The sequence below is a fragment of the Streptomyces sp. NPDC057616 genome (assembly GCF_042800575.1).
Taxonomy (GTDB): Bacteria; Actinomycetota; Actinomycetes; order Streptomycetales; family Streptomycetaceae; genus Streptomyces.
In genome coordinates, this window is the sequence record NZ_JBHVGU010000006.1 from 168,551 (window position 1) to 226,221 (window position 57,671).

The following is a 57,671-nucleotide window of genomic DNA, read 5'->3' on the forward strand; positions in this document are numbered from 1 at the left end:
TTGGCGCGGCCCCCGTGCCCCGCCCCGTCTTCCCCAGACCGCCGAGAACCTTGGTCGAGACCCGTGCCCCCTCCCCCTCCATGCTCTGTGGCGCCGAGCCGCCCCGTTCCGAGCGCGAGGCGCCGCAGGCCAAGAGCCAGGTGCCCAAGGAGAGCGGGCCCGGCGCCGCACCCCGCGGACCGGTGGGCGCCTCCGAGAAGACGGGGCCCGCGGTCGCCGCGGGCCCGGGCGCGGCGCCGTCGGTCGCCCAGGCGGCGGTCAGCCCGGCCGCCGAGCAGAGCGACGGGCCCGGCCAGACGGCGGCGACGGACGCGCCCCGGCCCGAGGCGTCCCTGGAGAAGGACGGCGGCGGCTGCGCGCCGCCCGCGCCCGCACCCGAGAAGGACGAGGGACAGCAGGGCGGTTGCGGGGGCGGCGGCGGAGCCGCGCCCGAGGAGAAGCAGCAGGAGCCGCCGGACGTCTCGGGGCAGGACCCCAAGGCCGCAGTGCAGACCGTCAGCAAACTGGCGCCCGACCAGGCGGCCGCCGCCATGCCCGGGGTCGACAAGGCCGCGGACAAGAAGATCGCCGACGAGCAGAAGCGCCTCGACGCGGCGCCGCCGACGCGTGAACGTCCCTCCGGGGCGCCGCAGACGCGGTCCGCGCCGCCCCAGGCCGCCCCCGCGGCCGCCCAGGTCACCGGCAAGGTGGAGCGGATCGGCCCCGAGGACCAGGCCGACAAGCAGAAGGCCAAGGGCGGCGACAAGGCCGAGGGCAGGCAGCCCGCCTCCGACGTGCCTCCGCCGCCGCCTCCCGCCGTACCCGACAAGGGACTGAGCGAGTCCGAGGCGAAGAACGTCGAGGCGGCTGCCGACGCCATCCCGACCACCGACCCCGCGCTCGAGAACAAGACCGTCGGCCCGGCGCCCAAGATCCGGCTGGAGGGTCCCAGCGACCCGACCCGCACCGACGACCAGGCCAAGGCGCTCAAGGACAAGCAGTCCGACCTGCAGACCACCGGCCGCCAGGACGCGGCCAAGCCCATGGGCGAGGACCAGGTCTACCCCGACGCGCCCCCGGAGCGGCTGACCGGCAAGGCCGCCGGCGGCTCCGGAGGCGGCAAGGGCGGCGCGCTCGCGGCCACGCCCGCGCCGAAGGCCGGGGTCGGCGCGGTCGCCAAGCAGGAGAAGGGCACCGAGATCACCGGTGCCGGGGGCAAGGCGCAGGGCGACCTGGCCGCCAAGGACAAGGAGCACCAGCAGGGCGAGCAGCGGGCCAAGCAGGACAAGCAGAACGAGATCGACCGCGAGGTCGAGCGCAACACCGCGCAGCAGACCGCCGAACGCGGGCGGGTCGCCCAGGAGACGCAGAAGCAGCGCGAGGACTGGCGGTCCGAGCAGGACCAGAAGATCGAGGACGCGGACAAGCAGTCCGGCGACGAGCACGACAAGAAGAACAAGGAGATCGTCAAGGCGCGCGACGACAAGGACAAGGAGATCGGCGCGCGCAAGGACAAGGACAACGGCCAGATCGACACCGAGCGGGAGAACGCCGAGAAGGAGGCCAGGAAGAAGAAGGAGGAGAAGAAGCCCTCCGGGGGCCTGCTCGGCTGGATCGCCGACAAGGTCGCCGACTTCTTCAAGGGCCTGCTCGCGGCGGTCACCGCGGTGTTCGACGCCGCCCGCAAGGCGGTCAACGGCATCATCGACAAGTTCAAGGAGTGGGCCAACCAGGCCATCGACTTCGTACGGGACCTGGCGGTCAAGGCGATCAATGCGCTGGCCGACGTCCTGATCGCGATCGGCGACACGCTCCTGGCGGCCTTCCCCGAACTCCGGGACCGCTTCCGCAAGGCGATCGAGGGCCTGCGGGACGCGGCGATCGCGACGGTCAACCGGCTTGCGGACGGCCTGAAGAAGGCCGTGAACACACTGCTGGACGCCCTGGCGGCGGGCCTGAACAAGCTCCTCGACGTCCTCGAAGCCGGCGTCAAGGCGGTGATCAAGGCCTACCAGGCGATCATCGTCGGCGCGATCAAGTTCGCGCAGGCGGCGATCGAGGCGCTGGGGAAGTTCGCGGCGCTGGTGGCGGACATCGCGCCGGACCCGGGCGGCTGGATCTCGAAGGCCGGCAGCGCGGCCAAGACCGGCATCACCGACCACCTCTGGGGCGCCATCAAGGTGGCGGTCAAGGGATGGTTCGACACGAAGGTCGAGGGCATCCTCGGCCTCGGCAAGGCCGTGATCGACGTCCTGGTCAAGGGCTGCGTCTCGCTCAAGCAGATCGGCAAGATGGCCTGGGACGCGATCATCGCGTCGCTGCCGATGATGATCGCGACGCTGGTCATCGAGAAGGTCGTCTCGATGATCGTGCCGGCGGCCGGGGCGATCCTGACGATCATTCAGGGCCTGATGGCGGCCTGGTCGACGGTCAGCTCGATCCTCTCGGCGTTCTCGAAGTTCTGGGCGTACCTGACGGCGGTGAAGGCGGGCCCGGCGGCGTGTCTGTTCGCGGAGGCGGTGGCGGCGGGCGTGGTCGCCCTCCTGGACTTCATCACCAACTTCCTCCTGCAGAAGCTGTCTTCGGCGACGAAGGGCGTCGGCAAGCGCCTCAAGGGCATGGCCCAGAAGATCATGGACGGCCTGAAGAAGGTGGGCGGCGGAGCGAAGAAGGCGGCGGGCGCGGCGGTCAACTCGGCCCGCGGCGCCCTGCGCAAGGCCAGGCAGGCCCTGGGCCGCCCGGGCACGGAACGACGCCCGAAGGGCGAGCCGTCCCCCGACCTCAAGTCCCCGCCGAAGCCTAAGGACCACGCGACACCTAAGGGCCCGGAGAAGAAGCCGGACGTGGCCGAGACGAAGCCGCAGGACGGGGAGACGGGGTCTGCGAAGGACAGGACGCCGGACCAGGAGCCGTCGAAGGACAGGACGCCCCAGAAGGAGAAGGCTCCCGGCGGGGACAAGACCCCCGAGTCCGCCCCGAAGAAGAAGCAGAAGGAGATCGAGGGCCCGAAGCCGACCAAGCCCAAGAAGCCCAAGTCCCCGGTGGGCAAGGCTCTTTCGAGGGCCAAGGGCGCGGTCAAGTCCGCCCTGAAGAAGGTCGGCAACGCCGCGAGGACGCTGGGCCGGAAGCTGAAGAAGTCCAAGGTCGGCAAGGCGCTCAAGAACGGTGCGTCGAAGCTGCGCGACGCCTTCAAGAAGAAGCGCGACCAGCTACGTGATCGTCACAAGCGGCGTACGGACGAGAGGAAGCAGCGCCGCCACGACCGGCGCAGGCAGGAGCACTCTCGCGAGTCGAAGCAGCAGCGCCTCTCGCTGATCATCGAGCGGCTTCGGCGCACCATCGTCCCGCTCCTCAAACGAGGAATGCGTGGGCCGATCTATTACGGAGTCCTCCAGGCGTTGCGCGTCTGGCATCGGCTGACGCGCCTGACGTCGTCCGGCCAGCCGGACTTCCGTATCACCGCCACCCTCAACCCGAGTGGTCCTGTCACACCGGGAACATGGGATGAGGACGAGGACGGGTTCAAGGTAGCTCGCTTCGAGCCCTTCGAAACCGATCCCCAGGGCAAGAAGGACAAGGATCTCAAAGAGGATCACCCGAACGTTGCGGCATTCCGGCGGGCCATCGCGGAGGAGTTGGGAGGACTCAAGAGCGACGCCTCCCTGAGGGAGGTCAAGGGCCTGTGCGCGCGCCTTGCGAACAAATCGCGTGGAATCAAGGCTCAGCAGCTGAGGTGGCTCGACGAATCACCTGACGCGTCGACTCTGCTGCTGGACCACCCCGGTGCCGCCATTTCGGCGGTGGGGCGTTTCCAGAAGGAGAGCGTGTACGAACCCACCGGCGTAGTGATGGCCCAGAGCGTTTTCAGGGACAGCAACGGTGGCGAGTACGTTCGCGATCAGAAGGGCCAGTACGTCCCTCGCAAGGTGACCCGGAACATGTCGGCGGACGATCTCAAGAACTACAAGGGCAACGGCATCTCCGCACGGAAGAAGGGTGCGAACATCGCTCCCTGGCAGCATGTGACGGGTGCGAAGAACTCCCCCTTCATATCCACGACGAAGATGAGAAACGGAGACATCACCGACCCCAATGGGCTGAAGTGGTCCACGGCGCGGGGCTTCCAGTTCTACGGGACCATCGAAATCGACCTTGCGCACATCAACCCCGACTATATTCTCGACCTCACGACGAGGGCGGGGCAGCAGGAGTGGAATCTCAAAGCGCCCGGAAAGACAATCATGCAACAGGCGCTGCGAGACGTCGTGCGGACCCAGGAGGTCCTTGTCCGCGGAGGTATTCCGAAGGAAGCCATCACGCTCATCATCGACAAAAACGGGAACCGCGTCACCAAGTAGGGCTCCCAGGCCGCGAAGCAGGAAAGAGCATGGAGAAATTCGACACATATCACTGGCAGGGTAGGCGCCTTGAGGATCCGGAACTCGAGGAGGCGCGGATCGAGCTTGTGTCTCCACGGAGCGGTGATGCCGCGCGGCATGCGTTCGCCCGGCTCCTGGGCAGCGACAGCGTTCCGGCCACGGGGATCGCCCTGGATCATTACCACTACGCGCTCTCGGGTGAGCGGCACGGAACGGCAAGCCTCTTCGCTTCCTACGCCGGTGATGTCCTGGAACGCGCCCGCACGATTCTGCGGCGTCCTCCCGTGCCCGCGGTCGACGAAGCCTCCGCTGTCGACCGATCTGCTCGTGCCAGCGCGCTTCTCGTCCTGCTGAACGAGGCGGCGCCCGAGGACTCCGCCCTCATCGCGCGAAGCATCGAGGAGGCCCCCGGCCCCGACGCGCTCTCCGCGGCTCTCGGCGCGGCCGGCACCATTCTGGATTCCGTCCGTGAGCCCAGCCCGCGTCTGGTCGCCGCCGTGGAGCGCCTCGTCTTCGACGAGTCCGTGGACTTCGACGAACGACTGGAGGCGCTGCAGGCACTCGCCCAGGGGAGTTCTCCCGAGGTGATGGCGGTGCTCGTGCGTGCCTCGGCTCTGGACGAGCTGGAGTTGCAGGTGACGGCCGTCCAGGCGCTCGGATTTCACGACATGGCCACCTACCGAGGCCTCGTCGAGGAGCGTTCGGCCTCCTGGCCCGAAGGGGCTCCTTATCCGGCCGCGGATGTTCGGCGGCTTCTGCGAGAAGACGACAGGGGGAGCAAGTGACCCGCTACGCAGACATCCCCAAACCCATCCGCTCCGGAATGGTCGTCGTCGACCCCGACCGCGGCACCCCCCAACGCGTCATCGTCCTGCAGTTCAACCCCGACACCCTCGAGCGCAGCATCGCGCCGCAGTCGGCCGGGGACAGCGGCGACGGGGGGAGTGGTGGTACCGGGAGCGGGGATCGGAACGAGGCGTTGCGGTTGAAGGGGCCCGCCGAGGAGACCTGGAAGTTCACCGCCGAGATCGACGCCACCGACCAGCTGGAGATCGCGGCGCCCGACGGCATCCACCCCCAACTGGCCACGCTCGAGATGCTCGTGCAGCCGACCACCGCGCAGCTGCGCGCCGCCAGCCGGCTGTCGCAGAAGGGCACCATCGAGATCAGCCCGATCGAGATGCCGCTGACGCTGTTCACGTGGGGGAGCAAGCGGGTCATGCCCGTGCGGCTGACCGAGCTGTCCGTCAACGAGTCCGCCTTCGACGTCAATCTCAATCCGATACGGGCCTCGCTGAGCATCGGCATGAAGATCCTCACCGTCAGCGACCTGCCGGCCGGCCACCGCGGAGCCGACCTCTACATGGCGCACCTCGCGCAGAAGGAACGGCTCGCGGCCACCGCCCGCGGCGGCAGCCTCGGGGCCCTCGGACTGCCGGGTGCCGACGTACTCAGTGGAAGGGGCTGACGCAGCCATGGCCGACATCGAGTCCTACGACAGCGCCCTCGGCGCGATACCCGGCGCGCACCCGTACCCCCGCACCAGCCGCTACCACGACGCCGAGATCGGCGTCCACCGGCTCCCCGACGGCACCGAAGTCCGCTACGCCAAGCGCCGGTTGCTGCCCCCGCTCGACGCACAGGAGACGCAAGGGCACGTCGTCGGCGCGGGCGAGCGGCCCGACCTTCTCGCCCAGCGGTGCTACGGCGACCCCGGCCAGTGGTGGCGCATCGCCGACGCCAACCCCGTACTCGATCCGCGGGAGTTGACCGACGAGGCGGGGCGGATCGTGGAGATCCCCGAGCCCGGAGGGCACCGGCGTGTCTGAACAGCCCGTCGGGCAGGGCCCCGTCCACATCACGCTGCTCATGGGGCCCAAGCTCGTCCGCCCCGTCCCGGCCGAGGTGACCGAGGCCCTGCTGTCCGCCCAGATCACCGCCACCGCGGGCGAACGCAGCGGATTCCAGCTGGCCTTCGACCTGACCAAGAACGGGATCATCAACAGGCTGCTGCTGCCCGAGGGGTTCTTCGACCCCAAGACGCGGCTCGTCGTCACCGTCAGCGTCCGGGGCACCCCAGACGTGCTGTTCGACGGGCTCGTCGTCCGGCAGGAGGTCGGCGCCAGCAATCAGCCAGGCCACTCCACCCTCACCGTCACCGGCGAGGACCTGACCCTGCTGATGGACCTGGAGGAGCGGACCGCCCGCTATCCCAACCTGCCGCCCTCCGAGCGGGTGCTGAGCATCCTGCGGCGCTACTCCGACTACGGCATCCGGCCCGACGTCTACGCCGAGAAGATCGCCCAGCCCCCGCACCAGGACCTGCGCGTCCACTACCAGACCGGCACCGACCTGCAGTACGTCACCGACCTCGCCCGTGCCAACGGCTACACGTTCTACCTCGAACCCGGCCCCAACCCCGGTCAGTCGTCCGCCCGTTGGGGTCCCGAGGTCCGCCTCGGCATCCGCCAGCACGCCCTCAACGTCAACATGGACGCCAACACGACCGTGGACCAGCTGACGTTCTCGTACGACGGGACGGCGCGGGAGGAGCCGCAGGCCCGCTGGCAGGACCCCGGCACCAGGCAGTCGACGCTCCTGCCCCAGCCGCCGATCAGCCCGCTGCGCCCGCCCCTCGGGCGGCGGCCGACCCCGGCCCTCAGGCGCAGGACGCTCTCCGGCACCGCCAAGCAGCAGCGCGAGCAGGCCGAGGCCGAACTCCTCGCCCGCGCCGCGGTCTCCGCCGACGTGGTCTCCGGCTCCGGATCGCTCGACGTCAACCGGCACGGCTACATCCTGCAGCCCCGCCAGCTCGTCGGCGTGCGCGGCTCCGGGCGGGCGTACGACGGCGACTACTACGTCAAGTCCGTCACCCACAACCTGCGTCCGGGCTCCTTCCAGCAGAACTTCACCCTCTCCCGGGAGGGGCTGGAGGCCCGCAGCGACCACGTCCGGCCGTAGAGACCGAAGACCACTCAACGACCCACCCATCAGGAGCAGTTCAGCATGGCGGCAAACGGCAATCGCTACCTCGGCAAGTTCCGCGGGCGGGTCGTCGACAACAACGACCCGCTGCGGATCGGCCGGATCACCGTCGAGGTGCCCGACGTCCTCGGCGACGAGGCGTCCACCTGGGCGCTGCCCTGCCTGCCGTTCACCGGGCCCGAGTCGGGCCAGTTCGTGGTGCCGCCACCCGGCGCCGGCGTGTGGGTGGAGTTCGAGCAGGGGGACCCCAGCTTCCCGGTGTGGACCGGGTGCTGGTACGGGGCCGCCGAGGAACTGCCGCCCGACGCGCGCCGCGCGCTGCAGGCGAGCGCGCCGGACAAGCCCGTCGTCGTGCAGACGCCGGGCGCGCACAAGATCGTGATGAACGACACCGCCGGCGCCGAGCAGGGAATCCTGCTCCAGGCCCAGGGCGGCGCCTACATCCGCATCACCAAGGAGGCCGTGGTCGTCGCGACCGGCGCAGGCGCCGAGATCGTCCTCCGCGGCAAGGAAGTAACCATCAACGAGGGCCAGTTGACCGTGCTCTCGAAGCGATAGAAGACGGGGGGACGCACCAAGTTGTCCGGGAGTCTGCTCGACGCCGGCGCCGTGATCGGCTGCCCGCACGGCGGCCGGGTCACCGCCGCCACCACACCCTCCGGCGGCGTACGCATCGGGGGTGCCGCCGTCGCCACGGCCAGGCACGCGTACGTCGTCACCGGCTGCCCGCACACCGTCGACGGTGTGCCCACGCCCTGCGTCACGGTCCGCTGGACCGCCGACAGCAGCGGCATCACGGTCGACGGCGCCCCCGTGCTGCTCGACACCTCCGCGGCCCTGTGCTTCAGCGCGGCCCTCGTGCCGCAGGGACCGCCCGTCGTCCTGGCCGCACCGCGAAAGGTGACCGCCCGATGAGCCAGCCGAGCCGGGCGGCCCGCCCGCGCACCGACATCGCGTTCCCCTTCCGCGCCGACCGCCGGGGGCGCACCGCGCTCCCCCACTCTCGACTTCGCTCGAGCGGGGGGACCCCCGTCGGCCACGCCGAGCACGTCCACGACCTGATCGAGCAACTCCTGTTCACCAGCCCGGGGGAGCGCGTGATGCGCCCCGACTTCGGCTGCGGGCTGCTCGACCTCGTCTTCGCCCCCAACAGCCCGGAACTCGTGAGCACCCTCGAACTCTCCGTGCAGGCCTCGTTGCAGCGCTGGCTCGGCGACCTCATCGACGTCGTCGCGCTCGACGTGATCAGCGACGACAGCGCCGTACGCGTCCACCTGTCCTACGTCCTGCGCGCCACCGGTGCCCGCACCGACGACGTGTTCGAGGGGAGGGCCGCATGACCACCGCCACGTCCCGCCGCGCCAAGGTGCGCGCCGCCCAGCTCAACGGGGTCGACGCCGTGGAGGTGGGCGACGACGGGCTCCTGCTCACCGTCACCTTCCTCGGCAAGGCCCCGCACGGCCTTGGCCCGCAGAACGTCCGGATCGACGGCGGCCGCCGGATCACCGGCATCACGGCCGTCGACGTCAGCATCGAACGCGAGGAGGACCCGGAACTCGACGACCGGCTCCACGTCACCCTCGACCGGACCGGCGACACCTCGCGGTACACGTTGGCGCTCGTCGAGACCGATCCGTACGGCCGACCGGGCACGGAGCCCTTCCGCGGCTTCGACCAGCGCTACCACCGCGCCTCCTTCTCCTTCCGGCCGGACTGCCCGACGCCGTTCGACTGCACGGACGAAGACGAGGGCCGGCCGGACCTTCCCGCCGCCCCCGTCGTCGACTACACCGCGCGCGACTACGACACCATCCGCAAGCTGCTCCTGGACCGGCTCGCGCTCACCACGCCCGACTGGATCGAGCGCAACCCCGCCGACCTCGGCGTCACCCTGGTCGAGCTGCTCGCGTACACCGGCGACCAGATCAGCTACCAGCAGGACGCGGTGGCCACCGAGGCCTATCTGGACACCGCGCGCCGCCGGGTCTCCGTACGGCGGCACGTCCGGCTCATCGACTACGCGATGCACGACGGCTGCACGGCACGCGCCTACGTCACCGTCCGGACCGGCGGCGACACCACGCTCGCCGCGGGCACCTTCCGCTTCGCCTCCGTCGACGTCCGCGCACTCGACCCGCACGACCGGCCCGAACCCGGCCCGGTGATCGACGAGACCGACCTCGGCGACCTGGACGAACGGGGCTCGGTGCAGGTCTTCGAGCCGGTCGTCGCCGAGGACCCGCTGGAGCTGAGGGTCGCGCACAACACGATCCGCCTGTGGACCTGGGGCGGCGAGGTGTGCGCCCTGCCCAAGGGCGCGACCGCCGCCACCCTGCGTGACGAGTGGCAGGACCCGGAGACCTGCCGGGACCGCCGACTGGCCCTGAAACCGGGTGACTTGCTGATCCTGGAGGAGGTCAAGGGCCCGCGCACCGGCACCCCCGGCGACGCCGACCCTGCGCACCGCCAGGCCGTCCGCCTCACCTCCGTCACCCCCGGCGTCGACCGCATCGAGGACCAGCCGGTGCTGGAGGTCACCTGGGCCGCCGAGGACGCGCTGCGCTTCCCGCTCTGCCTGACCACCCGCGGCGGCCGCGACTGCCTGCCCGTCGAGGACGTGACCCTGGCCCGCGGCAACGTCGTCCTCGTCGACCACGGCCGCACGCTCACCGGGCTCCCGGAGACGGCGATCGTGCCGCCCGAGCCGGCCGTCGTCGCACCTTGCGGCCCGCCCGCCTTCGGCTGCGCCGACCGCGAGGAGGGCAACGCGCCCGCCCGGCTCATCAACTCCCTCACCGACCGGGCGGAGAGCGGCGAGGCACTCGTCGCAGGCGACGTCCGCGAGCTGTTCCAGGTGGTGGGCGAGGCCGCGACGGTACGCGCCGGAATCGGCCTGGAGCGCGCCGGGCAGCGGCACGAGCGCGTGGTGCCCAGTACGGCGTACGCGCAGGCCGCCGCGCTGCGCACCCTCCTCGCGCAGTCCGTCCACCCGGGCATCCGGCCCCGCTTCCGCCCGGTCCTCGGCCGCTCCCCGGTCGTCCAGGCGGTGCCCTTCCCGGACCCGGCGGCCGTGGCCGCGGGTCAGGCCGAGCGCATCGCCGCGATCCCGGGGCGGGTGCGGCAGCGGCTCGTCGAGCTGTGGCGCAGCGCCCGCGACCGCGACGGCCTCGGGGACGAGGAGATCGCCGAACTCACCGTCGTCTACGGCCTGAAGACCGTCGAGCGGTACGAGCTGCGCGAGCACCCCGTCCGGGCACTGCGCGAACTCCTGCACCGCAACGACGAGTTGCTCGACACCAAGCTGCGCCGGGTGGCGGTCCTCGCCGCCCGGGCCCGGGCGGGCACGGTCCTGGACGGCCACATCGCCTGGGAGATCGCGCACAGCTGGGGCCCGGCGTACGCGGCCGGACTGCACCCCGACGAGCCGGTGCTGCGCGGCTCCGCGGCCGCCGCCCTCGCCCAGGACCCGCGCGCCGCGCTGCCCGCCGTACGCGTCGAGGACGGCGACCTGACCTGGCTGCCGCGCCGCGACCTGCTGCACAGCGGGCCCCGCGACCGGCACTTCGTCGGCGAGCTGGAGGACGACGGCCGGCTCGCGCTGCGCTTCGGCGACGGCCGGCACGGCGCCAGGCCCGCGCCCGGCCACCGCCTCGCCCTGCACCACCGCCTCGGCGGCGGTACCGCCGGCAACGTGGGTGCGGAGGCCATCAACCACCTGGTGGTCCGCGGCGACTGCGCGCAGCGGCCGACGGCGGCCGTGCGCAACCCGCTGCCCGCCGTGGGCGGCACCGAACCCGAACCCGTCGAGCAGGTACGCCAGTTGGCCCCGCTCGACCTGCGCCGCACCCGGCTGCGTGCGGTCACCGCCGAGGACTACGCGGCCCTCGCCGGCGCGCTGCCCGGCGTGCAGCGTGCCGCCGCCGAGATCCGCTGGACCGGCAGCACCCAGGAGGCGCACGTCGCGATCGACGCGTACGGCAGCGCCGAGCCGTCGGCCGAACTGCTCGCACAGGTCGGGCAGTCCCTGGAGGCGTACCGGCGCATCGGCCACGACCTCGTGGTCGGCCCGGCCCGCCCGGTGCCGCTCGACCTCGCGCTGCGCGTGTGCGCCGCGCCCGGCCACCAGCACGGGCAGATCCTGGCCGACCTGTACCGCGTGCTGGGCACCGGCCGGCTCGCGGACGGCCGGCTCGGGTTCTTCCACCCGGACGCGCTGACCTTCGGCGAACCCGTACGGCTCAGCCGTCTGGTCGCCGTCGCCGCCGCGGTACCCGGCGTGCTGAGCGTCGAAGTCACCCGGTTGCGGCGGCTGTTCGAGCAGGAACGAGGAGAGAGGGAGGACGGCGTGCTGCGGCTCGGCCCGCTGGAGATCGCCACGTGCGACAACGACCCGGACCGGCCGGAGAACGGCCTGCTGGCGATATCCCTGGGAGGTGCCCGATGAGCCGGACGTGCTCCTGTGCGGGGGCCTGCGGCGGCCACGACGAGCGCCTCGCGCCCGCTCCCGTGCACAACCCGCCTGGCCGCACCGCCCTCGACCACCGCGTCGGTGTGTACGGCTCCTTCCTGGCCGCCCTGCTCGACCGGCTCGCCTCACCGGCGTACCCGGCGCTCGGCGCCCTGACCGTGCGCACCCCGGACGACCCGGCGATCGGCCTGCTCGACGCCGCCGCCGTCCTCGGCGACCTGCTCACCTTCCACTCGGAGCGGATCGCGGACGAGGCCTACGTCCGCACGGCCAACGAGCACCGCTCGCTGGTCCTGCTCGGCCGGCTCGTCGGCCACCGGCCGCGGCCCGGGGTCGCCGCCTCCACCCACCTCGCGTACTCCCTGGAACGCGATCCGCGCGCGGAGACGCTCCAGGTCGTGATCCCGCGCGGCGCGCGCACGCACAGCGTGCCGGCCTCCGCCGACGAGGAGTCCGTGACCTTCGAGACCGGCCGGGACCTCACCGCCCGCTGGGACTGGAACGAGCTGAAGGTGCGCCGGCGCCGGCCGTCGCTGGTGACGCCGGACGACCTCGAGCGCCGTTCCGAGATTTTCGTCGAGGGGACGACGAACTCGCTGCAGACCGGCGACCGGTTGCTGTTCGTGTTCGGTGAACTGGCGGGCGGGGAGCGCAGGTTGCTGCCCGTCGCGGGCGTGCGCGTCGACCGGGACGAGGACGTCACGGCGCTCACCCTGCCGAAGTCGGCCCCGCCCACGCTGAAGGAACTGGTCGACGAGGTCCGGCGCTGGATCGCGGAGCCCGCCGCCCCCGGCGAGCCGGGCGACGAGCCGCCGACGCCCGAGGTGCCCGATCCGCGGCCGGTGAGCCGGCTGATCGAGGACTTCGAGGACCAGGTCCTCGCCCCGCTGCGGACGGCCCTCGACGACGTGCAGACGCCCGAGGGTCTCGCGGCCTGCCTCGCGGAGCCCGTCGCCCGGCTCGGTGAGGCGGAGGCGCTGGCCGCCCCGTGGGAGGAGGTTGCGGCGTGGTTCGAGCGGTTGCAGGCGGTTCTGGCCGAACTCGCCGCGCATGCAATGGAGTTGGTACCTGCGCAATCTGCCGACGAGAGTGCCGTGAACGGTGGTTTTGCGTCTGCGGCCGCGACTGGGCTGGTCGCGCAGTTCCCCGCGCCCCTGAAAAGCGAGACGCGCACCGCCGCCTTTGATGCGCTGGCCGCGGTTCTTCCCGCCCTGCAGGCCCGGACGCCCGCCGCGCCCGCCGGTTCCGCTGCGCAGCGCCCGGGTGCGGACACCGCCCGGTTGCTCTCGGCTCTCAACCCCGGCCTCGGCAGTCTGTATCCGGCCTGGCGGAAGGCGGCCGCCGCCGCGCCCGGCAGCGCGAAGCTGCTGCGGGACCTGCTCGCCATGCGGGTCACGGCCGCGCCCTTCGGGGCCACCGCCCCGCTCAAGCCCGTCCAGGACGACAAGGGACGCGTCATCCGCTCCACGGACTGGCCGCTCACCGGGGCCGCGCTCACCGGCCTGCGGATCGTCTACGACACCGGGGCCAAGGCCCCGGTCCGGGCCGAGTTCCAGCACGTCGAGGGCAACAGCTCGGACCAGCGGGCGGTGACGCTGCCGCTCACCCAGCAGGTCAGCTTCGCGCTCGGCCCGGGCCAGGTCGACCTGTCGACGCGGGCCGCCCAGGACCACGACCTGAACTGGCTCACCCGGCGCCCCGCCGACTCCCAGGAGCCCGGTGTCACCGTCCGCCTGCGCGACGGCCTGCCCGACCGCACGCTGTTCGTGTCGCGCCCGGACGAGAACGGCGCGATCCACGTCGGCATCAACAACGGCTCGGCACGCGAGGAGTCCCTCCAGCCGGGCGACACACGGCAGTTCACGCACGGCGAGTACGAGGTGAGCCTGCGCTACACCGTGGGCAGCACCGAACCCAACGTCGAGGTGGTCCTCGCCGGCAAGCCGGCCCCGGTCAACCGTAAGGTGCTCCAGCTGGACACCGTGCACACCGGCATCACCGTCGGCAGCTGGGTCGCGATCCAGCGCCCCACCAAGGGCACCCAGGACGGCATCCCGGGCGACGCCCGGCTGGCGTTCGTCACCACCCAGGTCGTCTCGGTGCGCACGGCCGCGTACACCAACTACGGCATCACCGGCCGCGGCACCGAACTCACCCTCGCCGACCCTTGGCTGGACGAGTTCGACGTCCTGCTCTCGCACATCCGCGACACCACGGTGTACGCGGCGGGCGAGCCGCTGCGCCCGGCGGACGAGCCGCTCGGCGAGGAGGTGCACGGCAACGAGATCGATCTCGCCCAGCTCTACGACGGGTTGACCGCCGGCCGGCTGCTGGTCGTCACCGGCGAGCGCACCGACATCCCCGGCACGGCCGGCGTCACGGCGACCGAGGTCGTCACGATCGCCTCCGCCGATCCGGCCGTCGACCCGCGGCTGCCCGGCGACCGCGTGCACACCCGCCTGACCCTGACCGCCGACCTCGCCCACCGCTACCGCCGCGAGACGGTCCGCATCCTGGGCAACGTCGTCGAGGCCACCCACGGCGAGAGCCGGCAGGAGGCCATCGGCAGCGGCGACTCCGACCGCGTGGGCCAGACCTTCGCGCTCTGGCAGTCCCCGCTGACCTGGCTCGCCGACGACAACCCGCTCGGTGCCACACCGGTGCTGGAGATCCGGGTGGACGGCGTTCTCTGGCACGAGGTGGACAGCCTCGCCGGACGCGGCCCGCGCGACCGCGTCTACATCACCGGCACCGCCTCCGACGGCCGTACGACGGTCACCTTCGGAGACGGGGTGCACGGCGCCCGCCTGCCCAGCGGCCACGAGAACGTGCACGCGAGCTACCGCTTCGGCACCGGCAAGGCCGCCAACGTGCCCGCGGGCCGGCTCACCCAGCCCCTCACCCGCCCGCTCGGCGTCACCGCCGTCACCAACCCCCGCCCGGCGACGGGCGGCGCGGACGCGGACGGCCCGGGCCTGACCCGCCGCACGATCCCGCTGGCCGTCTCCGCCCTCGACCGGCTCGTCTCACCGGCCGACTACGAGGACTTCGCCCGCTCCCGGGCCGGCATCGGCCGGGCCGCCGCACGCGAACTCTTCGACGGACGGCGGCGCGTGCTGCACGTGACGGTCGCGGGCACCGACGACGTGCCCCTGGACGGCGGTTCGGACACCCTGCGCGCGCTGCGCGGCGCCCTCACCGAGTACGGCGACGGCGACCTGACCGTCCGGGTGGACGTACGCGAACTGGTCCTGCTGCTGGCCGCCGCCCGGGTGAAGGTCGCGCCCGACCACACCTGGGAGTACGTCGAGCCGCGGCTGCGCCAGGCGCTGCTGCGCCGGCTCGGCTACGAGGGACGGGAGTTGGGGCAGCCCGCACGGCTCTCCGACCTCCTCGCCACGGCCCACACCGTGCCCGGGGTCGACTACGTCGACGTCGACGTCTTCACCGGCGTCCCCGCCTCCGCCACCCCGGACGAACTCGCCGCGCTGCTCGGCGACCCCGGCCCGCCGCGGGCCTCCGTCCCTGCCCGCGAGGCGACGTACGACGAGCAGATCCACACCGTCCGCGCCGAGAACGGGGAGACGCTGTCGGAGGTCTGCGCGCGCTTCGGCATCCCGCTCGCCGAACTGCTGCGCCTGAACCCGGACATCACCGACACCCGGCGCCTGAAGAAGGGCCGGCCGGTGTGCGTCTTCCGCGGCATCCGGCCCGCCCAGCTCGCCCTGCTGTCCCCCCGGGCGGCGGACACCCTCATCCTCACGGAGGTCAAGTGATGGCCGCGAACCCGGCGGACGTCCAGTTCGACACGGTGGCCCCGGCGGTCTCCCGGGAGCCCGACGGCCTCACCGCCCTGCTGCCGCGCTGGCACCTGCTGCGCGACGCCGAGGAGGGCGAGCCGCTGCGCGCGCTGCTCGCGGTCATCGCCGAGCAGCTGGACCGGGTCCGCGACGGCGTGGAGCAGGACTACGCGGACCTGTTCGTGGAGACGGCGGCGCCCTGGGTGCTGCCCTACCTCGGCGACCTGGTCGGCTACCGCACCCTGCCCGGCTACGAGCGGGTCCTCACCACCGGTCTGCACGACGGCGGCCGGGAGGCGCTCGCCGAGGCGATCGCGCCGCGCGCCGACGTGGCGGCGACGGTCGCGAGCCGCCGCCGCAAGGGCACGCTGCACCTGCTGGAGGAGATCTCCGTGCAGGTCGCCGGCTGGCCCGCGCGGGCCGTCGAGCTGTCGCGGATGGTCGCGCGGAACCAGTCGGTGAAGCTGTACCGGGACACCGGCCGCGGCCGCCTGGCCGACCTGCGGGACGGCTCGGCGCTCGCGCTCACCGGAGGGCCGTTCGCGACGACGGCCCGCACCGTCGACGTCCGCCGCGCCGACTCCGCCCGCGGCCAGGGCGGTTGGACGCCGGCCGGGGTCGGTCTCTTCGTCTGGCGGCTCACGGCCCACCCGGTGACCTCGTCCCCGGCGTACTGCGTCGACCGCGCCCGCAACCTCTACACGTTCTCGATCCTCGGCAACGACGCCCCGCTGGTGACCAGGCCGGTCCCGGAGCCGTCGCCCACCCACATCGCCACCGTCGACAACGTCCCGGCCTTCATCACCCGCCGCCTGCTGCACGACCGGCTGCTCGACTGCTACGGCCCCGGCAAGAGCTTCGTCATCCGGCGCGACGGCGAGGACCGGCCCGTACCGCCGTCGGACATCGTGGTCGCCGACCTGTCGGACTGGCGCTACCGGCCCAGGCGCGGCCAGATCGCCGTCGACCCGGAGCTCGGGCGGATCGCGTTCGGGTCCAGGTCCGCGCCCCGGCAGGGCGTGTGGGTGGACTACCACCACGCGGGCGGCGCCGACCTCGGCGGCGGCGAGTACGAGCGGCCCGACCGGGCGGACCGGCCCGACGCCTCCTTCTACCGGGTCGGCCCCGGGCAGCCGTACCGCCAGATCATGGACGCCTACCGGGCCTGGCAGCACGACCGCCGGGCGGGCGACACCGGCCCCGACGGCATCATCGAGATCACCCACAGCGGCGCCTACCAGGAGCAGCTGGACTTCGACCTCGACCCCGGCGACCGGCTGGAGCTGCGCGCGGCCGAGGGCACCCGGCCGGTGATCCGGCTGCTGGACTGGTACAGCAACCGCCCCGACGCGCTCAACATCCGTGCCGTGGAGGAGGACTGCGCCCCGCACGAGCGGCCCCGCATCGTCCTCGACGGACTGCTCGTCGCCGGGCGCGGCATCAACGTCACCGGGCCGATGGGAGCCGTCGTCGTACGGCACTCCACCCTCGTGCCCGGCTGGTCCCTGGAACCCGAGTGCGAGCCGCACTCGCCCGACGAGCCCAGCATCGTCCTGGACCGCACCACCGCCTGCGTCCAGATCGAGCACAGCATCCTCGGCACCATCGAGGTCATCGGCGACGAGGTGAACGAGGACCCCCTCGACATCCATCTGCGCGACAGCATCCTGGACGCCACCGGAGACGACCGCGAGGCCCTCTCCGCCCCGGACTGCCGGCACGCCCACGCCGTGCTGCACGTGCACCGCACCACCGTGATCGGCGAAGTCCGCACGCACGCCGTGGAGATCGCGGAGAACTCGGTCTTCACCGGGAGGCTGCACGTGGCCCGGCGCGGCACCGGCTGCCTGCGGTACTCCTACGTCCCGGCCGGCTCGCGCACCCCGCGGCGCCACCGCTGCCAGCCCGATCTCACCCCGGGCGTACGGCCGTTGTTGGCCGCCGTGCGCTACGGGACGCCCTGGTACGGGCTGTTGGCCGACGGCTGCCCCGAGCAGATCCGGCGCGGCGCGGACGACGGCGCCGAGATGGGGGCCTTCCACGACCTGTACCGGCCGCAGCGTGAGGACGGTCTGCGCGCGCGGCTCGCGGAGTACACCCCCGCGGGCGCGGACGCCGGGATCTTCTTCGTGACATGAGCAGTGCCGCCGAACGACACACCCGCATTTTCTCGAACCAGGGGGACCCCCTTCATGCACGCTGACCTCTCCCGACTCACCTTCCGGCCGGAGCGGCACTACTCCGCGGTCGTCGCCCAGCAGGGCCGGGTCCAGCTCGACGCCGACGCCAACGAGCAGACGGCGATCCAGCTCCACCAGGCCCGCACCCTCGCCGCCGACCTGATCGGCCGCCACGGCGGGCCGCGCGACGCCGCGGGCTTCCGCATCGAGTACGTCGGCGGCAAGCACGACATCGACACCCTCTACATCCACGGCGGGCGCTACTACGTCGACGGCATCCTCCTCGACGCCGACCGTCCGGCCCCGGGCACACCGGTGCCGGACGAGGACACCGACGACGCGGCGGAGGACACCCCGGCGCCGCCGTCGTACTGGACCTACTGGGACCAGCCCGACGCCTTCCGCGACCCGGAGAAGCCCGGCGACCGGCTGCCCTCGCCCGCGCAGTCCCCGTTCGTGGTCTACCTGAACGTCTGGGAGCGCTCGGTGACCGCGGCCGAGGACCCGGCGCTGCGCGAGGTCGCCCTCGGCGCGGCGATGCCGGACACGGCGGCCCGCGTCAAGGTGGTCTGGCAGGTGCTGCCGCTCTCCCTCGGAGAGCTGGCGATCGAGGACGCCGACCCCTCGAAGGAGGTGGTCCGCGCCGCCTTCGAGAAGTGGGCGCAGCGCCAGGCGCTGTCCTCGGCCCGGCTGGCCGCCCGCAGCGAGCGGCCCGACCACGCCGACGAGGACCCGTGCCTGGTCAGGCCGGACGCCCGCTACCGCGGACCGGAGAACCAGCTCTACCGGGTCGAGGTGCACGCCGGCGGCGAGGCGAAGGACGCCACCTTCAAGTGGTCCCGCGAGAACGGCTCCGTCGTCTTCCCGGTCGACGAACTCGACGGAACCTGGGTGCAGTTGGCCTCCCTCGGCAACGACGGGAAGCTGGACCTGGACGTCGGCGACCAGGTGGAGTTCACGGACACGGCGTACTCCTCCCGGCTGGAGGCCCTGCCGCTGCTGCGCGTCGAGGAGCTCGACCTGCCCGGCCGCCGCGTCCGGCTCTCCGCCGAGCCCGACGTGCGCGTGGGGCGGCTGCCGGGGCTGAATCCGTTCCTGCGCCGCTGGGACCATCACGAGGGCCCGAGGCGCAAGGGCCGCACGCCGGGTCTCAAGGGCGGCGCCGTCCCCGTCACGGAGGGGGAGTGGCTGCCCCTGGAGGACGGCGTCGAAGTGTACTTCGCCAAGGGCGGCGGCTACCGCACCGGCGACCACTGGCTGATCCCGGCCCGCACCGCCACCGGCGCGGTCGAGTGGCCCGCCGACCCGGCCCGCCGCCCGCTGCTGCAGGGCCCCGCCGGCATCGCCCGGCACTTCGCCCCGCTGGCCCTGGTCAAGGGCGAGGAGAGCGCCGTCGACCTGCGGCTCGCCTTCGGCCCGCTGGCCAGCAGCATCCCCGCCGCGGACAAGGCCGCCCTCGCGGCGGAGGAGCAGGCGCGGCGGGAGGAGACGGCGGCGGAGGACCCGTCGCACGGGAGGTCGCAGACCACTGCGGAAGCGGAGGCGGCGGCGGAAGGAGACAACTGATGGCCACGCCCATGAGCGCGTCCAAGCTGATCGAGATCCTGCGAGCGGAGGGCGTGACGGTCCACGAGGTGCGCAACTGGCGTACCCACAACCGCAATACGAAGGGGCCCTGGGGCCCGGTGAACGGCGTGATGATCCACCACACCGTCACCTCGGGCACCGAGAACTCCGTCAACATCTGCTACAACGGCTACTCCGGGCTGCCCGGCCCGCTGTGCCACGGCGTCATCGACAAGAAGGGCGAGGTCCACCTCGTCGGCAACGGCCGTGCCAACCATGCCGGGTTGGGCGACAGCGACGTCCTGCGCGCCGTCGTCGACGAGTCGAGGCTGCCGCACGACAACGAGGCCGACACCGACGGCAACCGGCACTTCTACGGCTTCGAGTGCATCAACCTCGGTGACGGCAAGGACCCTTGGCCCGAGGCGCAGAAGGAGGCCATCGAGAAGGTGGCCGCGGCCATCTGCCGGCACTACGGCTGGAGCGAGCGGTCGGTCATCGGCCACAAGGAGTGGCAGCCGGGCAAGCAGGACCCGCGCGGCTTCACCATGGACGGGATGCGCAAGCGCATCGCCGAACGCCTGGCCGGCAAGGGCGGCCAAGGCGGATCGGGCGACCCGAAGCCGCCGTCCAAGCCCCGCTACGCGCCCTTCCCGGGCGGCGGCTTCTTCCACAACGGGCAGAAGTCCGCGCTCGTCACCGCGATGGGCAAGCGTCTGGTCGCCGAGGGCTGCGACCACTACGAGTCCGGCCCCGGCCCCGAGTGGACCGACGCCGACCGCAAGTCCTACCAGGCCTGGCAGCACAAGCTCGGCTTCAAGGGCAAGGACGCCGACGGCATCCCGGGCAAGGTCAGCTGGGACAAGCTGAAGGTGCCCGCGAGCTGACGCCCCCGCCCCGGACGGACAGAGGGACGGACGGCCCGCCCGCCTACGCCGACTCGGCGTTGGTGGGCGGGTGCGTGGGCCGCGCCGGCATCTGCGTGGGCAGCGGCGGCAGTTCCGCGCCGTACAGCCAGGCCTCGAAGAGACCGTCCAGCGGCTCGTCCGCGAACCGGTTGACGTGGGCCGTGAAGGTCTTGGTCGCCACCGCCCCGTCCCGGTGCAGCACCGCCCAGCCGCGCAGCATGCGGAAGAACGCCTCGTCGCCCATCGCGCAGCGCACCGCGTGCAGGGTCAGCCCGCCCCGCTCGTAGAGCCGGTCGTCGAACATCGACTTGCGGCCCGGATCGGCCAGCCGCAGGTCCTGCGGCCGCGAGGACAGCAACCGGTGTGCCACGGCGGCGAGTTGCTGCGCGCTGCGCCCGCCGGACCGCTCCGACCACAGCCACTCGGCGTACTTGGCGAACCCCTCGTTCAGCCAGATCTGCCGCCAGTCCGCGATGGACACGCTGTTGCCGAACCACTGGTGCGCCAGCTCGTGCGCCACCAGCCGCTCCGAACCCCTGGCGCCGTCCACGTGGTTGGCGCCGAACAGCGACAACCCCTGGGCCTCGACGGGGACGTCCAGCTCCTCCTCGGTCACCACGACGGCGTACTCGCCGAACGGGTAGGGGCCGAAGAGCTCCTGGAACAGTTCCATCATCTGCGGCTGGCGCGCGAAGTCCCGGGAGAACTGCGGCAGCAGATGCGCCGGGATGTGCCCGTGCTGCGGCACCCCGCCCGGCCCCGGATCGCCCAGCAGCACCGTCTGGTACTTGCCGATCGCGAGCCCCACCAGATAGCTCGACGTCGGCGCCGGCTGCTCGTACACCCAGGTCGTCGTCGACGCACGCGTGGTGCGGGTCAGCAGCCGGCCGCCCGCCACCACCGCGTACGCCGACGGCGTGGTGATCGAGATCTGGTACGCGGCCTTGTCCGCGGGCCGGTCGTTGCACGGGTACCAGGACGGCGCCCCGATCGGCTGGCTGGCCACCAGCGCCCCGTCCTCCAGCTCCTCCCAGCCGAGCCCGCCCCACGGGCTGTTCACCGGCTTGGGGTTGCCGGACCACTGCACCTCGACGGTGAAGGCGGCACCGGCCCGCACGGGCTTGGCGGGGCGGACCCGCAGCTTCCCGCCGCGGTGCGTGTAGTGCGGCTGACGCCCGTCCACCCGGACCCGGCCGATCTTGAAGTCGGAGAGGTTGAGGAAGAACTCGGACAGCGGCGACCGGCCCGCTATGGCGTTGATGCGGGCGGTCCCGGCCAGCCGGTTCGGGCCCGGGCGGTAGTCCAGCGTGAGTTCGTAGCGGTGCACCCGGTACCGGGCGTCACCGTGGTCCGGGAAGTACGGGTCCGAACCCGCCTGCTGCTGAACTGCCACTGCCGCTTCTGCTCCCTGCGCCGAATCGCCACTCGCCGGTACCCCGCTCACCGGTTCCGAGTGACCCGCGCTCAGGGACGCCATGCCTCGATCGGGTTGCCCAGCCAGCGGGTGTCGTCCGGGACGCACTCCGCTGCCATGACGAGCGACGCGGGACCCAGGGTGGTGCGGGCCCCGATCGTGCTGCCGGGCAGCACGATCCCGCCAGGGCCCAGCGTGGCACCCTCACGGAGAACCACAGTATCCGTCCGCAAGATCCGGTCGTGGAAGAGGTGGGTCTGCAGGACGCAGCCGCGGTTCACGGTCGCCGCGTCCTCCAGGGTCACCAGGTCGGTCTCCGGCAGCCAGTAGCTCTCCACCCACACGCCCTTGCCGATCCTGGCGCCCAGGCCGCGCAGCCAGCCCGTCATCAGCGGCGTTCCCGGCACCATCGCGGCGAGCCAGGGCACGGCGACGACCTCGACGAAGGTGTCCGCCAGCTCGTTGCGCCAGACGAAGCCGCTCCACAGCGGGTGCTCGCCCGTGCGATGCCGCCCCACCAGCAGCCACTTCGCGACGACCGAGACTAGCGCCGCGGCCCCGCCGGCCACCAGCAGCACCAGCCCGGACAGCAGCGGCGCCCACGGCCCGAGCAGGCACAGCAGCGCCACCGTCGCCGCCGCGAGGGCCGCCGAGCAGAACACCGGCACGATCCGGCACAGCTCCACCAGACCGCGCGCCCACAGCAGCCGGGCCGGCGGGTCGTAGGTCAGGCTCTGGTCGCCGGACTCGGCGTTGCGCGGCAGCCTCACGGGCGGCAGCCCCAGGTAGGAGCTGCCCTTCTTCGCCTTCTTCGGCGTCGCCGACAGCACCCCGACCAGACCGCCGTCCGGCACGCTGCGCCCCGGCGCGGTCATCCCGGAGTTGCCGAGGAAGGCCCGCCGACCGATCTCCGCACGCCCGATCCGCATCCAGCCACGGCCGAGCTCGTACGGCGCGGTCAGCGTGTCGTCGGCCAGGAACGCGCCCTCGCCGACCGTCGTCAGACTCGGCAGCGCGAGCACCGTGGAAACCTCGGCGCCGCGCCCGACGCGCATCCCGAGCAGCCGCAGCCACACCGGCGTGACCAGCCCGGCGTACAGCGGGAACAGCGTCTCGCGGGAGCGGTCCATCAGCTGGGTGACGGTCCAGGCCTGCCAGCCGGTCCGGCTGTGCGTCGGATACGTGCCCTCGCGCAGCCCCAGGCTCAGCAGCCGTACGGAGACCAGGATCAGCAGCGCGTACGCCGCCCCGAAGGCCAGCGTCGCCGGGACCAGGGCGAGCGCGGCGCCCCGCACGGGCGCGGCCGGGTCGACGAGCGCACGCGCCACGAGGAACGCGGCGCCGCCCGCCAGCAGCGGCAGCGCGGAGAGCGCGAGGCCGGTCAGGCCGTACATCACCCGCCAGTACGTGCCCCGCTGCGGGCGCTCCTTGGGCCAGTGGCGCTTGGCCTTGCCGAGCTTGACGGCGGGCGCGCCGGCCCAGCGCTGGCCGGTCGGGATCTGCCCGCCGACCGCCGAGCCCGGCGCCACCTCGGCGCGCTTGCCCACGCGGGCGCCCGGGAAGAGCATGCTGCGGGTGCCGACGGTGGCGTGCGCGCCGACCTTGACCGCGCCGATCTCCAGCCGGTCGCCGTCCAGCCAGTAGCCGGACAGGTCGACCTCGGACTCCACGGCCGCGCCCCGGCCCAGCTTGAGCAGACCGGTGACCGGGGGCAGCGAGTGCAGGTCGACGTCCTGGCCGACCTTGGCGCCCAGCGCCCGCGCGTACCGCTCCAGCCAGGAGCCGGTCAGCGAGGTCGCGCCGCTGAACTCGGCCAGCCGCTCGGCCGTCCACAGCCGCAGATGCACGCCGCCGCCGCGCGGGTACCGGCCGGGCTCCACGCCGCGCAGCAGGAGCCGCGCACCGCCCGCGGCGATCGCGAGCCTCCCTGGCGGGGTGAACAGCACGAGGGCACCGGCGGCGAGCAGCCACCAGGGGGCCGTCGGCAGCCACGCGTAGGCCGGCAGCAGATTCCCGGCCGCGGCCAGCGCGATCGTCCAGCGCAGACCGAGCAGGGTGAACAGCGGGACCAGCACCAGGAGCTGGATCACCTTGGCGCGCACCGGCACCGGGGCGACGGTGCGCCCGGCGCCGTCGTCCGTCACCGACTCCTCGAGCCGGCGGGCCAGCTTGCGCAGGGTGGGCTGCTGGTAGATGTCGAGTACGGCCGCGCTCGGGTAGCGGGTGCGCAGCCTCGTGGTCAGCTGGGCGGCCGCCAGGCTGCCGCCGCCGATCGCGAAGAAGTCGTCGCGGGCACTGGTGACGGGGATGCCGAGGACTTCCGTCCACTGCTCGGCCAGCCACGCCTCGGTGCCGTAGAGCTGCTCGGCGGGCCCGCCGGTCTCCAGGCCCTGAAGCGGCCAGGGCAGCGCGTTGCGGTCGACCTTGCCGCTGGTCCGCGTCGGCAGGTCCTCGACCGGGGCCAGCAACGGCACGAGCGCGGCGGGCAGTTCGGCGCGCAGCTTCTCCACGGCGGTCGCGTGGTCCCAGCCGTCCTGGGTGACGACGTAGCCGACGAGGAGCTGGTTGCCGCTGCGCGCTGTGCGCACGGCCGCCGCGGCGCCCGCGACACCGGGCAGCGCCTGCAGGGCCGCGTCCACCTCGCCGAGCTCGATGCGGCGTCCGCCGAGCTTGATCTGCTCGTCGGCCCGCCCGAGGAAGACCAGCCCCTCCGGCTCGGCCTTGACCAGGTCACCGCTGCGGTACGCCCGCTCCCAGCCCAGGGACTCCAGCGGCGCGTACTTCTCCGCGTCCTTCTCGGCGTCGAGGTACCGGGCGAGCCCGACCCCGCCGATCACCAGCTGCCCGGTGCCGCCCATCGGCACGGGCTCGCCGGCCTCGTCGACGACGGCCAGCTCGTAGCCGTCCAGCGGCAGCCCGATCCGGATGGGTTCGTCGCCGGACATCAGCGAGGCGCAGGCCACGACGGTCGCCTCGGTGGGTCCGTACGTGTTCCAGACCTCGCGTCCCTCGGTCACCAGCCGCTGCACCAGCTCGGGCGGGCAGGCCTCGCCGCCGAAGATCAGCAGGCGTACGTCGTTGAGGGTCTCGGACTCCCAGAGCGAGGCGAGCGTCGGGACCGTGGACACCACGGTGATCTCCTGCTCGACCAGCCAGGGCCCGAGGTCGGCCCCGCTGCGGACCTGCGAGCGCGGCACCGGCACCAGACAGGCGCCGTACCGCCACGCCAGCCACATCTCCTCGCAGGAGGCGTCGAAGGCGACGGACAGCCCGGCCATGACCCGGTCGCAGGGGCCGATCGGGTCCTCGGTGAGGAACAGCGCCGCCTCGGCGTCCACGAACGCGGCGGCGCTGCGGTGACCGACCGCGACGCCCTTGGGCTTGCCGGTGGAGCCGGAGGTGAAGATGATCCACGCGTCGTGCTCGCCGCCCGGCCGCGCGGCGGGGACGTCGCTGCGCCCGTTGACGGTCAGTTCGTGCCCGGCCCCGACGACGGCCCGTACCCCGGCCTCCCCGAAGACCAGCTCGGCCCGCTCGTCGGGGTCCTCGGCGTCCACGGGGACGTAGGCCGCGCCCGCGGCGAGGACCGCCAGGATGGCCACGTAGAGGTCGTTGGTGCCGGACGGCACGCGGACGCCCACCCGGTCGCCGAGCCCGACCCCGGCGGCGCCGAGCCGCCGGCGCAGCTGCTCCACCTCGGCGGCCAGCGCGCGGTAGGTGAGGCGCGTGGTGCCGTCGTCGAGGGCGAGCTCGTCCGGGAAGGAGCGCACGGAGGCGTCGAAGATGTCGACGAGGGTGCGCGGAGAGGCCGCCTGACCTCCCGAAAAGCGGGCGATGTCGCCGAACTGCTGGTCGATCTCCTCGTGGATCTCAGCGCTGAGCTCTTCGTCGAGCAGGCCGAGAGCGCTGCTCTCGTGTATGGCTGCCATCGGTCCTCGCGTCTCGATCCCGGAAGCCTCCGGGGCGCTGGCGGGCCCGCAGGTCTGCCTGGGGTTGTCCGGCTCCAGCTCCGTAACAAGCCGGAAATTTTAGTACGAACGCTAGGTTGGCCCCCATGAATCGGCCACTCGGACGGGCCGCCCGGGGGTGCGCGAGGGCCCACCGGAGCTGCTGACCTGGCTGTCTTCCGGGGAAGGAGAGATGCCCCACACAACGAGTGAGGCCGTGACCCCGGGGGGTCACGGCCTCACTCGTTGTGTCCGAGGGGGGACTTGAACCCCCACGCCCGATAAAGGGCACTAGCACCTCAAGCTAGCGCGTCTGCCATTCCGCCACCCGGACAAGGTGTCTGTCGTGTGCGGGGAGTGCCCGCGGCGACGAGAGAAACACTACCAGGCTTTGAAGGGGTCCCTGGTCACCCCCCGTCCGGCGTGAACGGCGTGTGACGGGCGGGGTCCGCTCTTGGGGAGGGAGCGGGCGGAGAGGGAGGATGAGGGGAACCACCAGCAGTGACAGCGGGAGGAAGCAGCGTGAGTGAGACGGGCACGGCCAAGGGCGTCTCCGGCGAGGACGAGGTCGTGGACCTCTGCCGCGAGCTGATCCAGATCGACACCAGCAACTACGGCGACCACTCGGGTCCGGGTGAGCGCAAGGCGGCCGAGTACGTCGCCGGGAAGCTCGCCGAGGTCGGTCTCGAACCGGAGATCTTCGAGTCGCACCCCGGCCGGGCCTCCACGGTGGCCCGCATCGAGGGCGAGGACCCCTCGCGGCCCGCGCTCCTCATCCACGGTCACCTCGACGTCGTGCCGGCCAACGCCGGCGACTGGACCCACCACCCCTTCTCCGGCGAGGTCGCCGACGGGTGCGTGTGGGGCCGCGGCGCCGTCGACATGAAGGACATGGACGCCATGACCCTGGCGGTCGTGCGCGACCGGCTGCGCAGCGGCCGCAGGCCCCCGCGCGACATCGTCCTGGCCTTCCTCGCCGACGAGGAGGCGGGCGGCACGTACGGCGCCAAGCACCTGGTCGACAAGCACCCCGGCCTGTTCGAGGGCGTGACCGAGGCGATCAGCGAGGTGGGCGGCTTCTCCTTCACGGTCAGCGAGCAGCGGCGGTTGTACCTGATCCAGACGGCCGAGAAGGGCATGCACTGGATGAAGCTGACCGTGGCCGGCACCGCCGGGCACGGGTCGATGATCCACCGCGACAACGCGATCACCGAGCTGTCGGAGGCGGTCGCGCGCCTGGGCCGGCACAAGTTCCCGGTCCGCGTGACCAAGACGACCCGGGCCTTCCTCGACGAACTCGGCGACGCGCTCGGCACGGAGCTGGACCCGGAGGACATGGAGTCCACGCTGGCCAGGCTCGGCGGCATCGCCAAGCTCATCGGCGCGACCCTGAGCAACACCGCCAACCCCACCCAGCTCGGCGCGGGCTACAAGGTCAACGTCATCCCGGGCGAGGCCACCGCCCACGTCGACGGGCGCTTCCTGCCCGGCTTCGAGGAGGAGTTCCTCACCGACCTCGACAAGGTCCTCGGGCCCAAGGTGAAGCGCGAGGACGTGCACGCCGACAAGGCCGTCGAGACGACCTTCGACGGCGCGCTGGTGGAGGCCATGCAGTCGGCGCTGGTCGCCGAGGACCCGGCCGCCAAGGCGATCCCGTACATGCTCTCCGGCGGCACGGACGCCAAGTCCTTCGACGACCTCGGCATCCGCGGCTTCGGCTTCGCGCCGCTCAAGCTGCCCCCGGAGCTGGACTTCGCCGGCATGTTCCACGGTGTCGACGAGCGGGTGCCGGTCGACGGCCTGCAGTTCGGCGTGCGCGTGCTCGACCGGTTCATCGACGCGTCGTGACCTTCGTAATCGGCAGCGCGTACGGAGCCGGACCGAGACGAGTGAATGCGACGATCAGCTCGTAGCTCCATCACTCCCTCCTCGTTACAGGTAATGCGATCAGCGACACGAGATCGCATGTGCCAACAAGGAGGAAGTAATGCTCAAGAAGGTCGTCGCTGCTGCGGCTGCCACTGGTGGTCTGGTTCTCGCGGGTGCGGGCCTGGCCGTCGCCGACTCCGGTGCTCAGGGTGCCGCGGTGCACTCCCCGGGCATCGTGTCCGGCAACGTCGTTCAGGTTCCGGTGCACGTCCCGGTGAACGTCTGCGGCAACACGGTCTCCGTGATCGGGCTGCTGAACCCCGCCTTCGGCAACACCTGCATCAACAAGTGACGCCGATCCGCTGAGGATCGCTCACGCCGTCGGCTCCGGAGCGCGCGCCACGCGCTCCGGGGCCGACCGGCCGTTGCCGTGGATTTCTTCGAACGATTTCGCGGATCCGCGAGATTCCAGGTCAGGATCGAAGGCAGGGAGAATTCAGCAATGCGACAGGTCACCCGCAAGGGCCTGATGACCGTGGCGGCCGCGACCGGCGTGCTCGCCGCGGCGGGCGGATACGCCCACGCCGACTCGGGCGCGAACGGCTCCGGTTCCAACTCGCCGGGCATCCTCTCCGGCAACACCGTGCAGGCCCCGGTGCACGTGCCGGTGAACGTCTGCGGCAACACGGTGGACGTCGTCGGGATCCTCAACCCGGCCATGGGGAACTCCTGCGCCAACGAGGGCGGCAGCGGCTCCTCCGGGGCGCACCACGGCTCGCACGCCGGCGGGCATGCCAGTGACTCACCCGGTGTGGGCTCCGGCAACACCGTGCAGGTGCCGATCGACGTGCCGGTGAACGTCTGCGGGAACAGCGTGAACGTCGTCGGCGTCGGCAACGCCGTCAAGGACAACGACTGCTCCAACGGCGGTTCGGGCGGCGGGCATCGGACGCCTCCCGGCAACCCGGGCACTCCGGGTCACCCGGGCCATCCCGGTCACCCAGGCCACCCGGGCCACCCGGGCCACCCCGGTCACCCGGGTCACCCTGGTCACCCGGGCAACCCCTCGCACCCCGGCACCCCGAGCACCCCGCCGAAGACCGGCGGTTCGACGCCGGGCGGCTCCACGCCGGGCGGCTCCACGCACCCCAACCACCCGGGCACCCAGACGGTCACCCAGCCCAAGGGCGGTGCGCAGCTCGCCCACACGGGCAGCGACCTGCCGATCGGTGTCGCGCTCCCGGTGGGCGCGGGTGCGCTGCTGGCCGGCGCGGTCATGTACCGCAAGGCGCGCGCTTCGGTCTGAACCGGAGCAGACACACATGAAGCACCGCGAACTTCCCCGGCGGTGCGCAGAACGGAGCGGGCCCCGTGCATGCGGGGCCCGCTCCGTCTCGTCGTCGCGTCCTGGGCCTCAGCTCACCACGTGGCTCGCACCTGGCGGATGATCCGCCGGCGCAACCGCACTCTGCGGCTGCCGTCGCGCAGCAGGCTCAGACGGTCCAACTCCCAGTGTCCGTACTCGGCATGGTCCGTCAGCAGGCGTGTGGCGTCCTTGCGGGAGACCCCGCGCGGTACGTACACGTCGACAAATTCGTATTCCGGCATCGCATCTATTGTGCGGGCTGGGGCCCGGTACGGATAGCGTCTGCACTATGTCTGATGCTGCGCAGCCCACCGCTGCCGAGGTACGAGCCGCCGCCGAGGCGGTCAAGACCGCGCTCGACCGCCACCTGGCCGCGGTCGAACGCAGGTCCGGGGAGGACGACCCGGCCGTCTACGAGGCGTTCAACGAGCTCGCCGCGGCCGCCGAGACGTACGACGAGCTGCTCTACGACCGCTACGACGAGGTCACGCCCTTCGAGATCCCCGGTGCGGAGGACGCGCTGCCGCCGTACACCGGTCCCGAGGAGCCGAACGCCCTGAGCGTGCTCATCCGCCGTGACTACGCGGTCGTCGAGCCGCAGCGGCTGCTGGCACAGGCACAGCGCGTGGAGGCGGCGGACTCCGACGACTCCCGGAGCTCCGGCACCGAGGCGTCGGCGACGGTGCACGGCGCGCTGGGCATCCTCTTCGGCGAGTTCGAACCGGACGAGATTGCCTCGCGGCACAAGGAGTTCGGGCTGGAGGAGGGCGACTCCACGCTCTGGGTGACGGCCACGGACGAACCGGCCGAGCCCGGCGAGTGGCTGGAGGCGCCGTTCGAGCAGATCGACCCGCAGCGGGTGGTCTGCCGCTTCGACGTCAGCGCCGTCTTCGACGACGAGCTCGACGACGTGGGCCTGGAGGACGTGGACGAGGAGGACCTCGACGACGAGCTCGACGCCGACCTCGACGGCGAGGAGGACCTGGAGCCGCTCGACGCGGAGCGCTGACACGGCGCACCGGCACGACGGCCCGGCGGCGGTTCTGGGGGAGACCCCGGGACCGCCGCCGCCATGTCCGCCGGGTGGGTCAGCCGGTGGCCGGAGTCTGCGTCGCCAGCAGCAGCGGGAGGCGCGTGGTGCGGGGCTTGGCCAGGACCTCGGCCACGGCCCGGGGCAGCGCCTGCTCCACACCGTGGACCACGGACAGATGACGGCCCGCCCTGCCGAACGCCGTGTAGACCCACGGGCGGCTCAGGGCCTGCGCCGCGTCCCCGGGCAGCACCACGACCGCCGCGGGCCAGCGGTCGCCCACCGCCTGGTGCGCGGTCAGCGCCCACCCGTGCCGCACGGACTGCTCCACCCGCTCCTTCGGAACCACGACGGAGAGGCCCGCGCACGACAGGTGCAGCCCCTCGGCGTCGGCCTTCACGACGGTCCCCGCGGCCGTACGCCCGGGCGTGGGGGAGTAGGCCACCCGGTCGCCGGGGTCGAAGCCGCCGAAGCGGCCGGGGCCGGGGTTGAGGCGTTCCTTCAGTGCCGCGTTGAGCACGCGCGTCCCCGCCGCGCCGCCGTGCCCAGGAGTGATCACCACGGTCTGCTCGGACGGGACGCCGATGGCCCGCGGCACCGAGTCCGCGACGAGCTGCACTGTCCGGTGCACGGCCTCGCCCGCGTCCCGCACGGGGACGATGACGACCTCCTTGCCGGGCGCCTCGACCTGCTGGAGCTCGCCGATGCCCACGCCCGAGACCAGCTCGCCCAAGGGGCCCGGGTCCGGCATCCGGGAGGCGACCCGCGGGCAGATCCGGGCGCCCAGCAGATCGGCGAACACCCGACCGGGGCCCGCCGACCACAGCACCGCCGGGTCACCGGCCAGCACCAGCCGGGCGCCGTCCGGGAGCGACTCGATCAGCAGGGCGCCCGTCTCGACGTCCAGCTGGGGTGCGTCGAGCACCACGAGGAGGTCCAGGTCCAGCGCGCCGTCGGCGTCCCGTCCCGGGCCCTCGGCACCGGAGAGCAGACCGCCGACGGTGGCGGCGCAGACGGCGCCGGGCTCGGCGCCGTCGGGCCCCTGCCCGGCCCACAGCGCCGCGAACCGGTCGCGGCCGCCGGGGGTGTGCGTGGCCGCCCAGACGCGCAGCCCGAGGCCGGCCGCCGCACGCAGGAGGGCCGCCGGCTCGGCCAGGGAGGCCTCGCCGCCGGTGTGCAGCACCAGGCCGTGGCCGGCGACCGCGCGCAGGAGCTCGGCGGTGGAGCCCTGGGCAGCGGCGGCGGCCCGCTCCCAGTCCTCGGCCGAACCGTCCTGCTTGGGCACCGAGTTGACGAGCCGGGCCAGACCGTCGGCGAGGCTCTCCTCCGCGAGCGCGTACCGCTCCAGGCCGATCAGGACGCGGACCGGACGCTCCTCGGGCTCCTCGCCCTCCTCGGCCGCCTGCGGCTCCGGCGCGGTCGGATCGAGGACGTCCTGGAAGACCAGTGCCTCGCCCTCCGCGACGGTGCTCTGCACGGCCGCCTCGGTGTCCGGCACGCTTCGCTGGGCCAGCGCCGCGGTGAGCGCGGACATCTCCAGGGCCGTGTGCCCGGCGAGCGCCGCCTGCTCCAGCAGCCAGCCCGTCAGCGCCCGGCCCCGCCGCTCGTCGTCCGGCCGGCAGTCCGCGCCGAGCAGCGCCCGCGCGAAGCCGTCGGCCTGCTCGGGCCGCACTCCGCCGAGGCGCAGCAGCAGCCAGGGATCGGCCCGCAGCCGCTCGTCCGCCTCCTCGCCGCGAGCGGCGGCGGCCGGTGCGGCGAGGGTCTCCGGGGCGCCGCCGTCGGCGAGGACGCGCCCCACCGCGCCGACCGCCTCCGGCGCGGGACCGGCGGCCGGTGTTGCCTGCGGCGCGGGCTGCGGCCGTCGTACCGGCTCGGGGGCGGGGCGGCGGGGAGCGGCCGCGGGCTCGTCGAAGACCGTGGAGGCGGGCTTCCGGCCGCTCTCCACGGCCCGCACGGCGGCGAGCAGATCGGCGGCCTTCCCGCTGAGCTTCGCGCCGCTGTCGACGGGCCCGGCCTTCTCGGCCTTGCGCCGCTCGATCCGCTCCCGCTCGAGCCGCTGCGCCGCCAACTCGGCCTCGGCCTCGGACTTCCCGGCCGTGCCCGCGCCGTCGCCCTCGGCCGCCTCGGCGCTCCCGTCCCCGGCCGCCGCCCCGGCGGCGTCCGCCTCCGCCACCTCGTCCTGCGCAGCCGCGCCCGGCGTCCCCGGCTCGGCGTTCTCCGTGGTCTCGGGGTCCGTGCTCACAGCGTGCTCCAGTCGTGATCGGGATAGCGGTGCACGGGCGCCGACACGTCGTCGAGAGCCCGGCAGATCTCGTCAGGAAGACTAAGGGCCTCCACTGACAATGCCGCCGTGAGCTGCTGCGCGTTGCGCGGACCGACGACGGGGGCGGTCACGCCCGGCCGGTCGCGGATCCAGGCGAGCGCGACCTGAAGGGGCGTCACCGCGAGCCCGTCCGCCGCGGTCTGCACGGCGTCCACGATGCGGCCGGCCGTGTCGTCGAGGTACGGCGCGACGAAGGGCGCCAGGTGCTCCGAGGCGCCGCGCGAGTCGGGCGGCGCGGCGTCGCCCCGGTACTTGCCCGTCAGGACCCCGCGGCCCAGCGGCGAGGACGGCAGCAGGCCGATGCCGAGGTCCAGCGCGGCCGGCAGCACCTCGCGCTCCACGCCGCGCTGCAGCAGTGAGTACTCCATCTGCGAACTCGCCAGCCGGACCCGGGTCCCGGGCGCCGCCAGCTGCCACGTCGCCGCCTTCGCGAGCTGCCAGCCGCAGAAGTTGGAGACCCCGGCGTAGCGCGCGCGACCGCTGCTGACGGCCAGGTCGAGGGCGTGGAGGGTCTCGTCGAGCGGGGTGCAGGGATCGTAGGCGTGGATGTGCCAGACGTCGACGTAGTCCGTGCCGAGGCGGGCGAGCGAGGCGTCCAGCGCGGAGAGCAGATGCCCGCGCGAGCCGTCGACGCGGCGGTCCGGGTCCGGCACGCTGCCGGCCTTCGTCGAGATCACCAGGTCCCGGCGCGGGACCAGGCCTTCTATGAGGCGTCCGAGGAGGTACTCGGCCTCTCCGTCGCCGTACACGTCCGCCGTGTCGACGAGGTTCCCGCCCGCTTCCCAGAACGCCTTCAAGAGGTCCGCGGCGTCGTGCTCGTCGGTGTCCCTGCCCCAGGTGAGGGTGCCGAGTCCGATGCGGGACACGCGAAGACCGGTACGGCCGAGATGCCTCTGCTCCATGAACGCCGAGATTACTGGCCAGAACCTACGGTGTGGGGGCCTGTGGACAACCAGTTTCCACACGCTAGGGTCTGCCGAACAGGCACGTTACTGATCGGTAAGGGGATGCGGCATGCAGCTCGGGATCAACCTCGGCTACTGGGGTGCCGGAATGGACGCGGACAACCTCGCGGTCGCCAAGGAGGCGGACCGGCTCGGGTACGCCGTCTGCTGGGCCGCGGAGGCCTACGGTTCGGACGCCGCCACCGTGCTCACCTGGGTCGCCGCCCACACCGAGCGCATCGACATCGGCTCGGCCATCTTCCAGATCCCGGCCCGCCAGCCCGCCATGACCGCGATGACCGCGGCCACGCTGGACTCGCTCTCCGGCGGCCGCTTCCGCCTCGGCCTCGGCGTCTCCGGACCGCAGGTCTCCGAGGGCTGGTACGGCGTCAAGTTCGACAAGCCGCTGGCCCGCACGCGTGAGTACGTGGAGATCGTGCGCAAGGCGATGACGCGCGAGCGGCTTTCGTACGAGGGCCGGCACTGGACGCTGCCGCTGCCCGGCGGCCCGGGCAAGCCGATCAAGCTGACCGTGCACCCGCAGCGCGAGCACATCCCGCTCTACATCGCCGCCATCGGCCCGAAGAACCTCGAGCAGACCGGTGAGATCGCCGAGGGCGCCCTGCTGATCTTCCCCTCCGCCGCGCACCTGGAGGAGACCACGATCAAGCATCTGCGGGCCGGGCGCGAGAAGGCCGGCAAGACGATGGAGGGCTTCGACGTCCACCCGACGCTGCCGCTGGCCGTCGGGGCCGACAAGGACGTGGCCGCGCTCGCCGACGCCTTCCGCCCCTACACGGCGCTCTACGTGGGCGGCATGGGCAGCGCCAAGCAGAACTTCTACAACCAGCTCGCGCAGCGCATGGGCTTCGAGGCCGCGGCCGCCGAGGTCCAGGAGAAGTACCTCTCCGGCGACAAGCAGGGCGCCGCGGCCGCCGTCCCGCACGACCTGATCGACCAGACGACGCTGCTCGGCTCCGTGGACCGCATCGCGGACCGGATGAAGGAGTACGCCGCCGCCGGTGTCACCAGCCTGAGCCTGAACCCGGCGGGCTTCACGCTCGACGAGCGGCTGGCCTCGCTCCGCGCCGGCACCGAGGCCCTGGAGCGTGCCGGACTGGCGTGACGCCCTGCGCTGACCGGGACATTCCGTGCGAGAAGTTTTCTGCGGCCGTGGTGGGGGCTCGGGGGTCTTCCCCGCCACGGCCGTCACCGTGAACAACGCGCCCGGGCCCCGGTGGTTACGCACCGGTGCGACCTCGCGGGTCCTCCTTTTGGCGGAGTTGTCCGACACAGCTGTTGCAGCACCTCTCGAGCCGCATTTGACTCGTTCTGCGCGGAATCCGGCGGAATTCCGAGCGGCCTGCAGAGAGGTGTCCACGATGCTTTCGGCAAAGAGCCTGTTCCAGGAGATCCTCGACAACGACCATTCCTTCGCCCTGTTCTGCTCCATCGCGGCCAGCGGCGAGTCCCAGGGCGGCTGGGAGAACGCCCGCATCGCCGCGCTCGTGCCCGAGAGCGAACGTCCCCTGGCTCCCAAGATCACCCGGCACGGCGCCGACGAGGACAAGCATGGGCGGATCTTCAACGCGCTGATGAAGAAGCGCGGACTCGAACCCGTGCCGGTACCGCCCGACACCGACTACACGATGCTCCTGGAGAAGCACGGCATCGGCCTGGCCCACGAGAAGCTCAAGGGCCACGAGCCGCTCACCGTGCGGGACATCGTCGTCTACCTTTCGCACAGCCGGGTCACCGAACAGCGCGCCTCCGAGCAGATGGAGCTGCTGCGCAAGCATTTCGCCGACCACCCGGACATCGGCCGCGCGGTGAAGATGATCTCCCACGACGAGGACAACCACCTGGCCTACTGCCACGAGGAGTTGCTCCGTTTCGCGCGCGCCGGGCACGGCCGGACGATCCAGCGGACGCTGCGGGAGTGCGCGCTCGCCGAGATCCGCGTCTACCGCGACGTCAGCATCGCCGTCATGACGCACATGGGCCGCACGCTCGGCTGGTCCGGCGCGAAGTCGGCCCTGCTCACCGCGGGCATCCGGGCCGTCTACGCCTATGAGCGGTTCGCGGGCTGGCGGCGGATGGTCAGCCTGCGGATGCCGGAGCGGCGCGACGCGCTCGGCGGGCCCGCGAGCACCGCCCCCGAGTTCGCCTGACGTCCCCGGGCCTTCCTCCGGGCCGCCGCCTCACAGCCAGCCGCGGCGCTTGAGCAGCCGGTACAGCAGCACCTCCAGCACGGCCATCAGCAGGATCACCGCCGGGTACGACACCGTCCAGTGCAGCTCGGGCATGTGGTCGAAGTTCATGCCGTAGATCCCCGCGATCATCGTGGGGACCGCGGCCATGGCGGCCCACGCGGAGATCTTCCGCATGTCGTCGTTCTGCCGGACGCTCATCTGCGCGAGGTGCGCGGAGAGCACGTCCGAGACCAGCCGGTCCAGACCGTCCACCGCCTCGTTCACGCGTGTGAGGTGGTCGCTCACGTCCCGGAAGAACGGCCGGGCCTTCTCGTGCACGAACGGCACTTTCACGCCGAACAGGCCGTTGCCCGCGAGCCGGGTCAGCGGCTGGGCCAGCGGGCCGGTGGCCCGGCGGAACTCCAGCACCTGCCGCTTGAAGGCGTAGATCCGGGACGCGGTGTGCCGGGAGCCGCCACCCGTCGGCGAGAACACCTCCGCCTCCAGCTCCTCCAGGTCGGTGCCCAGTTCGTCCGCCACCTCCACGTAGTGGTCGACGACGGCGTCGGAGATCGCGTACAGCACCGCCGTGGGGCCGTGCCGGAGCATGTCCGGCTCCTCCTCGAGCCGGTGGCGCACGTGCGCGAGCGGCGACTCCTCGCCGTGGCGGACGGTCACCACGAACGAGTCGCCGAGGAAGACCATGACCTCGCCGGAGGTCACGATGTCGCTCTTGGCCTCGTAGCCGACCGGCTTGAGGACCACGAACAGCGAGTCGTCGTACACCTCGAGCTTGGGGCGCTGATGCGCGTTCAGGGCGTCCTCGACGGCCAGCGGATGCAGGGCGAACTCCTGCGTGACCCGGTCGAACTCCTTCTCGGTCGGCTCGTGGAGGCCGATCCAGACGAAGGCGTCGCCACCGCGGCGGCACATGTCGAGGGCGTCGGAGAAGTCCTCGGGCCCCTCCGTCCGACGCCCGTCGCGGTAGATGGCGCAGTCGACGATCACGGAGCGTATTCTCCCGCCGCACGCCCGTGGATGCACCCGGGCGTGCGCCTACGCTTGGCCGCATGCCCACGCTGATCCTCGTCCGGCACGGACGTTCCACCGCCAACACCGAGGGGGTGCTCGCGGGCTGGACGCCCGGCGTCGCCCTCGACGAACGCGGCACCGCCCAGGCCGCCGCCCTGCCCGGACGCCTCGCCGAGCTGCCGATCTCCGAGGTCGTCAGCAGCCCCCTGCAGCGCTGTCAGGAGACCCTCCGGCCGCTCCTCGAGGCCCGGCCGGGCCTCACCGCCCACACCGAGGAGCGGATCGGGGAGGCGCACTACGGCGACTGGACCGGCCGCAAGCTCGCCGAGCTGGCGGACGAGCCGCTGATGCAGGTCGTGCAGGCGCACCCGTCGGCCGCCGCGTTCCCGGGCGGTGAGTCGATGCGCGCGATGCAGACCCGCGCCGCCGAGGCCGTACGCGAGTGGAACGCGCGCGTGGAGCGTGACCACGGCGCCGACGCCGTCTATCTGATGTGTTCGCACGGCGACATCATCAAGTCGCTCGTGGCGGACGCCCTTGGACTTCATCTCGACCTCTTCCAGAGGATTTCCGTTGAACCGTGTTCCATCACCGCGATCCGTTACACACGACTGAGGCCGTTCCTCGTCCGCCTCGGTGACACCGGTGACTTCACCTCCCTGGTGCCGCGCGAGGAACCCCCGGCCGGCGACGCCCCGGTCGGGGGCGGTGCGGGCGCACCGTGATCGTCGGGAGCAGTAGGGTGAAGCGGTCGCAGTAGCACCGCACCCCTCCGCTCACGCGGTCCGGGCGGTCATCCGGTCCGATGCCGATCCACGAATCCAGGAGACAGGACGTGTCCCGTCAGGTGTTCCTCTACGACCCGCCGGACCGCTTCGTGGCGGGCACGGTCGGGCTGCCCGGACGCCGTACGTTCTTCCTCCAGGCCACCGCGGGCCCCCGTGTGACCAGCGTGGCCCTGGAGAAGACCCAGGTCGCCGCCCTCGCCGAGCGCATGGACGAACTGCTCGACGAGGTCGTGCGCCGCAGTGGCGGCAGCGCCGCCGTGCCGGCCGTGGCCTCCACCGAGGTCAATGACAACGACCCGCTGGACTCCCCCGTGGAGGAGGAGTTCCGGGTCGGCACCATGGCCCTCGCCTGGGACGGCGAGGAACAGCGCATGATCGTCGAGGCGCAGGCCCTCGTGGAGCTCGACGCCGACTCCGAGGAGGACCTCGCCGAGGCCGAGGAGCGCCTGCTCCAGGACGAGGAGAACGGACCCCCGATGCTGCGGGTCCGGCTGACCGGCGCGCAGGCGAGGGCCTTCGCCAAGCGCGCCCTCGACGTCGTCAACGCCGGGCGGCCGCCGTGCCCGCTGTGCAGCCTCCCGCTCGACCCGGAAGGACACGTATGTCCGCGCCAGAACGGATACCGCCGCGGAGCGTGACCGACGTCGACCTGCTCGTGGAGGGTGAGCTCACCGTCCGCGGCCGTATCCGCGAGGCCTCCAACGCCGCGCTGTACTGCACGGTCTCCCACGACGGCCGGGAAGCGGCCTGCATCTACAAGCCCGTCGCCGGCGAGCGGCCGCTGTGGGACTTCCCCGACGGCACGCTCGCCCAGCGCGAGGTGGCCGCCTACGCGGTCTCCGAGGCGACCGGCTGGGGCCTCGTCCCGCCGACCGTGCTGCGCGCGGGGCCGTACGGCGAGGGAATGGTCCAGCTGTGGGTCGAGGTGTCTGCCGAGGCGGAGCTGCTCGCCCTGGTGGAGGGCGAGGAGCCCGAGCCCGGCTGGAAGGCGATCGGCCTCGCCGAGGTGGGCGAGGGACGGACGGCGCTGCTGGTGCACGCCGACGACGAGCGGCTGCGCCGGCTCGCCGTGCTCGACGCCGTGATCAACAACGCGGACCGCAAGGGCGGCCATCTGCTGCCCACGGCCGAGGGCCGGCTGTACGCGATCGACCACGGGGTGACCTTCAACACCGAGAACAAGCTCAGGACCCTGCTGTGGGGGTGGGCGGGCGAGGCGCTGGCCCCGGAGGCGGTCGACGCCCTCAAGGCCCTCCAGGACTCCCTGGGCGACCGGGGAGCGCTGGCCACACGGCTGTCCGGCCTGATCACCGCCGCCGAACTGGACGCCACGCGCGCGCGGGTCGCCGTACTGCTGGAATCCGGCAGGCACCCGGAGCCGAGCGGGGAGTGGCCGGCCATTCCCTGGCCGCCGGTCTAGGAGCAGAGTGGCCGGTGTCGCGCAAGAGCGCCCTACCGGCCATCCGGCCCGGTCCGGTTCGTATACGGAACTTCCGTCCGGTTAGGCTCATGACATGCATGCCTGGCCCGCTTCCGAGGTCCCCGCCCTGCCTGGTCAGGGCCGCGACCTGAGGATCCACGACACCGCGACCGGCGGTCTGGTCCCCCTCGACCCCGGTCCCGTCGCCCGTATCTACGTCTGCGGCATCACTCCGTACGACGCGACCCACATGGGTCACGCGGCGACCTACAACGCGTTCGACCTCGTGCAGCGCGTGTGGCTCGACACCAAGCGGCAGGTTCACTACGTCCAGAACGTCACCGACGTCGACGATCCGCTCCTGGAGCGGGCGCAGCGTGACGGCGTCGACTGGGTCGCCCTCGCCGAGCAGGAGACGGCCCTCTTCCGCGAGGACATGACCGCCCTGCGGATGCTGCCCCCGCAGCACTACATAGGCGCGGTCGAGGCGATACCCGGCATCGTCCCGCTGGTGGAGCGGCTCCGGGACGCGGGCGCCGCCTACGAACTCGAGGGCGACATCTACTTCTCCGTCGAGTCCGACCCGAACTTCGGCAAGGTCTCGAACCTCGACGCGGCCGCCATGCGGATCCTGTCCGCCGAGCGCGGCGGCGATCCCGACCGCCCGGGCAAGAAGAACCCGCTCGACCCGATGCTGTGGATGAGCGCCCGTGAGGGCGAGCCCAGCTGGGACGGCGGATCGCTCGGCCCCGGCCGACCCGGCTGGCACATCGAGTGCGTCGCCATCGCCCTGGACCACCTCGGCATGGGCTTCGACGTCCAGGGCGGCGGCTCCGACCTCGCCTTCCCGCACCACGAGATGGGCGCCTCGCACGCCCAGGTGCTGACCGGCGAGTTCCCCATGGCCAAGGCGTACGTGCACGCCGGCATGGTCGCCCTGGACGGCGAGAAGATGTCCAAGTCCAAGGGCAATCTGGTCTTCGTGTCCGCGCTGCGGCGCGACGGGGTGGATCCCGCCGCGATCCGGCTGGCGCTGCTCGCCCACCACTACCGCTCCGACTGGGAGTGGACCGACCAGGTGCTCGCGGACGCCGTGGCCCGGCTCGGCCGCTGGCGCGCCGCGGTCTCCCGGCCCGACGGCCCGCCGGCCGAGGCCCTGGTCGAGGAGATCCGGGAAGCGCTCGCGAACGACCTGGACGCACCGGCCGCGCTCGCCGCGGTCGACCGCTGGGCCGAGCTGCAGCACGCCGAGGGCGGCACCGACACCGGCGCCCCGGGTGTCGTGTCGCGCGCCGTGGACGCCCTGCTGGGCGTGGCCCTGTAGTACTCGTAGCGCACGCACGGAAAGGGGCGCTTCCTCCGCGGAGGAAGCGCCCCTGCTGCGGTCAGCGGCCGGTCAGATGCGCTGGATCCGCACGCTGCGCAGGACGTTCGGGGACTGGGTGTCCCAGACGCCGATCACCTGGTGGCCGAACGCGAAGGCCTCCTGGATCTGCTGGTGCAGCTGCGGGGTCGGGTTGTTGAGGACCCGGAACTGGTTGTTGATGCGCAGGAAGACCTGCTGCGGCTGGCCCTGCAGCGGGTGGACGATGTCGACGAAGCCGTTCGCCACGCCGGCAGCGAGCGCCTGCGCCTGGACCTGCTGGATCACCTGCTGGACGACCGTCTGCGTGAGCTGGTGGAGCTGCGCCTGCGTCTGCTGCTCCTGCTGCTGGGCCTGCTGGTCCTGCTGGTCCTGCTGCTGTTGCTGACCGTAGGGCTGCTGCTGCCCCATCTGCTGCAGCAGGTGCTGGTACGGCTGCTGCTGGCCGAGCTGCTGGAGCTGTTCCAGGGAGCCGCTCATGCCCATCGGCTGCTGCTGGCCGAGGCCCTGCTGCTGGCCGAAGCCCTGCTGCTGACCGAACGGCTGCTGCTGCCCGAACGGCTGCTGCCCCATCTGCTGCTGCCCGAACGGCTGCTGCTGGTGCTGCTGGTGCTGCTGGTAGGGCGATGTGCTCGGGTACTGCTGGCCTTGCTGTTGTCCCGGTTGGCTCATCTGCGGAATGGTGCTCATGCGGGTGTCACCTTCCCTGATGGTTGGGATACGTCAGCCCGTGACGACCAGGCCGACGATCTCGTCGTCCGAGAACCACACTCGGACGTCGGGCCGTCCCCCCGCGAAGGCGGAGTGCACCGCCTGGCGGATCTCCGGGGACGGGTCGTTGAGGTTCCGCCAGGCGCCGGCCACGAACAGCCTGAGCCTCGGCGGGAGTTCGCGCGGATACGGCAGCAACTCGTCCCAGTACCGCTCGGCCTGGCCCGAGCCGACCGACTGCGGCAGCAGCCGGCTGACCGCCGCCTTGATGTCGGGCCGGTTGCCGATCCGCTGGGAGGCGGGCCGGCCCGGTGCGTCCTGCTGCGGCGAGCCCGTCGCACGCAGCACCTCGCGGGCACGTTCCGGGGACATCGGCGTCTGGCCCGCCGTCCTGAGCATTCCCTGCAGCGCGGCCAGTGCGCCGACCACGACCGGGGAGGCGGAGGACGTCCCCGAGAACGTGTCCGTGTACCAGGCGACCTCCTCGGGCCCGCCCTGCAGATCGCCGGGCCGGTCCCAGAAGCCGCCGGTGGTCGTGACCTCGCGGCCCCAGCCCTGCGCGTCCACGCGGGCGCCGTAGTTGGAGAACGCGAGCCTCGACCGGTCCGGTCCGTGGTCGCGGCCGTGCGTGCCGGGCGGCGGTGCGCCCGCGCCGACCAGAACCGCGCCGGAGGACTGGTTGGAGGGGTTGAACGGGTTGCGCCACCACTCGGGGAACTCGTCGGGGCGGCGCTCGTAGAGCGCGTCGTCCAGCGACTCGCCGCCGTTGCCCGCGGCCGCGACGACGAGGATGCCGCGGGCGGTGGCGGAGCGGACGGCCGCGAAGTCGTCCGGCCACCACTCCAGGGGGAGGTAGCCGCGCTGGTCGTCGCGCTCGGCGTACTCGAACCGCGGCCCCGGACGGTGGAGTTCGACCAGGACGACGTCGCCGGGGGAGAGCCGGTCGGCCGCCGCGTGGATCGCGGCCGCCGTGCCGATGTCCTGGAAGGACGCGGCCGCGGTCACGGCCTCGGGCACGATGCCGCACACGCCGTACTCGCTGCGGTCGCCGCCGATCACGCCGATCACGGCGGTGCCGTGGTTGCGCCAGGCGAGATCGGTCAGCGGGGTGCCGACCACGACGCCGGCCAGCTTGGCGGCCAGGTCCTCGTGGCCCAACTGCCAGGCGCCTTCGACGTCGACGACCGTCACCCCCTGACCCGAGCCACCGGGCCGGTGCCACGCCCAGTGGGCGTCGATCCCGTCGGGGGCGGGGCGCAGATAGCCCTGACGGCCGCTGAAGTCCGGTGTGACCGGGGCGCCTTCCTTCAGGCGGCCGTCGTCGGCCACCGTCGCGGGGACGGCGCCCGGCTTCACGTACGCCGTGTCGATCCCCGGCAGGGCCGCGATCCGCGACCGCAGTTCCTGGGCGCGGCTCTCCCCGCCCCGCACCCGGTAGAACAGCGCGAGGTCGGGAACGCTCCGCTCGCCGGGTGCCGGGGAGGTCTGCTGGAGGCGTTCCTCGCTGCCGAACAGCGGCTGCAGACGCAGCTGTTCGTCGCTGAGGAACATGTTGAGGGCCGAGACGTCGGCACCGGCGGCCGAGCGGACGCCCTCGCTGCGGGCGCGCAGCCGTGCCTCGGCGCTCGCGACCACGATCAGTTCCTGCTCGGCTCCTCGATAGGTGAATCCCGCTCCGTCGGGTCCGGGCCCGCCGGCCCCGGGACCCTGTGCCGGCTGTACCTGGTCGCTCATCGGTGCCGCTCCCTTCGGTTCGGTCCGTGCGGGTGCGTCGTCGCTCCACAACCAAGCACGCGCACGCCGACGCGTAAAGGCTGTTTTCGCCAACTTGGTTTGAGACAAGTTGAATTGGGTAACGTGTGCAATCCGACCGGAAGTAGCGGTCACGTCCTAATCCGGCCAAAGTCGTCGGCGTTCTGACGCGCGGTGCGGCCGCGGGCGACGAGAAGGGCGGTGCGCCACCGGCGCACCGCCCTCACTCGGTCCTCACTCGCTCATTCCTCCGAGGACTCGTCGTCCTCCGTGTCCGGCTTGGGCGGCTTCGGCGGTTTCGGCCGGCCGGGGTTGTCCCGCAGGTAGGGCGGGCTGTCGCTGCCGTCCGCGGTGGCGTGCCCGCCGCCCGCCGGGCCCGAACCGTCCCGGCGCCGCAGATAGCGCTCGAACTCGCGGGCGATCGCCTCGCCCGACGCCTCCGGCAGCTCCGCGGTGTCCCGCGCCTCCTCCAGCGTCTGGACGTACTCGGCGACCTCGCTGTCCTCGGCGGCCAGCTGGTCCACGCCGACCTGCCAGGCGCGCGCGTCCTCGGGCAGCTCGCCCAGCGGGATGCGCACGTCGATCAGGTCCTCCAGGCGGTTGAGCAGGGCCAGCGTCGCCTTCGGGTTCGGCGGCTGCGAGACGTAGTGCGGCACGGCCGCCCACAGCGACACCGCCGGCACGCCCGCGTGCGTACAGGCCTCCTGGAGGATCCCGACGATGCCCGTCGGCCCCTCGTACTTCGTCTCCTCCAGGTCCATCCGGCGCGCCAGGTCCGCGTCGGACGTGGTGCCGCTGATCGGGACCGGACGGGTGTGCGGGGTGTCACCGAGCAGGGCGCCCAGCACGACCACCAGCTCGACACCGAGTTCGTGCGCGAAGCCCAGCAGCTCGTTGCAGAACGAGCGCCAGCGCATGGACGGTTCGATGCCACGGACGAGTACGAGGTCGCGCGGCTTGTCGCCGCCGACCCGGACCACCGAGAGGCGCGTGGTCGGCCACGTGATCTTGCGCACGCCGCCGTCCATCCACACCGTGGGGCGGTTCACCTGGAAGTCGTAGTAGTCCTCGGCGTCCAGCGCCGCGAACACCTCGCCCTTCCACTCCTTGTCCAGATGCGCGACCGCGGCGGAGGCTGCGTCGCCGGCATCGTTCCAGCCTTCGAACGCGGCCACCATGACCGGGTCGATCAGCTCGGGAACCCCCTCGAGCTCGATCACCCAGGCCTCCTTTCCGACATGCCCTCGCTTGACCACCCAACCTTACGGCGTGCGACGGGGGCACTCGCAGCCCCCGTGCACGGGCGGATGAACGGATCACTGCCCTGTTCGGGAGCCCGGGACACCCCCTCCTTGCGCGTACCTCACAGTGTCGAACGCAACCACTGCTCGACGCTCGCGATGTGCACGGTGGCCCACGACCGCGCCGCCTCCGCGTCCCGGTCGCGCAGCGCGGCCAGGATCGCCCGGTGCTCGTGCAGTGTGCGGCTGACCGCGTCCTCCTGGGTCAGGCCGCGCCAGATGCGGGCCCTCGTGGTCGGTCCCGACAGGCCGTCCAGCAGCGAGCAGAGCACCGAGTTGCCGGACGTCTGCACGATGCCGCGGTGGAAGTCGAGGTCGCAGGCCACCAGCTCCTCCACCGACGGCGCGTCCCCGAGCTTGTCCAACTGGGCGGCCAGCGCGTCCAGTTGCTGCTCGCTGATGCGCGAGGCGGCCATCGCGGTGGCGGCCGGCTCCAGGATGCGCCGCACCGCCAGGAACTCCAGCACGGTGTCGTCACGGTGGAAGTCGACGACGAAACTCAGCGCCTCCAGCAGCAACTGCGGGTCGAGGCTGGTGACATACGTGCCGTCGCCCTGCCGTACGTCCAGGATCCGGATCAGCGACAGGGCGCGCACCGCCTCCCGCAGGGAGTTGCGGGACAGCCCGAGCTCGGCCGCCAGCTCGCTCTCCTTGGGCAGCCGGTCGCCGGGGCGCAGCGCGCCGGAGACGATCATCCCCTTGATCTTCTCGATCGCCTCGTCGGTGACCGCCATGTCCCGCCTCCCTGTCGTCCAGACATCCGATGTCTCACGCCATTATGGCGTTCCAACCGGCTGAACGGGGTGCCGAACGCTCAGCTCAGGCCCGCAATCTCCGGCCACGCGAAAGGGGCGGCTCCGTCGGCGCGGAGCCGCCCCTGCCCGCGGATCCGGCCCCCTAGGGGAGAGGGGTCGCTCCGCTGTCGTGCCGGCCCTGGCCAGGGGAAGGGACCGGCACGAGGTCACTTCTTGTCGAGCAGGTCCTGGACCTTCGCGCGGACCTCGTCCGTGGCCAGGCCCCGGATCGTCAGCGTCGTACGGCGGCGCAGCACGTCGTCCGGCGTCTCGGCCCACTCGTTGTCCCGGGCGTAGACGACCTGCGCCCAGATCTCCGGGGCGTCGGGGTGCACCCGCTCGCCCAGCTCCGGGTTCTCGTTCGCCAGCCGCGCGATGTCGAAGGCCAGCGAACCGTAGTGCGTCGCCAGGTGCTTGGCCGTGTCGGCGGCCATCCGCGGCCCGGGCGCCGGGTGGTCCACCAGCAGCCGGTGCGCGACCGCGCGCGGGTTGGCGACGCCGGGCAGCGGCAGCTTCTTCGGCAGCGAGGCGATGGGCTCGAAGTCGTCGCCCAGCGGGTGGCCCGGCAGCGACTCCAGCTTCTTCATGACCGTACGGCCGATGTGGCGGAAGGTCGTCCACTTGCCGCCCGCGACCGACAGCATGCCGCCGCGGCCCTCCGTGACCACGGTCTCCCGCTTGGCCTTCGCCGTGCTGCCGGGACCGCCGGGCAGCACCCGCAGACCCGCGAAGGAGTACGTGATCAGATCCCGGGAGAGCTGCTGGTCGCGGACCGAGAAGGCGGCCTCGTCGAGGATCTGGGATATGTCCTGCTCGGTGACCGCGACGTCCGCCGGGTCGCCCTCGAACTCCTCGTCGGTGGTGCCGAGCAGCAGCATGTCCTCCCAGGGGAGGGCGAAGGTGATGCGGTACTTGTCGATCGGGGTGGCCAGGGCGGCCTTCCACGGCGAGGTCCGCTTCAGGACCAGATGCGCGCCCTTCGACAGCCGGATCGACGGCGCGGCATTGGGGTCCTCCATCTTGCGCAGGTGATCGACCCACGGGCCGGTCGCGTTCAGCACGAGCCGGGCGTCGACGCCGAACTCGTCGCCCGAGGTGCGGTCGCGCAGCTCGGCGCCGGTGACCCGGCCCCGGGTGAAGCGCAGGCCGGTCACCTCGGCGTGGTTGAGGACGACGGCGCCCGACTCGACGGCCGCGCGGACCGTCATCAGCGCCATGCGCGCGTCGTTCATCTGGTCGTCGCCGTAGACGGCCACGGCCTTGAGGTTCTCGGTGCGCAGCTCGGGCACGTCCTGCGCCGCCCTGGCGGGGGAGAGGAGGTGGCCGACGCCGTCACCGAACGCGGAGAGCGCGGAGTAGGCGAAGACGCCCGCCCCGAGCTTCGCAGCGCCGTGCGGCCCGCCCTTGTACACGGGGAGGTAGAACGTGAGCGGGTTCGCCAGGTGTGGTGCCACCTGGCGGGAGACCGCACGGCGCTCGAAGTGGTTCTCCGCCACCAGCTTCACCGCGCCGGTCTGCAGGTAGCGCAGACCGCCGTGGAGGAGCTTGGAGGAGGCGGAAGAGGTGGCGCCGGCGAAGTCGCCGGCGTCGACCAGAGCCACCCTGAGGCCGGACTGTGCGGCGTGCCAGGCGGTGGAGATGCCCAGGATGCCTCCGCCGATCACGAGAAGGTCGAACGACGCCTTGGCGAGCTGCTCCCGGGTCTCGGCGCGGCTCGCGGTGAAGCCGGGGGCCGGGCGGGTGCCCAGGGCAGGCACGGACTGCAGGGTGGACTGACTGGTCATTTCGGGTTCTTACTCCTCATCAGAGCCGGCTCGGCCTTTGCGGGCCCTCGTCAGCTCTCGTCCTCGAGCCAGCCCATGGTCCGGTCGACGGCCTTGAGCCAGTTCTTGTACTCACGGTCGCGGGTCTCCGCGTCCATGCGGGGGGTCCACTCGGCGGCCCGGCGCCAGTTGGCGCGCAGGTCGTCGGTGTTGTTCCAGAAGCCGACGGCGAGACCGGCGGCGTAGGCGGCACCGAGGCAGGTGGTCTCGGCGACCATCGGGCGCACCACGGGGGCGTCCAGGACGTCGGAGAGCGTCTGCATCAGCAGGTTGTTGGCGGTCATGCCGCCGTCGACCTTGAGGGTGGACAGCTCGACGCCGGAGTCCTTCGTCATGGCGTCGGCGATCTCCCGGGTCTGCCAGGCGGTGGCCTCCAGGACGGCGCGCGCGAGGTGCGCCTTGGTGACGTACCGGGTCAGGCCGGCGATCACACCGCGGGCGTCGGCGTTCCAGTGCGGGGCGAACAGGCCGGAGAAGGCCGGCACGAAGTAGGCGCCGCCGTTGTCCTCGACCGACAGCGCGAGCGTCTCGATCTCGGCGGCGGTGGAGATCAGGCCCATCTGGTCGCGCATCCACTGCACCAGGGAGCCGGTGACGGCGATCGAGCCCTCCAGGGCGTAGACCGTCTTCTGGTCGCCGATCTTGTAGCCGACCGTGGTGAGCAGACCGGCGTACGAGTTGATGATCTTGTCGCCGGTGTTCATCACCATGAAGGTGCCGGTGCCGTACGTCGACTTGGTCTCGCCCTCGGCGAAGCAGGTCTGCCCGAACAGGGCCGCCTGCTGGTCACCGAGCGCGGAGGCGACCGGGATGCCGCCGAGCAGGTCGCCCAGCTTGCCGCCGGTGATCTCGCCGTAGACCTCGGCGGAGGAGCGGATCTCGGGCAGGATCTGCAGCGGCACGCCGATCGACTCGGCGATCTTCTCGTCCCACTCCATGGTGTGCAGGTTCATCAGCATGGTGCGGGAGGCGTTGGTGACGTCGGTGACGTGCTTGCCGCCGTCCGTGCCGCCGGTCAGGTTCCAGATGACCCAGGTGTCCATGGTGCCGAAGACGATGTCCCCGGCCTCGGCGCGCTCCTTGAGGCCGTCCACGTTGTCCAGCAGCCAGCGGGCCTTGGGACCGGCGAAGTAGGAGGCGAGGGGGAGGCCGGTCTCGCGGCGGAAGCGGTCCTGGCCGACATTGCGCCCGAGCTCCTTGCACAGGGCGTCGGTGCGGGTGTCCTGCCACACGATGGCGTTGTGGACGGGCTCACCGGTGTTCTTGTCCCACAGCACGGTGGTCTCGCGCTGGTTGGTGATGCCGATGGCCTTGATGTCGTCGCGGGTGATGCCGGCCTTGGCGATGGCCCCGGCGACGACCTCCTGGACGTTGGTCCAGATCTCGGTGGCGTTGTGCTCGACCCAGCCCGGCTTGGGGAAGATCTGCTCGTGCTCCTTCTGGTCGACGGAGACGATACGGCCGTCCCGGTCGAAGACGATGCAGCGCGAGGAGGTCGTGCCCTGGTCGATGGCGGCAATGAACGGGCCGGCGGTGTGGGCGTCGGTCACTGTGTGCTCCTGGGGTTCACTGAGTTGAGAAGGGGACTGTTCCACCGTGCTTTAAGCAAAAGCGACGTTGTAGATGCCTGCAGCGATCGCGCCGCCGATCAGCGGACCGACCACCGGTATCCAGGCGTAGCCCCAGTCGGAGCCGCCCTTGTTGGGCAGGGGCAGAAGGGCGTGCACGATGCGCGGGCCCAGGTCGCGGGCCGGGTTGATCGCGTAGCCCGTCGGGCCGCCGAGCGAGAGGCCGATGGAGACGACGACCAGCGCGGTGATCAGACCGCCCAGGACGCCGAGTCCGTTGCCCTTGTCGTTGAGACCCTGCGTGAGCACCGCGAGGATCAGCACGATGGTGCCGATGATCTCCGTGAGGAGGTTCTGCACCGCGTGGCGGATCTCGGGGCCGGTGGAGAAGATGCCCAGGACCGGGCCGGCGCCCTTCTCCTGCGCCTCGACGGCCTTGACCTTGGTGGCCTGCGCGCCCGGACCGCCGACGATCTCCTTGTCGGTCAGGTGCGCGTGGAACTGGCCGTAGTAGGCGACCCACACCAGGGTCGCGCCGATCATCGCGCCGAGCAGCTGGCCGGCGAAGTAGACCGGGACGTTGCTCCAGTCGCTGTCCTTGATGGCCAGGGCCACGGTGACGGCGGGGTTGAGGTGGGCACCGGAGAGCGGGCCGGAGATGTAGACCGCCGTCAGGACGGCGAAGCCCCACCCGAAGGCGATGGCGAGCCAGCCGGCGTTACGGGCCTTGGAGGCCTTCAGCGTCACGGCGGCGCAGACGCCACCGCCGAGCAGGATGAGTATGGCGGTACCGATGGTCTCGCCGATGAAGATGTCGGAGCTGGACACCCGCGACTCCTTTGTCCTTCGTCCAGGGGACCGAACCCCGGGTCCCTCCGGGAGTTCGAGCTGCCCTCGGGGGTGAGAGCGATGCCGGCCCTTGGCGTTGTCACACTCTAGCGCGTATTGCCGTTAGGTGTTCGACAATGCCGACCGATGGACGGGAGTCTTGCCCCGGGGTCGCGTGCCCGTCAAGGGGCCTGTTGGCGAAAATGCGATCGTTATCGATCGGCCGGATATGTCGATCTTGCAGGTCAGCTGCGTACGGCGGGGTAACAAGCACGGTGCGTACCGACCGGGCGGTAGGTGCCGCGCGCCGACGCCGGCCCGACGGGTTCAGAACCGTCCGGCGCCCAGGTCCCGCGAGACCGCGCGGGCGCAGTCCCGCACCGCGGCGATGAGTTCGGGGCGCAGCTCGCCGTCCCGGCACAGCCGCTCCACGGCGCCGGTGATGCCCACGGCGCCCACCGGCATCCGCCGCCGGTCGTGGATGGGCGCGGCCACCGAGGCCACGCCCTCCCAGGTCTCCTCGACGTCGGCCGCGTACCCACGCGCGCGCGACATGTCGAGGATGTGCTCGAAGTCCTCCAGGTCGCACACCGTGCGGTCGGTGAAGGCCTTGCGGTCCGCCTCGATCGCCTCGCTGTGGGCGACCGGGTCGTAGGCCGACAGGACCTTGCCGAGGGCCGTGGAGTGCAGCGGCTGCATGGCCCCGATCTCCAGCACCTGACGGCTGTCGTCGGGCCGGAAGACGTGGTGCACGATGAGGACGCCGTGCTGGTGCAGTACGCCGAGGTAGACGCTCTCGCCGCTGGAGCGGGCCAGGTCGTCGGTCCACACCAGGGCGCGCGCCCGCAGCTCGTGCACGTCGAGATAGGTGGTGCCCAGGCGGAGCAGTTCGGCACCCAGCTGATAGCGCCCGGAGGCGTCGTCCTGCTCGACGAAGCCCTCCTGCTGGAGGGTGCGCAGGATGCCGTGGGCGGTGCCCTTGGCGAGACCCAGAGACGAGGCGATGTCCGAGAGGCCGAGCCGTCGCTCGCCACCCGCGAGCAGCCGCAGCATCGCGGCCGCCCGTTCGAGCGACTGGATGTTCCGTGCCATCGCCGTACTGCCTCCGTCCCCTTCGACCGTCGACGAACGACGTCGCTGCCGCTGTTCGGCAATGCCGAACACTACCGGTCGATGCCGACCTCTCGCCAATGGTCGGCTGTCATCCGTCGAGATCTGTTGCGTCACACGTATCCCGCAAGTGGCCTGTCCGTCATCCTCGTCCGCGTCGTGGACGCCCCGTCCGTCCTCGTCCGGACCCGGTTACCCTGGCGAGGTGCGCCCACCGCGGAAGATCCGCGGGCGGACGCAAAGCCGACAGCCGTCGCACTTCAAGGGAGCCCCTTCATGGCCTCGTCGCCACTGACCCCTTCCGCCGACAGCCGGACCCGTGTGTCCGCGCTCCGTGAGGCGCTCGCCACCCGTGTGGTGGTGGCCGACGGAGCCATGGGCACCATGCTCCAGGCGCAGGACCCCACCCTCGAGGACTTCCAGAACCTCGAGGGCTGCAACGAGATCCTGAACCTGACCCGCCCCGACATCGTCCGCTCGGTGCACGCGGAGTACTTCGACGCCGGCGTGGACTGCGTCGAGACCAACACCTTCGGCGCCAACTACGCCGCGATGGCCGAGTACGACATCCCCGAACGGGTCTACGAGCTGTCCGAGGCGGGCGCCCGCATCGCCCGCGAGACCGCCGACGGCTACCTCGCCCGCGACGGCCGCCAGCGCTGGGTGCTGGGCTCCATCGGCCCCGGCACCAAGCTGCCCACGCTCGGCCACATCGGGTACACCACGATCCGCGACGCCTTCCAGCAGAACGCCGAGGGCCTGATCGCGGGCGGCGCCGACGCGCTGATCGTGGAGACCACCCAGGACCTGCTGCAGACCAAGGCCGCGGTGATCGGCGCCCAGCGGGCCCGCGAGATCTCCGGCCTGGACCTTCCGATCATCGTCTCCGTCACCGTCGAGACGACCGGCACCATGCTGCTGGGCTCCGAGATCGGCGCCGCGCTGACCGCGCTGGAGCCGCTCGGCATCGACATGATCGGCATGAACTGCGCCACCGGCCCCGCCGAGATGAGCGAGCACCTGCGCTACCTCTCCCGGCACTCCCGCATCCCGCTGTCCTGCATGCCGAACGCCGGCCTCCCGGTCCTCGGCAAGGACGGCGCGAGCTACCCGCTGAGCCCGTCCGAACTGGCCGACGCCCACGAGACCTTCGTCCGCGACTACGGCCTCTCCCTCGTCGGCGGCTGCTGCGGCACCACACCCGAGCACCTGCGGCAGCTGGTCGAGCGGGTCCGGGCGACCGCCCCGACCGAGCGCCGCCCGCAGCCCGAGCCCGGTGCCGCCTCCCTCTACCAGACGGTGCCGTTCCGTCAGGACACCGCGTACCTCGCCATCGGCGAGCGCACGAACGCCAACGGCTCCAAGAAGTTCCGCGAGGCGATGCTGGAGGGCCGCTGGGACGACTGCGTGGAGATGGCCCGCGACCAGATCCGCGAAGGCGCCCACATGCTGGACCTGTGCGTGGACTACGTCGGCCGGGACGGCGTCGCCGACATGGAGGAGCTGGCCGGCCGCTTCGCCACCGCCTCCACCCTGCCGCTCGTGCTGGACTCCACCGAGGTCGACGTCATCCGGGCGGGTCTGGAGAAGCTCGGCGGGCGCGCGGTCATCAACTCGGTCAACTACGAGGACGGCGACGGCCCCGAGTCCCGGTTCGCGCGCGTCACCCGGCTGGCCCAGGAGCACGGCGCCGCGCTGATCGCGCTGACCATCGACGAGGAGGGCCAGGCGAGGACCCCGGAGAAGAAGGTCGAGATCGCCGAGCGGCTGATCGAGGACCTGACGGGGAACTGGGGCATCCACGAGTCGGACATCCTCATCGACACCCTGACCTTCACCATCTGCACCGGCCAGGAGGAGTCCCGCAAGGACGGCCTGGCCACCATCGACGCGATCCGCGAGCTCAAGCGCCGCCATCCGGACGTGCAGACCACGCTGGGCCTGTCGAACATCTCCTTCGGCCTCAACCCGGCCGCCCGCATCCTGCTCAACTCCGTCTTCCTGGACGAGTGCGTCAAGGCGGGCCTGGACTCGGCGATCGTGCACGCCTCCAAGATCCTGCCGATCGCCCGCTTCGACGAGGAGCAGGTCACCACCGCCCTCGACCTGATCTACGACCGCCGCGCCGAGGGCTACGACCCGCTGCAAAAGCTCATGCAGCTGTTCGAGGGCGCCACCGCGAAGTCGCTGAAGGCCGGCAAGGCGGAGGAGCTGGCGGCGCTGCCGCTGGACGAGCGCCTCAAGCGGCGCATCATCGACGGCGAGCGCAACGGTCTGGAGGCGGACCTCGACGAGGCCCTCCAGGAGCGCCCGGCGCTGGACATCGTCAACGAGACGCTGCTGGACGGCATGAAGGTCGTCGGCGAGCTCTTCGGCTCCGGCCAGATGCAGCTGCCGTTCGTGCTGCAGTCCGCCGAGGTGATGAAGAGCGCGGTCGCCTACCTCGAGCCGCACATGGAGAAGACCGACGCCGAGGGCAAGGGCACCATCGTGCTGGCGACCGTGCGCGGCGACGTCCACGACATCGGCAAGAACCTGGTCGACATCATCCTGTCCAACAACGGCTACAACGTCGTCAACCTCGGCATCAAGCAGCCGGTCTCCGCGATCCTGGAGGCGGCCGAGGAGCACCGCGCCGACGTGATCGGCATGTCGGGACTCCTGGTCAAGTCCACGGTGATCATGAAGGAGAACCTGGAGGAGCTCAACCAGCGCAATCTGGCGGCGACCTACCCGGTCATCCTCGGCGGCGCGGCCCTCACGCGCGCGTACGTCGAGCAGGACCTGCACGAGGTCTACGACGGCGAGGTCCGCTACGCCCGCGACGCGTTCGAGGGCCTGCGCCTGATGGACGCGCTCATCGGCGTCAAGCGCGGCGTGCCCGGTGCGAAGCTGCCCGAGCTCAAGCAGCGCCGGGTGCGGGCGACCGCCCCCGCCGAGGTGGAGGAGCACCCGGAGGAGGGCCACGTCCGCTCGGACGTCGCCATCGACAACCGCATTCCGGAGCCGCCGTTCTGGGGCACCCGCGTCATCAAGGGCATCCAGCTCAAGGAGTACGCGAGCTGGCTCGACGAGGGCGCGCTGTTCAAGGGCCAGTGGGGCCTGAAGCAGGCCCGCACCGGCGAGGGGCCGTCGTACGAGGAACTCGTCGAGACCGACGGGCGGCCGCGGCTGCGCGGTCTGCTCGACAAGCTCCAGACCGAGAACCTCCTCGAAGCGGCCGTCGTCCACGGCTACTTCCCGTGCGTCTCCAAGGACGACGACCTGATCATCCTGGACGAGCACGGCAACGAGCGCACCCGCTTCACCTTCCCGCGCCAGCGCCGCGGCCGCCGGCTGTGCCTCGCGGACTTCTTCCGCCCGCAGGAGTCCGGCGAGACGGACGTCGTCGGCCTCCAGGTCGTCACCGTCGGCTCGCGGATCGGCGAGGAGACGGCGCGCATGTTCGAGGCGAACGCCTACCGCGACTACCTCGAACTGCACGGCCTGTCCGTCCAGTTGGCCGAGGCACTGGCCGAGTACTGGCACGCGCGCGTGCGGTCGGAGCTGGGCTTCGCCGGTGAGGACCCGGGCGCGATGGAGGACATGTTCGCCCTCAAGTACCGGGGCGCCCGCTTCTCCCTCGGCTACGGAGCGTGTCCGAACCTGGAGGACCGGGCCAAGATCGCGGACCTGCTGGAGCCCGAGCGGATCGGCGTGAAGCTCTCGGAGGAGTTCCAGCTGCACCCCGAGCAGTCCACGGACGCGATCGTGATCCACCACCCGGAGGCGAAGTACTTCAACGCGCGCTGATACGACGCGCTGCGACGGCGCACCGAAACGGCGCGCCGGATCCGGCGAAGGCGCAGCTCACAGCGGCGCGCGGCGTACAGACGGTGTGCCCCGGACCACGCCGGATAAACGAGGCGTTTCCGCCGCGACAGTCGTACACTGGTCGGTCCACTGCAGGCCGGTTCCCGCGCGGGAACCGGCCTGATCGTCCCTCAAGGAGGTGCGCCCGGATGACCAGTACGGTCCCTGCGCTCGGAACCCGTACGGCCGAAGGCTCCGCTCTTCAGGCCGTGCTCCTCGACATGGACGGAACCCTGGTGGACACCGAGGGCTTCTGGTGGGACGTCGAATGCGAGATCTTCGCCGGTCTCGGCCACACCCTCGACGACTCCTGGCGCCATGTCGTGGTCGGCGGTCCCATGACCCGCAGTGCGGGGTTCCTGATCGAGGCGACCGGCGCCGACATCGCCCTCGCCGAGCTCACGGTGCTGCTCAACCAGGGATTCGAGGAGCGCATCACCCGCGCCCTGCCGCTGATGCCGGGCGCCGCCAGGCTGCTCGCCGAGCTCTCCGAGTTCGAGATCCCCACGGCCCTGGTCTCCGCCTCCCACCGGCGCATCATCGACCGCGTGCTCAGCTCGCTCGGCCCCCAGCACTTCGCCCTGTCGGTGGCCGGCGACGAGGTGCCGCGCACCAAGCCGCACCCCGACCCCTATCTGACCGCGGCCGCGGGACTCGGGGTGGACCCGGCCAGATGCGCGGTCGTCGAGGACACCGCGACCGGCGTCGCGGCGGCCGAGGCCGCGGGCTGCCACGTGGTCGTGGTGCCGTCGGTGGCCCCCATCGCGCCCGCCGCCCGGCGAACCGTCGTCACTAGCCTGGAAGACGTGGACCTGACATTCCTGCGCGGTCTGATCGCCACGTGACGCCGGAGCCGATCACAGAACCGATCACCGCGTTGATGACGGCACGGATGACGGCCTTGAAAGACGGCCTTGATGACAGAAATGCGCTGAGCGTTCACCCAGTGTGCAGAGTCGATAGGACAGGAATTCCGGAGTCCGGTGTGCGAAGGAATTCGAAACAAGACGACCGGCCGAATTCCGGTGCCGATCACGCCTGTTGATGGTGTGACGTTCGCCACTCGCACGGGGCTCGACAGGTCGGACGGTGTGTGCAGTCGGCCCCGTTTCGGGGTGGGCCGCTGTGCCCTTGTGTCCCGATTGATGGAAAGCTGCACTAATCCTTCCTGTCACGGGCTTCCGGTCTGTCCACGGCCGGTTCCGCTGCGTGATGGTGGCTCAACTCCAGTGACTGCGAACCCTCGTGCAGGTGCGGACTAATCTCGTCGCGAGAACCATCGCCCCTACCCCCGTGATCCGCCGCGACACCCCTGCATGCCGGGTACACGGACCTGAACAGCTCTGGAGAAACACGAGCATGAACCGCAAGACATTGGTGCTGCCGGCCGTGGTCGGCCTGCTCGCGCCCGTGCTCGCCGCCTGTGGTGGTTCCGACAGCGGCAGCAGCGGTGGGGACGCGATCGTCGTCGGGACGACGGACCAGTTCACCGCCACCAAGGATGCCCCTGCGCCGCTCGATCCGGCGTACGCGTACGACGTGGGCACCTGGAACATCCTGCGCCAGACCGTGCAGACGCTGATGATCCAGCCGCGTGGCGAGGGCGAACCCGTCCCCGAGGCCGCCGAGAGCTGCGGATTCACCGACTCCGGCAATGAGCGCTACGCCTGCAAGCTGCGTGAGGGCCTGAAGTTCGCCAACGGCGACGCCATCACCGCGCAGGACGTCAAGTACTCCATCGACCGCGTGCGGGCCATCAACGCGGAGGGCGGCCCGGTCGGCCTGCTCTCCACCATCGACACGGTCGAGGCCAAGGGCGACCGCGACGTCATCTTCCACCTGAAGACCGCCGACGCCACCTTCCCGTACAAGCTGTCGACCCCGGTCGCCGGCATCGTCAACCCCGACGACTACGAGAAGAAGAAGCTGCGCGACGGCTTCGACGTGGACGGCTCCGGTCCGTACACGCTGCAGAGCGAGGTCAAGGACGACTCGCTCGTGAAGGCCACGTTCACCAAGAACCCCAACTACAAGGGGACGCTCAAGGTGAACAACTCCAAGGCGGAGATGGTCTCCTACGCGGACGCGGACGCGATGGGCAAGGCGCTCGACAAGGGTGACATCGACGTCATGACCCGCAGCATGTCGCCGGAGCAGATCCAGAAGCTGTCCAACGACTCGGACAACAGCGTCGACCTCGTCGAGATGGCCGGACTCGAGATCCGCTACCTCGCCTTCAACACCGACGCCCCGAGCGTGAAGTCGAAGGCCGTGCGCCAGGCGATGGCCCAGCTGATCAACCGCGGCGAGCTCGTCTCCAAGGTCTACGGCACCCAGGCCGAGCCGCTGTTCTCGCTGGTCCCGGCCAGCATCACCGGCCACTCCAACTCGTTCTTCAACAAGTACGGCGACCCGAGCACCGCCAAGGCCAAGTCCCTGCTGGCGGCCGCCAACATCACCACCCCGGTGAAGCTGACGCTGCACTACACGACCGACCACTACGGCTCGGCCACCAAGAAGGAATTCGAGATCCTTCAGAAGCAGCTCAACGGCAGCGGTCTGTTCGACGTCAGCATCCAGGGCGCGCTCTGGAAGGACTACATCCCGGCCGAGCGCAAGGGCGCGTACGACGTCTGGGGCATGGGCTGGTTCCCCGACTTCCCGGACGCCGACAACTACCTGGCGCCGTTCCTGGACAAGGACAACTTCCTCAAGCTGCCGTACCGCAACAGCAAGATCATCAACAGCCTCATCCCGGCGTCCCGCCGCGAGGCCGACCGCATCGCCGCTTCCCCGGATCTGACCCAGATCCAGGACACCGTCGCGGACGACGTGCCGATCCTGCCGCTGTGGCAGGGCAAGCAGTACGTGGCCGCCCGCGACGACGTCACCGGTACCGCGTACGCTCTCAACTCCTCCTCGACTCTCCAGTTGTGGGAGCTCAGCCGTGGCGTGAGCGGCTGACCTCCGTCCCCGGGGCCCCAGGGACGGCGGCCCCGGGAGTCCTGACACCGACGAGAAGGCACATTGCCGTGAAGATGCGCAACCAGTGGCCGGTCCTGCCCGTAGTGGCAGGGCTGGCCTCCGGGCTTTTGACGGGCTGCGGAGCCGACAGCGGCGATTCCGGAGGAACCGGATCCTCCGTCGTCATGGGAATGTCGGACGACGTGCTGGCCACCGACCCGGCCTCCGGTTACGACCCGGGGTCCTGGCTGCTGTTCAACAACGTCTTCCAATCGCTGCTCAGCTTCCCCAACGGGGGGACCGAGCCCGAGCCGGAGGCCGCCGAGTCGTGCGGGTTCACCGACACCTCGACCAAGGTCTACAAGTGCACGCTCAAGGACGGCCTGCAGTTCAGCAACGGTGACAAGCTGACCTCCGAGGACGTGAAGTTCTCCTTCGACCGCATGCTCAAGATCAATGACGCCGCGGGCCCGGCGATCATGTTCCCCATGCTGGCGAAGGTGGAGGCGCCGGACGAGAAGACCGTCGTCTTCCGGCTGAAGGTCCCCGACGCCACCTTCCCGAGCAAGATAGCCTCCGGCGCCGGCTCGATCGTCGACCACACCCAGTACGCCGGCGACAAGCTGCGCAAGGACGGCAAGGCGATCGGCTCCGGCCCGTACAAGCTCGACTCCTTCGACAAGGAGAAGGCCGTCTTCTCGGTCAACGACAAGTACAAGGGCACCGCCAAGGTCAAGAACTCCGGCGTGACGCTGAAGTTCTTCCACGGCAACCAGTCCGCGCTGAAGAAGGCCCTCCAGGACGACAAGGTCGACATCGCCTACCGCGGTCTGACCGCCCAGGACGTCGCCGACCTGCAGAACGCCAACAACGACTCCAAGGTCGAGGTCGTCGAGGGCAGCAGCGCCGAGGTCCAGCACCTGGTCTTCAACATGAAGGACCCGGTCGCCGGCAAGCTCGGCGTGCGCAAGGCCATCGCCTACCTGCTCGACCGCGACGCCCTCATCAAGGACGT

The 57,671-nt window shown here is 71.6% G+C and carries 41 protein-coding genes and 1 tRNA gene (1 of these 42 cut by a window edge); 27 read left to right on the forward strand and 15 right to left on the reverse strand.

The genetic code is table 11. The annotated features are described in order from the left end of the window. Positions 1-80: 80 nt before the first annotated feature. From ACFU97_RS09490 to ACFU97_RS09550, 13 genes are read left to right on the forward strand one after another with little or no spacing between them, the layout of a single operon-like run. Positions 81-4,337: a hypothetical protein gene (locus ACFU97_RS09490; RefSeq protein ID WP_384253147.1), complete on the forward strand. Its 4,257-nt coding sequence runs from the start codon at positions 81-83 to the stop codon at positions 4,335-4,337. A gap of 29 nt (positions 4,338-4,366) precedes the next feature. Next, positions 4,367-5,143 carry a hypothetical protein gene (locus tag ACFU97_RS09495; RefSeq protein WP_384253150.1) on the forward strand — a complete coding sequence of 259 codons (777 nt, stop codon included), beginning with the start codon at positions 4,367-4,369 and terminating at the stop codon, positions 5,141-5,143. Then, positions 5,140-5,826, forward strand: a complete 687-nt coding sequence (locus ACFU97_RS09500; protein WP_384253153.1) for a hypothetical protein — start codon at positions 5,140-5,142, stop codon at positions 5,824-5,826. The genes ACFU97_RS09495 and ACFU97_RS09500 overlap by 4 nt, the downstream gene beginning before the upstream one ends. 7 nt (positions 5,827-5,833) lie before the next feature. Beyond that, positions 5,834-6,187, forward strand: coding sequence for a hypothetical protein (locus ACFU97_RS09505; RefSeq protein WP_384253156.1), 354 nt, complete (start codon positions 5,834-5,836; stop codon positions 6,185-6,187). Then, complete coding sequence (locus tag ACFU97_RS09510; RefSeq protein ID WP_384253159.1) at positions 6,180-7,319, forward strand: hypothetical protein; 1,140 nt, start codon at positions 6,180-6,182, stop codon at positions 7,317-7,319. Before ACFU97_RS09505 ends, ACFU97_RS09510 begins: the two co-directional genes overlap by 8 nt. Before the next feature lie 45 nt (positions 7,320-7,364). Continuing rightward, on the forward strand, positions 7,365-7,901 hold the full coding sequence (locus tag ACFU97_RS09515) for a phage baseplate assembly protein V (RefSeq protein WP_384253161.1): 537 nt from the start codon (positions 7,365-7,367) through the stop codon (positions 7,899-7,901). A 21-nt stretch (positions 7,902-7,922) separates the two neighbouring features. Further along, positions 7,923-8,258, forward strand: a complete 336-nt coding sequence (locus ACFU97_RS09520) for a hypothetical protein (RefSeq protein WP_384253164.1) — start codon at positions 7,923-7,925, stop codon at positions 8,256-8,258. After that, positions 8,255-8,683: a GPW/gp25 family protein gene (locus ACFU97_RS09525; protein WP_384253167.1), complete on the forward strand. Its 429-nt coding sequence runs from the start codon at positions 8,255-8,257 to the stop codon at positions 8,681-8,683. The genes ACFU97_RS09520 and ACFU97_RS09525 overlap by 4 nt, the downstream gene beginning before the upstream one ends. After that, positions 8,680-11,787: a putative baseplate assembly protein gene (locus ACFU97_RS09530; protein WP_384253170.1), complete on the forward strand. Its 3,108-nt coding sequence runs from the start codon at positions 8,680-8,682 to the stop codon at positions 11,785-11,787. Before ACFU97_RS09525 ends, ACFU97_RS09530 begins: the two co-directional genes overlap by 4 nt. Then, on the forward strand, positions 11,784-15,587 hold the full coding sequence (locus tag ACFU97_RS09535) for a putative baseplate assembly protein (RefSeq protein WP_384253173.1): 3,804 nt from the start codon (positions 11,784-11,786) through the stop codon (positions 15,585-15,587). The genes ACFU97_RS09530 and ACFU97_RS09535 overlap by 4 nt, the downstream gene beginning before the upstream one ends. After that, entirely contained in the window at positions 15,587-17,749 is a 2,163-nt protein-coding gene (locus ACFU97_RS09540) for a hypothetical protein (protein ID WP_384253176.1), read from the forward strand. Before ACFU97_RS09535 ends, ACFU97_RS09540 begins: the two co-directional genes overlap by 1 nt. 54 nt (positions 17,750-17,803) lie before the next feature. Beyond that, positions 17,804-19,357, forward strand: a complete 1,554-nt coding sequence (locus ACFU97_RS09545; RefSeq protein WP_384253179.1) for a DUF6519 domain-containing protein — start codon at positions 17,804-17,806, stop codon at positions 19,355-19,357. Beyond that, positions 19,357-20,244, forward strand: a complete 888-nt coding sequence (locus ACFU97_RS09550; RefSeq protein WP_384253181.1) for a peptidoglycan-binding protein — start codon at positions 19,357-19,359, stop codon at positions 20,242-20,244. The genes ACFU97_RS09545 and ACFU97_RS09550 overlap by 1 nt, the downstream gene beginning before the upstream one ends. Positions 20,245-20,287: 43 nt before the next feature. Here ACFU97_RS09550 and ACFU97_RS09555 read toward each other — a convergent pair whose 3' ends face one another. The 3 genes from ACFU97_RS09555 to ACFU97_RS09565 all read right to left on the reverse strand — a co-directional run bounded on the left by ACFU97_RS09555 (position 20,288) and on the right by ACFU97_RS09565 (position 25,960). Further along, positions 20,288-21,658 (reverse strand): M1 family metallopeptidase, encoded by a 1,371-nt coding sequence (locus tag ACFU97_RS09555; RefSeq protein ID WP_384253184.1) that lies wholly within the window; start codon positions 21,656-21,658, stop codon positions 20,288-20,290. A gap of 71 nt (positions 21,659-21,729) precedes the next feature. Beyond that, the gene (locus tag ACFU97_RS09560) at positions 21,730-25,608 is read right to left on the reverse strand and encodes a Pls/PosA family non-ribosomal peptide synthetase (RefSeq protein ID WP_384253187.1); all 3,879 of its coding nucleotides are present in this window, start codon (positions 25,606-25,608) and stop codon (positions 21,730-21,732) included. Between the two features lie 267 nt (positions 25,609-25,875). Next, a tRNA-Leu gene (locus ACFU97_RS09565) sits at positions 25,876-25,960 on the reverse strand. 188 nt (positions 25,961-26,148) lie between these two features. Here ACFU97_RS09565 and ACFU97_RS09570 point away from each other — a divergent pair. The 3 genes from ACFU97_RS09570 to ACFU97_RS09580 all read left to right on the forward strand — a co-directional run bounded on the left by ACFU97_RS09570 (position 26,149) and on the right by ACFU97_RS09580 (position 28,801). Then, positions 26,149-27,474 (forward strand): M20/M25/M40 family metallo-hydrolase, encoded by a 1,326-nt coding sequence (locus ACFU97_RS09570; RefSeq protein WP_384253189.1) that lies wholly within the window; start codon positions 26,149-26,151, stop codon positions 27,472-27,474. A 139-nt stretch (positions 27,475-27,613) separates the two neighbouring features. After that, positions 27,614-27,847, forward strand: a complete 234-nt coding sequence (chpH, locus tag ACFU97_RS09575; protein ID WP_384253192.1) for a chaplin ChpH — start codon at positions 27,614-27,616, stop codon at positions 27,845-27,847. A 150-nt stretch (positions 27,848-27,997) separates the two neighbouring features. Further along, positions 27,998-28,801: a chaplin gene (locus ACFU97_RS09580; RefSeq protein WP_384253195.1), complete on the forward strand. Its 804-nt coding sequence runs from the start codon at positions 27,998-28,000 to the stop codon at positions 28,799-28,801. A 113-nt stretch (positions 28,802-28,914) separates the two neighbouring features. Here the strand turns inward: ACFU97_RS09580 and ACFU97_RS09585 are convergent, their stop codons facing one another. After that, the gene (locus tag ACFU97_RS09585) at positions 28,915-29,103 is read right to left on the reverse strand and encodes a DUF5703 family protein (protein WP_005485166.1); all 189 of its coding nucleotides are present in this window, start codon (positions 29,101-29,103) and stop codon (positions 28,915-28,917) included. Between the two features lie 47 nt (positions 29,104-29,150). On the opposite strand from ACFU97_RS09585, the gene ACFU97_RS09590 reads away from it, so the two are divergent. Beyond that, complete coding sequence (locus tag ACFU97_RS09590) at positions 29,151-29,870, forward strand: hypothetical protein (RefSeq protein ID WP_384253197.1); 720 nt, start codon at positions 29,151-29,153, stop codon at positions 29,868-29,870. Between the two features lie 79 nt (positions 29,871-29,949). Here ACFU97_RS09590 and ACFU97_RS09595 read toward each other — a convergent pair whose 3' ends face one another. Continuing rightward, positions 29,950-32,133, reverse strand: coding sequence for a helix-hairpin-helix domain-containing protein (locus tag ACFU97_RS09595; protein WP_384253200.1), 2,184 nt, complete (start codon positions 32,131-32,133; stop codon positions 29,950-29,952). Continuing rightward, positions 32,130-33,116 carry an aldo/keto reductase gene (locus ACFU97_RS09600; RefSeq protein WP_384253203.1) on the reverse strand — a complete coding sequence of 329 codons (987 nt, stop codon included), beginning with the start codon at positions 33,114-33,116 and terminating at the stop codon, positions 32,130-32,132. Before ACFU97_RS09600 ends, ACFU97_RS09595 begins: the two co-directional genes overlap by 4 nt. A 112-nt stretch (positions 33,117-33,228) precedes the next feature. On the opposite strand from ACFU97_RS09600, the gene ACFU97_RS09605 reads away from it, so the two are divergent. Further along, positions 33,229-34,284: an LLM class F420-dependent oxidoreductase gene (locus tag ACFU97_RS09605; RefSeq protein WP_384253206.1), complete on the forward strand. Its 1,056-nt coding sequence runs from the start codon at positions 33,229-33,231 to the stop codon at positions 34,282-34,284. A gap of 256 nt (positions 34,285-34,540) precedes the next feature. Then, positions 34,541-35,329: a ferritin-like domain-containing protein gene (locus ACFU97_RS09610; RefSeq protein WP_384253208.1), complete on the forward strand. Its 789-nt coding sequence runs from the start codon at positions 34,541-34,543 to the stop codon at positions 35,327-35,329. Between the two features lie 30 nt (positions 35,330-35,359). Here the strand turns inward: ACFU97_RS09610 and corA are convergent, their stop codons facing one another. Next, positions 35,360-36,358, reverse strand: a complete 999-nt coding sequence (gene corA / locus ACFU97_RS09615) for a magnesium/cobalt transporter CorA (protein ID WP_384253211.1) — start codon at positions 36,356-36,358, stop codon at positions 35,360-35,362. 62 nt (positions 36,359-36,420) lie between these two features. Between corA and ACFU97_RS09620 the strand changes: the two genes are divergently transcribed. The 4 genes from ACFU97_RS09620 (at position 36,421) to mshC (ending at position 39,914) form a co-directional block, all read left to right on the forward strand. Continuing rightward, entirely contained in the window at positions 36,421-37,107 is a 687-nt protein-coding gene (locus tag ACFU97_RS09620) for a histidine phosphatase family protein (RefSeq protein WP_384253214.1), read from the forward strand. Positions 37,108-37,217: 110 nt separating this feature from the next. Then, entirely contained in the window at positions 37,218-37,808 is a 591-nt protein-coding gene (locus ACFU97_RS09625; RefSeq protein ID WP_384253217.1) for a DUF3090 domain-containing protein, read from the forward strand. Beyond that, a complete protein-coding gene (locus ACFU97_RS09630; RefSeq protein ID WP_384253220.1) occupies positions 37,772-38,590 on the forward strand; it encodes an SCO1664 family protein in 819 nt (272 codons plus the stop codon). Before ACFU97_RS09625 ends, ACFU97_RS09630 begins: the two co-directional genes overlap by 37 nt. Before the next feature lie 94 nt (positions 38,591-38,684). Next, the gene (mshC, locus tag ACFU97_RS09635; RefSeq protein WP_384253223.1) at positions 38,685-39,914 is read left to right on the forward strand and encodes a cysteine--1-D-myo-inosityl 2-amino-2-deoxy-alpha-D-glucopyranoside ligase; all 1,230 of its coding nucleotides are present in this window, start codon (positions 38,685-38,687) and stop codon (positions 39,912-39,914) included. 72 nt (positions 39,915-39,986) lie between these two features. On the opposite strand, the gene ACFU97_RS09640 is transcribed toward mshC, so the two are convergent. From ACFU97_RS09640 to ACFU97_RS09675, 8 genes are all read right to left on the reverse strand, one after another. Continuing rightward, positions 39,987-40,643, reverse strand: a complete 657-nt coding sequence (locus tag ACFU97_RS09640; RefSeq protein WP_384253226.1) for a hypothetical protein — start codon at positions 40,641-40,643, stop codon at positions 39,987-39,989. 33 nt (positions 40,644-40,676) lie between these two features. Next, on the reverse strand, positions 40,677-42,398 hold the full coding sequence (locus ACFU97_RS09645; protein WP_384253229.1) for a S8 family peptidase: 1,722 nt from the start codon (positions 42,396-42,398) through the stop codon (positions 40,677-40,679). Positions 42,399-42,658: 260 nt separating this feature from the next. Further along, on the reverse strand, positions 42,659-43,636 hold the full coding sequence (locus ACFU97_RS09650) for a PAC2 family protein (RefSeq protein WP_384253231.1): 978 nt from the start codon (positions 43,634-43,636) through the stop codon (positions 42,659-42,661). A 143-nt stretch (positions 43,637-43,779) separates the two neighbouring features. Continuing rightward, positions 43,780-44,451 carry a FadR/GntR family transcriptional regulator gene (locus ACFU97_RS09655; protein WP_384253234.1) on the reverse strand — a complete coding sequence of 224 codons (672 nt, stop codon included), beginning with the start codon at positions 44,449-44,451 and terminating at the stop codon, positions 43,780-43,782. Between the two features lie 227 nt (positions 44,452-44,678). Then, positions 44,679-46,295 (reverse strand): FAD-dependent oxidoreductase, encoded by a 1,617-nt coding sequence (locus tag ACFU97_RS09660; protein ID WP_384253237.1) that lies wholly within the window; start codon positions 46,293-46,295, stop codon positions 44,679-44,681. A gap of 50 nt (positions 46,296-46,345) precedes the next feature. Further along, entirely contained in the window at positions 46,346-47,884 is a 1,539-nt protein-coding gene (glpK, locus tag ACFU97_RS09665) for a glycerol kinase GlpK (protein WP_384253239.1), read from the reverse strand. Positions 47,885-47,935: 51 nt separating this feature from the next. Then, a complete protein-coding gene (locus tag ACFU97_RS09670) occupies positions 47,936-48,730 on the reverse strand; it encodes an MIP/aquaporin family protein (protein WP_384253242.1) in 795 nt (264 codons plus the stop codon). A gap of 327 nt (positions 48,731-49,057) precedes the next feature. Continuing rightward, the gene (locus ACFU97_RS09675) at positions 49,058-49,822 is read right to left on the reverse strand and encodes an IclR family transcriptional regulator (protein WP_384253245.1); all 765 of its coding nucleotides are present in this window, start codon (positions 49,820-49,822) and stop codon (positions 49,058-49,060) included. Positions 49,823-50,116: 294 nt separating this feature from the next. Here ACFU97_RS09675 and metH point away from each other — a divergent pair, with 294 nt between their 5' ends. From metH to ACFU97_RS09695, 4 genes are all read left to right on the forward strand, one after another. Further along, a complete protein-coding gene (gene metH / locus ACFU97_RS09680) occupies positions 50,117-53,632 on the forward strand; it encodes a methionine synthase (protein ID WP_384253248.1) in 3,516 nt (1,171 codons plus the stop codon). Positions 53,633-53,841: 209 nt separating this feature from the next. Beyond that, the gene (locus tag ACFU97_RS09685) at positions 53,842-54,537 is read left to right on the forward strand and encodes an HAD family hydrolase (protein WP_384253250.1); all 696 of its coding nucleotides are present in this window, start codon (positions 53,842-53,844) and stop codon (positions 54,535-54,537) included. A 514-nt stretch (positions 54,538-55,051) separates the two neighbouring features. Continuing rightward, positions 55,052-56,656, forward strand: coding sequence for an ABC transporter substrate-binding protein (locus tag ACFU97_RS09690; protein WP_384253253.1), 1,605 nt, complete (start codon positions 55,052-55,054; stop codon positions 56,654-56,656). Positions 56,657-56,724: 68 nt separating this feature from the next. Continuing rightward, positions 56,725-57,671 carry the 5' portion of an ABC transporter substrate-binding protein gene (locus ACFU97_RS09695; RefSeq protein ID WP_384253256.1) on the forward strand. 634 nt of this gene lie beyond the right edge of the window, so only the first 947 of its 1,581 coding nucleotides appear in the window; its start codon is at positions 56,725-56,727; its stop codon lies beyond the right edge, outside the window.

What these genes read in the sequence shown, in the direction of transcription:
- ACFU97_RS09490 (WP_384253147.1), top strand. Translation starts at nt 81, where the DNA reads ATGCTCTGTGGCGCCGAGCCGCCCCGTTCCGAGCGCGAGGCGCCGCAG.
- ACFU97_RS09495 (WP_384253150.1), top strand. Translation starts at nt 4,367, where the DNA reads ATGGAGAAATTCGACACATATCACTGGCAGGGTAGGCGCCTTGAGGAT.
- ACFU97_RS09505 (WP_384253156.1), top strand. Translation starts at nt 5,834, where the DNA reads ATGGCCGACATCGAGTCCTACGACAGCGCCCTCGGCGCGATACCCGGC.
- ACFU97_RS09515 (WP_384253161.1), top strand. Translation starts at nt 7,365, where the DNA reads ATGGCGGCAAACGGCAATCGCTACCTCGGCAAGTTCCGCGGGCGGGTC.
- ACFU97_RS09525 (WP_384253167.1), top strand. Translation starts at nt 8,255, where the DNA reads ATGAGCCAGCCGAGCCGGGCGGCCCGCCCGCGCACCGACATCGCGTTC.
- ACFU97_RS09530 (WP_384253170.1), top strand. Translation starts at nt 8,680, where the DNA reads ATGACCACCGCCACGTCCCGCCGCGCCAAGGTGCGCGCCGCCCAGCTC.
- ACFU97_RS09535 (WP_384253173.1), top strand. Translation starts at nt 11,784, where the DNA reads ATGAGCCGGACGTGCTCCTGTGCGGGGGCCTGCGGCGGCCACGACGAG.
- ACFU97_RS09540 (WP_384253176.1), top strand. Translation starts at nt 15,587, where the DNA reads ATGGCCGCGAACCCGGCGGACGTCCAGTTCGACACGGTGGCCCCGGCG.
- ACFU97_RS09545 (WP_384253179.1), top strand. Translation starts at nt 17,804, where the DNA reads ATGCACGCTGACCTCTCCCGACTCACCTTCCGGCCGGAGCGGCACTAC.
- ACFU97_RS09550 (WP_384253181.1), top strand. Translation starts at nt 19,357, where the DNA reads ATGGCCACGCCCATGAGCGCGTCCAAGCTGATCGAGATCCTGCGAGCG.
- ACFU97_RS09560 (WP_384253187.1), bottom strand. Translation starts at nt 25,608, where the DNA reads ATGGCAGCCATACACGAGAGCAGCGCTCTCGGCCTGCTCGACGAAGAG.
- chpH (WP_384253192.1), top strand. Translation starts at nt 27,614, where the DNA reads ATGCTCAAGAAGGTCGTCGCTGCTGCGGCTGCCACTGGTGGTCTGGTT.
- ACFU97_RS09580 (WP_384253195.1), top strand. Translation starts at nt 27,998, where the DNA reads ATGCGACAGGTCACCCGCAAGGGCCTGATGACCGTGGCGGCCGCGACC.
- ACFU97_RS09585 (WP_005485166.1), bottom strand. Translation starts at nt 29,103, where the DNA reads ATGCCGGAATACGAATTTGTCGACGTGTACGTACCGCGCGGGGTCTCC.
- ACFU97_RS09590 (WP_384253197.1), top strand. Translation starts at nt 29,151, where the DNA reads ATGTCTGATGCTGCGCAGCCCACCGCTGCCGAGGTACGAGCCGCCGCC.
- ACFU97_RS09600 (WP_384253203.1), bottom strand. Translation starts at nt 33,116, where the DNA reads ATGGAGCAGAGGCATCTCGGCCGTACCGGTCTTCGCGTGTCCCGCATC.
- ACFU97_RS09605 (WP_384253206.1), top strand. Translation starts at nt 33,229, where the DNA reads ATGCAGCTCGGGATCAACCTCGGCTACTGGGGTGCCGGAATGGACGCG.
- ACFU97_RS09610 (WP_384253208.1), top strand. Translation starts at nt 34,541, where the DNA reads ATGCTTTCGGCAAAGAGCCTGTTCCAGGAGATCCTCGACAACGACCAT.
- ACFU97_RS09620 (WP_384253214.1), top strand. Translation starts at nt 36,421, where the DNA reads ATGCCCACGCTGATCCTCGTCCGGCACGGACGTTCCACCGCCAACACC.
- ACFU97_RS09630 (WP_384253220.1), top strand. Translation starts at nt 37,772, where the DNA reads ATGTCCGCGCCAGAACGGATACCGCCGCGGAGCGTGACCGACGTCGAC.
- mshC (WP_384253223.1), top strand. Translation starts at nt 38,685, where the DNA reads ATGCATGCCTGGCCCGCTTCCGAGGTCCCCGCCCTGCCTGGTCAGGGC.
- ACFU97_RS09640 (WP_384253226.1), bottom strand. Translation starts at nt 40,643, where the DNA reads ATGAGCACCATTCCGCAGATGAGCCAACCGGGACAACAGCAAGGCCAG.
- ACFU97_RS09645 (WP_384253229.1), bottom strand. Translation starts at nt 42,398, where the DNA reads ATGAGCGACCAGGTACAGCCGGCACAGGGTCCCGGGGCCGGCGGGCCC.
- ACFU97_RS09655 (WP_384253234.1), bottom strand. Translation starts at nt 44,451, where the DNA reads ATGGCGGTCACCGACGAGGCGATCGAGAAGATCAAGGGGATGATCGTC.
- ACFU97_RS09660 (WP_384253237.1), bottom strand. Translation starts at nt 46,295, where the DNA reads ATGACCAGTCAGTCCACCCTGCAGTCCGTGCCTGCCCTGGGCACCCGC.
- ACFU97_RS09675 (WP_384253245.1), bottom strand. Translation starts at nt 49,822, where the DNA reads ATGGCACGGAACATCCAGTCGCTCGAACGGGCGGCCGCGATGCTGCGG.
- metH (WP_384253248.1), top strand. Translation starts at nt 50,117, where the DNA reads ATGGCCTCGTCGCCACTGACCCCTTCCGCCGACAGCCGGACCCGTGTG.
- ACFU97_RS09685 (WP_384253250.1), top strand. Translation starts at nt 53,842, where the DNA reads ATGACCAGTACGGTCCCTGCGCTCGGAACCCGTACGGCCGAAGGCTCC.
- ACFU97_RS09690 (WP_384253253.1), top strand. Translation starts at nt 55,052, where the DNA reads ATGAACCGCAAGACATTGGTGCTGCCGGCCGTGGTCGGCCTGCTCGCG.